Source organism: Vibrio sp. B1ASS3, from assembly GCF_905175355.1.
Lineage (GTDB): Bacteria > Pseudomonadota > Gammaproteobacteria > Enterobacterales > Vibrionaceae > Vibrio > Vibrio owensii.
Genome location: NZ_HG992742.1, coordinates 2,652,889 through 2,710,559 on the forward strand (window position 1 = coordinate 2,652,889; position 57,671 = coordinate 2,710,559).

The window sequence follows — 57,671 nt, forward strand, 5'->3', positions numbered from 1 at the left end:
TTGGGGCTCTCTCATTTTTAAAGGTGTTGAGTAATTACGCCTTTTTCACAAACTGCGCCGTCACCATCATCTGGCCAGCGCCATCAACTTTGCAATCTAGCTGATGATCTTTGCCGTCTTTAATGCGGCGAATCACCGCTTTGGTGCCGATCTTAAGTACCAGCGAACTGCCTTTTACTTTTAGGTCTTTCGCTAACGTGACCTTATCACCTTCTTGCAGCAACGTGCCGTTGGCATCTTTCACGTTTACGGCATCTTCGTCTGCCGCCTGAGTCGGGTTCCACTCGTAGGCACATTCTGGGCAAACAAGATGGTCTTGGTCTGGGTAAACGTATTCTGAGTTACAGTTTGGGCAAGGAGGTAGAAACATAAGTAATTACGAGCTAATGAATTTGCCGTTATGGTAAAGGGTATTGCTCACCTTATCGAGTAGATTTGTCAAAAAACGCCCTCACAACTTAGCCATCCCTCTTTGGAAAGGCATTCAAGATAAGGGCGTATTTCTGTTTGATTAAAGCTCTGTACCGTTGGATGCGATGACACGCTTATACCAGTGGAAAGACTTCTTCGGTGTGCGGTTTAGTGTGCCGTTGCCTAGATTATCTCTGTCCACATAGATAAAGCCATAGCGCTTACTCATCTCACCTGTCGATGCCGCGACCAAGTCGATACAACCCCAAGGAGTAAAGCCCATCAGCGGAACGCCATCGGTAATCGCATCGGCCATGGCTTCTACGTGTTGGCGCAGGTAGTCAATGCGGTAATCATCTTGTACTTCGCCATTTTCAGCCGGAACATCTTTCGCACCCAGACCATTTTCTACTAAGAACAGTGGCTTTTGGTAGCGATCATAAAGCGTATTCATGGTGATGCGCAGACCAAGCGGGTCAATCACCCAACCCCAATCACTAGCGGGTAAATGTGGGTTCCTAATCGACTTCACAACGTTGGCTTCACTGGTGTTATTGGCATTCATCTCTGCCGATGCACAACGTGAGGCGTAGTAACTGAATGAGATGAAATCGACCGTGTGTTTCAGCGTCTCGTAATCTTCTTCAAGGATATCCAGCTTCACGTCTTTTTCATCAAACACTTTCTGCGCGTAAGATGGGTAATAGCCACGAGACTGAACGTCAATAAAGAATAAGTTCTCACGATCTTTTTGCATTGCGGTGAACACATCTTCTGGCTTACAGCTGTATGGGTAAAAGTTACCTCCAGCCAGCATACAACCAACTTGGTTTTCTGGATTGATCTCATGAGCAATCTTAGTCACCAGCGCGCTTGCAACAAGCTCATGATGCGCGGCTTGGTATTTCACTTGATCGCGGTTTTCACCTTCTTGGAACAACAAACCCGCGCCAGAGAATGGGCTATGCAGAAGGATGTTGATTTCATTGAACGTCAGCCAGTATTTCACCAGCCCATCAAAGGCTTCAAAACAGGTTCTTGCATAGCGTTCAAAAAAGCCAATCATCTTTCGGTTTCGCCAAGAGCCATACTCGTTCACTAGATGCATTGGCACATCGAAATGGCACAGCGTGACAAGCGGCTCAATACCGTACTTGTGGCACTCTTCAAATACGCTGCGGTAGAAATCAATGCCTGCTTGGTTTGGCTCTAGTTCATCGCCTTTCGGGAAGATTCGACTCCATGCGATCGACATGCGAAAGGTCTTAAAACCCATCTCGGCTAGAAGCGCGATATCTTCTTTATAACGGTGATAAAAGTCGATGGCTTGATGGCTTGGGTAGAACTCTTCTTCACTCAATTCCACTGAATCGACAAGGCCGAGTTTGATTGGCATTCGGTTCTCACCATAAGGGATCATATCCACGGTCGTGAGCCCTTTGCCACCTTCTCGGTAACCACCCTCAGATTGGTTTGCTGCGATAGCCCCACCCCATAGGAAGTTTTCTGGGAACACAGATTTAGACATCTTATTTACCTCTTAACATAGAGCCACCAGCAAAGGCGGCTCTATCAATTATTCAAGTCTTGATTATGCGGAAGCTGGCTTTGCAGGCTCTAACACCGTTTCTTGTTCATCGGCTTTTTCTTTATTTGCGACGTCTTTATTCGCGATAGCTTCGCCTTCTTCGTCTTCATCGTTTGGAATATCCTCAAACCCAAGGATTAAAGTCAGAGCGAAAGAAAGCACAATCGACAGAGCAATCAGACCAAATACCCATGCGATGCTCATCGGGTCGTTCACATCAAAGAACTGCACACTAGTGAACAAGCTCGGCGCTGCCATTGAGTGGCTCGCCAGTCCCGCCATGCCAGCAAGTGCACCCACGATGAAACCAGTGATCATAGTCGCGATGAGTGGTCGTTTCAGACGAACAAGCACGCCGTAAAGTGCAGGCTCTGAGATACCCGCAAAAATTGCAGACGCCCCCGCCGCACTCGCGGTTTGTTTTAGTTCGCGGTTTTTAGTTTTCCATGCAACCGCAAGACAAGCGCCACCCATGCCGATGTTGGCACCAATTTCCGATGGCATGACCATGCCTTCACGGCCAGTTTCAGCAATGGTTTGAATGATGGTCGGTGTAAATACGCGGTGCATACCGGTCAGAACCAATAGTGGCCAAAGTGCGCCCATGATCGCAACCGACAACCAACCTAGTGTGCTGTGAATGGTGTAAACCAATGCAGAAAGCGCAGTACCAATCCAAATACCTAGTGGACCAATCAAAACAATGGCTAGCGGTGCTGCAATCAATACGATCAGCATCGGTTTTAGGAAGTTCTTCGTTACTGCAGGTGTGATGCTATCAACCCAACGTTCGATGTAAGACAGCGCCCAAGTCATCACCAACACAGGAATAACGGTGTATGTGTATTTCACCGAAGTGATTGGAATGCTGAAGAAGTCAACGTGCTTGCCATCAGCCGCTTGCGCCATCAACTCCATGAAGTTCGGATGAATCAACACGCCCGCAATCGCAATGGAGAGTGACATGTTGGTTTTGAATTTAATTGAAGCAGACGCGGCAACCATAACAGGTAGGAAGAAGAACGCACCGTCGCCAATCGCATTGAGAATGATCAGTGTTGAAGAATCATCATCAAGCAAGCCTGTCATCTTAAGAACCATAGCCAGCAGCTTCACCATTGAGCCGCCGATGATCGCCGGAATCAGTGGCGACATGGTGCCGACCAACGCATCAAGGATCTTAGCGCCAATCACTTTTGGAGTAAGCTTGACCTTTTTCTCTGGTTCACTCGATTCTGATGAAGAAAGGTTACACAAGGCCATCACTTCTTTGTACGCATAAGAGACGTTATTACCAATGATGACCTGACATTTATCACCATTGTGAACCACACCCATCACACCTTTGATGCCCTTCAGTGCTTCTGCATCTATCTTATTTTCATCGCTTAATACAAAACGCAATCGCGTCATGCAGTGTGTTAGTGCCACTACGTTTTCTGCACCGCCCAGCTTCTCTAGTACTGAACGAGCAATGATGCCGTAATCTTTCGCCATCTTTCTCACTCCAATTATTATTCATCAACCTGTAGGGAGGTTGTTTTCTTGCTGCGAACCTTCAAATGAGAATCAACGAAATCGAACACAACAACCAAGTTACCGGTAACATGTTACTGGTAACTATCGGTAAATAAACCGCGTATTCGGAGAACAAGTTCAAAGTGGGATAATGGCTGGAATCCACTGCAAGATGAATGAAACAGCGAAATCTAAACATGATTCACGTTCTCAAAGACGTAAATCTGATCCGCCATTTCATTGATGAAGCCAATGATGTTGCATATGAGCAAGAAACCATCATTTGAGAGGATTAAGCAGATAAATGTGAGTTGGGTTCAAACGAGAACTAATGAAATGTCATGCGACTAACGCGTAACATCAATGCGAGTAGCGCAAATATAGTCAAGCACAGATGGAGCCAACTAAAACGGCTATCCAAGCCCTCTTCCAGAGAAAGGATTACCTGTCGATTTTGCTCTAGATAAACCAATTTATAGGGCGCAGCAACATGTCTGCCTGTTGCGAAGATCACACCAAACTTCACCTCTTGATTGAGCAGTCCGTTTGCAGTGCCAGAGTCAGTAAAAGCTTCCACAATCAATCCATTCGGGTGGATTTCCAGATCGTAATAGCTGCCAGACGAGACAATAAACCCTTCAGGCGGGACATCAAAAACCACCACACCACCTGATGCGCGCGTGACCGTTCCTTTATAGTACTTAACTTCTTCCTCGGTTGGTCCTGAGTTAACTTGATAGACAATCAAACCAACAATGGAGAGTAAGATTAACGTTACCAAGTAGAGGTGTGTTTTGGTGTAATTAGGGTTAAGGAAACGCATGAATGATAAGAGATAGCTCATTTCCCCTCCCAATCCTCTTCGTGAATCGGTTTGAGTGGTGCAACAAGCAAATAAATAACCCAGCAGAACCACGACAAAAACAACAACGCACAAACCCATAAGACTTTTTCAGGTCTTCCCGTTTGTCGAGAGGTGGTAATTAACATAAAGGGTAAGGCCCAACCGACTACGATAATTGCAGTCATGATCATTCCTACAACGATGTCCATCTCATTTCCCTATCGTGAACTTCTCACACCTTTAATCAAAAGGTTGCTTATCAATGAAGCTCGTAACATGTCATTTTTCAATAAATAGAGCAAGTGACATTTATAAAACGTTAAGTTTGGAACCAAAAAAGCCAGAGTCATGCTCTGGCTTTGCTTTAGTAGGGGTGATTGCTAGCTTTTCGCTTCTTCCAACTTACGAAGGTTGGTCATTTGCTCCATGACTTTGTCGACTGAGAAGCTTGGGATCTCTTGTCGTGGAGGGAACTCTTTAAATGATTTCAACATCTCTGCGACTTTCTGTTGAGCAGGAACCAACAAGAACACATGCTCAAACTGCCATTTCTTGTAGCCAAAGCCTTGATCGCCTTTCTCAAGTGGGTCGACTTGAAGATCGAAGATCATTGGTAAACGCAAGTTAGTCAGCTCTTTGGTCCAAACATCCCAGCCTTCGTGTTCTTGGATCTTGAAGTGCATCTTGAATCGTTTATCACGCATAGCAAGCAGCTCACCATCATCAGACCAATAGAAGAACTCATCACGCGCTGATTTGTCTGTTTTACCCGTAATGAAATCAACTTGGTTGTAGCCATCAAGGTGGTTTTTGTAAGTCTGGTCTGCCGACGAAGACTTATATCCTTTTAGCAAGTCTTGCTTGATGGTGTCATTACCTGCAATGGATAGTAGCGTTGGGAACCAGTCTTCACTCGCGAACATGTCGTTCAGCTTGGTGTTTGGCTGTATATGACCAGGCCAACGAATCATTGCTGGTACTCGGAAGCCCCCTTCCCAGCCGGTGTTCTTCTCGCCACGGAATGGGCTAAATGCCGCATCTGGCCACGTCGCATTCATTGGGCCATTATCCGTGGTGTAAATCACAATGGTGTTATCCGCAATCTTCAAGTCATCGAGCTTATCAAGCAAATCCCCAACCATGTTGTCGTGCTCAACCATACCGTCTGCGTATTCGCCAAGCCCTGTTGTGCGGTGCTCTGCTTTCACATGAGTGCTGATGTGCATGCGCGTTGCGTTATACCATAAGAAGAATGGTTTATCGGCTTTGACCTGACGCTCCATGAAGTTCATCGCGGCATCAAGGGTCTCTTCATCGACCGTTTCCATGCGTTTGCGTGTGAGCGGCCCTGTATCTTCGATCTTGCCATCCGCATAAGAGTGAATCACACCACGCGGGCCAAAGTTCTTACGAAACTCGGGATCTTTCGGGTAGTCTGGGTTCTCTGGTTCTTCCTCCGCATTTAGGTGGTACAGGTTCCCCATAAACTCATCAAAACCATGATTGGTTGGCAACATGTCGTCTTTGTCGCCTAAGTGGTTTTTACCAAATTGCCCCGTGGCATAGCCCATGTCTTTTAGCGCTGTTGCCATGGTGATATCTTGCATTTGCATGCCTTGCGCGGCACCAGGTAGACCTACTTTCGTCAAACCAGTACGAGCTGGCATCTGACCTGTAATAAATGTACTGCGTCCTGCGGTACAAGATTGTTGTGCATAGTAAGTGGTAAATAAAGCACCCTCTTGAGCAATACGGTCAATATTTGGCGTCTCGTAACCCAACATGCCTTGGTTATATGCAGAAATATTGCCGTAACCGACATCGTCCCCAAAAATAACCAGCATGTTAGGTTTAGAGGCCGCATGGGCTGCAACTGATGATGTGGCGGCCACCATCGCAAGCGTTAGTGTAGATTTATTTATCTTCATAATATTATTTCTATAATAGTTCTTGGTTGAGTGAATTAATGAGTATTTAAATAAAAAGAAGCGTATTCACTTTCTATAGAGCACAAGAACATTATTTAATTAAGAAGAGTAAAGGTGGTGATATATAAACAACCACCTTTATTGAATATACGACAAAGGGTTAACTACGGCCTCTCAATTCAATTGGCTGAGATTCATCAACTTCACTTCGGGTCACTGAGCCACCAGCACGTGAGTCATTTCGACCTTTGAGCGTCATTTCTGGTTGAACACGCTCATACTGTACTTGATTGCCTTCTGGCATCGTCATATCAATCGTACCAGTGTATGTGCCTTCACCCGCGACAGCTGCGTTGCCAAAACAAATTGCGAGACTTAGGATTATCAGTCTTTTCATAAATACCCTCTCTCTTAATCTTTTTCTAAAATATTTTACTTCTAATAATTTGAGAACGTTTCTACTCAAACTTCATTTTCATAGTAGTAGAGATAATAAAAAACAGACAAGGAAATATGACCTTTCCAATTTGGATAGATATAAGAAAACAAATTATTTAAAAACTAAAAGTTATATTGAATATAACTCTATTAATAATCCGTAACTGGTATAAAGAATGATAATAAGGAAAATACTATTCACAACGGGCTTGCTGATCGTATGTTTAGAAGACGTCTTGAACATTAAATACCACAGCATAAACAAATACATAAGCAACTCGCTGCTTAACTTAACAAGCAATGCGTTGTGATACATCCCATTTGTCCAAAATTCTTGAGGGGCGTTGGCAAAGTATCGACTCCATAAGACTTGATAGCCGATGACAATAGGCAGAAAGGCGAAACCTACGACTTTCCAAAAACTCGAAGCTGATTTACGCCGATGACCGCTCAGTTGCTTTTTACCATCTTGGTTCATGGCTTACTCACCCAAATCCTTAGCAGTAAAGTTGGTTTTAAAGGTAAACGCGTATGGTGTGTCTCCGTTTTCACGCAGATGTTTTAACCTTTCTAAAGCTTCCTCCGGCGTGGGCTGATGATTGTCTTGAACCCACCACAATACGTAGGTATCTTCTGCCAAGCGATGAAACCACTCCCCTTTGCGACGCATAAAATCACGATGATGGGTTCGGAACATAAAGTTCTTCAGCGCATCCACATTTTCCCACACCGACATATTGACGATCATATTTGGGTCATCGAATAGCTTAATATTGGTGGCATCACCGGATTCGTCTTTGAGTCGCCAAACAAAGCCTTCACTCTGCTCCGCTATGCCATTTACCAAGTCGAGATTATCGACGAAATCTTTTATCTCCGGAGCATCCAGCGGATACTTTGACAACGCAATATTCAATTGAGCAAGCTTCATTTGCTCCTCCCTGATCCTTCTTAATAAAAACAGCGGCTGGCTTTCCTTCCACTCCACTCTTCCAACCTGAGCTATCTTTTGCCTTTTCTATATTTTTTAGATTTATAGAATTGTGCGGTTACTCGTCTCACTTCGACGCGCTATCTCTTTTAATTCAAATAACTTTTAAATACCTTTTAACACATTGAAATAAGCAATGCGTTTCTGAGCAAATTGAATTATTCAAAAGCGTGACATTCGGCAAAGTGGAACTGCTCTCGATCGAATTAGAAAGCAAGTGATAACTGGTTAAGGACTTAATATTAATGGATGAACTGATTGCTCAATATACTGGAGCAGATGAAGACTCTCGACTTACTCGTCAGAACATTACGAAGATAGAGTTTGATACCACAATGGTAACTATTCACCCAGGAGCTATTGACAGCAAATTTATGTGACTGAGTTAACTTGATCCCACATTCAACTTGAGTGATCTTTTTGTGGTGGCAATCTGGAGGTATGAATAAGAAAACATTACCTCCACCGCCAGATTTCGATTCGCCTGAAGAGGCGAAAGATATCATCCACTTTTTATGGAATAAGTTGGCTGAGCTTGAAGATAGGCTAAACCAAAATAGTCGCAACTCTTCTGTGCCATCATCTCAACAACCCCTGCATAATAAAGCTAAAAATACTTCGCCGAATCGGAAGAAATCTGGAAAAAAGCAAGGAGCTCAACCAGGTCATAAAGGCAATCGCCGACTGCTTCATCCTATTGAAGAGAGCGCCTCGGTTGAGCAATATTTACCGAATAAGATATGCCACTGCGGTGGGTGTGTTATTCCAAATAGAAAACCTTATAAACGACACCAAATCTTTGACTTGCCAGATATCTCATACACGCTTGTTGAACATCAAATTTTTAAAGGCGAGTGCTCATGGTGTGGTGATAAGCATCAAGCGGAGCTTCCAGAGTCTGTGCCCGATGTTCAAATGGGGCCAAATCTACATAGCTTTATCGCAATCCAAGCGACGCAGCACCACCAAAGCATAGGTAAAATACAATCTATGCTGAAAGACGTCTTCCAGCTTAACTTCTCAACAGGTGCAATATCTGCGGCGCAAGGACGAGTCACTGAATACTTAGCTGATACTCATACTCAAATCCATGACACAGTAAAAGCATCTAAACTGATTATGGCTGATGAGACTTCACATCAGCGCAATAATGATAAACGCTGGATGTGGGCCGCACTCAGCAATAACGTAGCCTTTTTCCAAATTAACAGCGGAAGAAACCAACATGCTGCCAAACGACTACTTGGTGAAGCGGTTTCACACCTTTTAGTGACTGACCAATATTCTGCCTACAAATATATCGACGAATCTAAGCGCCAATTATGCTGGGCTCACATATTAAGGAACGTCATCGCTATCGAGGAAAGCGTTTGTCCTGAAAACCAAAAAATCGGAGACAAACTCGCTTTAATCGCTCATAGCGTATTCAGGTGTCATCACCGATATATCGAAGAAGAAATTACCGAAAGCCAATATTACCGCCGACTCAGGCGGTTACGAAAGAGCTGGCTTCATTGGCTCAAATTGGGTAGTTATCAATGCTCAAAACGATATCGAGGTAGATGTCGAAATCTCATCGCTGATGATGCTATGGTCTGGCGGTTTATGGACGACTCCGAGTGCCCGTTAACAAACAACGCAGCGGAGCGAGTTCTCCGTAATTACATACTGATGAGGAAGTGTTGTTACGTGACTCGCTCATATCGAGGCGACCAGTTCCGCGAACGAATGTTCTCGCTGATAGAAACAGCCAAACTTCAGCAGGTCTCTGCTTATAAATGGCTGCGTGAAATCGTCGAACATCACATGTTGAAAGTTGATTATCAGGCGCCAGTATTTTTAGCGTAAACCGTCGTCAATAGCTCATGGGTGAATAGTTACCCACAATGCACCTACTCGCTCCCTATTTAAAGTCAGGTGCCAATGTATGTGAGTTTGGAGCAGCAACAGGTCGCTATTCTCTTAGCTTTGCAAAGATGGGTTGTAACGTGACCTCGGTAGAACTGGTTCCAGACCAAGTAGAGATCTTGAAAAAGAATGCGGAAAGAAAGGACTTACCCATAGATATCCATCTAGGCAGTGCTTGTCACGTCCCGTTCATTGAATCCGACTCACAAGACCTTTGCGTAATACTTGGTCCTCTGTATCACTTGAAAACCAAGAATGAACGCGATCAAGCAATCAGTGAAGCAAAGCGCATCCTAAAGCCAAATGGAATCTTAGCGGTAGCGTATATTTCTAGATTCTTCGTCGCAGGACTATTCGCTCAAAAATTTCCTCACCTCGTAACTCCATCGACCTTATCTGAGCTTCATACAAATGGCACAGTCACAGCCTCTGAGGCAGATCGTTTTTTCAAAGTTGGCTACTTTGCCTCTCCTGAAGAAATTGAGCATTTGTTGCGCTCACATGCTTTCAACATTCTCGACCATGCCGCTACTGATGGGTTTAGTCGCTATATCTCGGAAGGCATTAATAGCTTTACGCCTTCGCAATATCAAACATGGTTGGAATACCACTTAAATACATGCCGACAAAGTAGCTTATTAGGCTCAAGCAATCATGGACTCGTCGTTGCTAAGAAAACGATCTAGATATCATTAGAAGATTCAAAACGTATGGCACGAGAGATGTCGTATTTTGATTTGTCGTCAAAGAGAGCTGGGAGTACTAGGCTCGCTTCTCTTTAGAAAATAAAAAGGAAAAACAAAATGCAATGCCCAAAATGCAATTCTGACTTTGAACAACTGCAAACTCCGCTAGGCGATGTTGAACGCTGCACTGAATGTAAAGGCTTATGGATCGATGCTTACGAAGTGGAAGCGATGAAGCCGTTAGCTGATGTGATTGATTCAGGTGATGAAGAAATCGGAAAAGCCTTCAATGCGATTGATCGTATCGATTGCCCCGTATGCCCAAACAATCAACTGCTTCGATTGGTCGAGCCAAAACAGCCTCATATCTGGTTTGAAAGCTGTCCTACGTGTAAAGGCCGTTTCTACGACGCTGGTGAATTTAAAGACCTAGCAACACTCGACCTATCCGATTTTTTCAAAAAATTCGGCTTGGTTGAACGTGTTTAGTTGATGACAACAAACCTCTAAAGGAACAATGCTGAAACATGGATGTTAAAACAAAGCCGTTGCTAAAAATGGCTCAAAAGGGCGTAGGTAAGAAGTGCGAGAGTGTTCTTAGGACTTTACCAAAATGGTTTGGCCGAGAAGATTCTCTGATTGAATATGTCAGTGAGATTGACTCGTTAGACACTTATACCGCTTGGGATGGAAATGAGATTATCGGTTTTTTCTCAGTGAACTACCATCACATTAAAAGTAACGATAACCTGAGTTTCAGCTTCGTGACTTTTACAGTTTCTATTCAAATCTGATTATGATCCAACAAGAGGACACTCGTAGCCTTCAATGTGTTACACGAACCATATCGTCAAAACTCATCGGTAATATCTATGTTCCTTGCTATATCAGCTATTAACTTAGACTTCGGATACTTAACGATATCTTTTGATTCTAACAGACGACCAAAGATATCTTTACGCACATCTTTCTCTTCACAGTCTAGTAACTTAGCAATTTGTTTGGTTTTCGTTTTGCTGTAGCGTTGACCCTTTTTTACCAAGTCGAGAACGTCACTTTTATGTGCTTTATACCTAGCATTTAACTTAAATGCTTCTATATATTTCGAATAAATATTGTGATGTTTATTGGAAATCAGTCTTACCGCAAAGTCAGACTCTAGTTTAACATCAGATAAATTAGACTTATTTTCTTTGTAGAACATTCTGAAAGAATTATCGTTGTGGAAAGAATAATATTTGGAAGATGGACTCAAGATAGATTGTTTTTTGTCATTGACATCTATCAATGCTGTATCTCTTTTGAACTTAGAATTGCAAGAATAACAACAAGGCACAAAATTAAATAATGACAGAGCGACAATAGGATAATCAGCCTTATTAATCACATGATCTATTGTAAAGTGATTTGCAGTTCTATTGAAAGCCATCGACTTTATATTGTTAAGTGTAACAGCACCAACCCCATCAATATTCAACAAGTCCTTATCTGTTAATTGCTTTCCTTTATCAAGAAATTCTCTCTTTCTTAATATTGCATCGGCTAACGACTCTCCAACTCGCTTTATATTCATCAGCTCACTTTTTGATGCATGAAAAATGAAATCATTAAAGTCCAAATAGTCTGAAGAATCAGTAAAAGCATTAATATGGTCTATATTGCAAAAATAACATGTTGACAATTTCAATGCATGCCTATTTTGGACAAAAAAGTCGGCTATTTTTCTCTGTTTCCCACCACCTTCATCGTAATTAAATATCGCTTTAATTTTCTCCTTATCATCCTCGCCCAGAGTTATACTTTCATATTTAGAAGCAAAATCCATTAAACCTTCAAAGTCTGATATTAAAATATCCTTAACCTTTAACCCTTGCAAGGCGCCGAAATGAGCGGGACGGCATATATTATCGTACTCAGATTGCATTGTATCAATATCAAAATTTTTAAGATAGTCACTTTTAAACTTTGCAATGTCTTCGGGATAATCAATTGGAAGCATTATATATTCCCTTCAGGTTCTCTAGTTTTCTCTCTAACTGTGCAATCTCTAACTCGATACTATCTTTATCTTGTAGCAAGTTCAACTTATCCTTAATTTCAGACAAATGATTATATACGACACCTTTTATATAGCTATCACTTATTATTTCATGTGTATACTCAAAACGTTCAGATAAAGATAAATATTCTTCCTTTAGACTGTTTATATCATCATTTCTAATAACTTTACTGTGAAATTTAACAATTTCCCTTATTGTTTCTTCAGCGAATTTACCAATAGAACTATCCATAAAAAAGCCATCAATTAGTAAGTCATGAACATTAGCAGCGAAGGTATTCTGATGAATAGAAGATAGCTTATTTGGGGATGTAGACTTATCTTTATTGTTATCTAAAAACATTATATTCCCAGAAGGAATGTCAGACAAAAGAAAGGGAGAGTGGGTAACAAAGCAAAAGTTAACTCCATATATATAGTTGAGATTCAACTTATTTATAGCTTTCCTAAGATCATATATGAATGTCCTTTGTAACTCAGGATGAAAACACAATTCAACCTCATCCAAAAATATATTAACATAGTTAAATTTAATAAGATCTTTGTTCCCACTAGCACTAACTGAATCTAAGTTTCTTAAATGATATAAAATTGAGCTAATAACATAGATTTTCTGCTTTTCACCAGAGCTTAATTCTGAAAATTCAACTTTATTCTCTAAATAAATTCCAACCTTAAAAAATGAGGGGGGCAATAAATACTCTAGTTTTTCATCGCTATCATGTTTAGTGATGTTATGAATCTTTTGAGATGTTTCATCTAGAGCAATTTCCCCCCGGCAACTTCCTCTGTATATATCATACTTAATATAATTTATTGCCTGTCTTATCTTATATGTAATATGGCTATGGTCATTATACAACCTTGAAATAAAGCGGTTAGCATAAACGAACTTATTACGTTTTTGATCAAAATACTCATTATAAGTAGCGTATTTACTAGAGATTTGATATAGCTTGTTAATAATGTATTTACATGCAGTATCGAACACCTTGATGTTTCTCAAATAAAAATCATCGTTATCAGCTATATTAACTGAAAATCTATCAAAAACTAGAGATAGTAACTTCTCTGATTCAATATCATGCAAGAGAATTGATTGTTCATCTTGAGAGTTATTGGAATTCTTTTCAGTATTAATATGAAGAGATAAGTAACTTGCATTCACACCGTCTTTCAAGTTCCTCAAACTATATTCATCAACGCTATCAGAGGATTCTACCATGAGGATATTTGACAGTAGCCTTTGCTTTGCCAACGCTTCTTGTACATTGACATCAATATTTCCTTCGACTCTATAGGGTTCCAATACAATAGGTGTTTGATAGCCATCATTTTTATGGAACAGTCTCTCTATCCACTCTCCTTGATGACGACTATTTAACGCATGAAGTGAATAGTTAACATTTAATGTATAGAAGAAACTACCGTAATCAAATTCACTTGTATTTATTGCCACATCAAAAACATATATATCGTCGCCATCATGCTTATATTTCAGTATTTCTATTGATTCTCCTTCCATAGAGACTCTATAAATTGAATCTGTTTCAAACCAAAAGTCTAAGTTGATATCTTCGATCCAATCAAGCTTATGTAAGCCAACAACTTTGCTATAATCATTCGTTTTACTCGTCACATTGTTAAATGCAGCCATAAGAAGTTCAATTATTGTGCTTTTACCTGTACCATTTTTACCTACTATTGACGATATACATAGTTTCAGGTCACTTAAATCAAACAATCCATGTTCACGATCTGATATATAGTGAATCTCATCTCCTTTAAGATCAAAGTCTTGATAGAACTTATAACATTTATCTTCTGTTAAAGATCTTAAAAACCTAGTGTTGCAATTCTTCTTCGGAGTAACGGCTAAGATCCTACATTTATGTTCAGATAGTAAGTTCAAGGATAGACCACCAATATAGCTATCGTAATCGCTCTTTTCCAATGCAGATAGATCTGAAGGATTATTTTTGTTCCTAGAAAGAAAATATATTGTTCTATAAGCTGTCGTATTACCTCCTGTTAACAACTGATTGTATTCCCTAACTAAGCTAGGTTCTTTTTTAATTTTTCCATACTGCTTTAGAAGTGAAAGAGTCTGTTTATCAAGTGGTAAAAAATAGTCTGGTTGAACTAGAAACAAAAATATAGACAGATTTCGTAAGTCACTTGCACCCCAGTTTTTAAATGCGACTAGACTTGATCTATTTATACCTCGTTCAGGGAAATATATTGCATCATGAAATATTTCCCAAAGATAACTAACTTCTTGTTTGGAACGTTCAACAATTAGCAGTTCATGATTTAAGCTTGGACTTCCAGAAAAATTAATATTTGGATAAAATACCGGTTCATGAAGTCCCCCTAAAAACTGGGATAGCAATTTACAGTAACTATTTATTCTAGTTATTCTTAACTCTTTTTCTATCCTTGAGTCAGATATGCTTGAATATACTCTCAAAGGGTCTAAAACTTTTGGACCAGTAGTTTTCGCTATCCAACTATTAGCATCTCTAAATATTTTATCATTGTAACAGAGTTCGAATAATATTGAGCTAGATTCGTCTTCTTCTTGATTATAAAATTCACTTAATAGTTTTCTAACTTCCTTATATGCATCAACCCATGAAACATCATCTCTATCAATATACTTAGATTCAATAAAACCATAGTTGCTGAGTACTTTGTCTATATCATTTCTAGCAAAATCCCATACAAACCCCGAATCCTTATTTTCATTTAAACGATTAACTCTTGATATCGCTTGAACTAGTCTAGAATCTGATAACCTCCTCAATAAAACGATATCCGTGACATCAGGGTTATTAACGATTTCCAAAACAAGATTAACGCCTACGCAGTATTTAATATTTTTATTTGAATTGAAATCATTTAATAAAAGTTGCACATCTCTTGTTTTAGATGTTAGTAAAACTATTGAGTCTTCACTGGCAATTTCTTTGAGTTCTTTGTGAGCTAATATTGCGTCCTCAATGTTTTGGCAAGAGAAAACTACCTTTCTATTACTTTTATTTGAGACTTCAGATAGAACCTTTCCCACTGCAAATTTCAATCGATTTTCATCATCTGGGATAAATTCTCTGTGAACTCTTATTGGAACTAAGTTTTTATCACCTATTGCTTGCTCGAAGGTATATCTATATACGATTGGTGCAAACTGTGAAGCTCTATATAGTTGTGATGGAGTATGGGTAAAGTAACAAAAAAATGAACTTTCATCGTTTAAGCTTTCAAAAAAACCATGGATTTTGATAAAGTAATTAAAATGAATGCTATCCGCAAAAACAACCAAGTTGTCACAGTTTATTTTACTACTTTCTCTTAGAAAATATTGACATGTCTCTACATGAATTTGACTTCCTAAGTTAGACCAATGTATTTCTATTAGATGCTCAAACTGATGCTTTAGGTCTCTAGTATTTACTAAAATAATAAATTGTTTTGCTGGGTTGGTATCAAATATCATTTCTATTGCTGATAATATCACAGCACTTTTACCCGTGCCTATAGGCATAGAAACAAGAGCTCTCTTTTCCTTCCTCAAGTAGCTATCTACAATATTATTAACAGCCTCATTCTGGTGACTTCTTAGTTCCATACCATTAACTTCTTATATTTACTCATATTTCCTGGGGTTATTCTGTTGTACCGACTTGAGATCTACTTTGCTTGCGTAAATTTTCGACAATAGTGGCAAAATTCAAGTTTGCATTTGGCTTCGACCAGCTTTCCCAGAACTTAACTGTCTCGCTAAGAGGCTTCTCTACTGGTGGAGTAATTTTGATTCGGCTTGGTAGTAAAACAGAATCACCAACAACTAATGCTTCGCCAACATCCATAATAGGCAGGATGTCCAGTAGACTATCCAAGCTATCCGGCAACAATTTCTTGACCGTTGACTGGTCTTCTGCGTTAGTGAGGCGCAAAGATATGACGTTGTTGCACTGACTCAAAATCGTAGTACTAACATCTGACGGTCTCTGACTCACTATGAACAACGCAACGCCATATTTACGCCCTTCCTTGGCAATTTTTTCAAAAGACTCAATAGCCCGCTTCTCAACTGGGTTCTTACCATCTTTTTTCGGCAAATATAGGTGTGCCTCATCGCATACCATTGCGATTGGGTGTCGATCCTCGTGATTTGTCCAAAACTGAATTTGATAAATCAGTCTCCCAACTAAGCCAACCATTACAGGCAAGATATCAGAGGGCACTTCGGAGAAATCAATCACTTTGATTTGCTCTTTCTCTTTCTCAAAGTTCAGCAGCTTGGAAACCAGTCTTCCTAGAGCGTCATAGTCACTTTCTGCTGCGGGAACCTGAAACAGAAAACCATATCTTCGGTCATCTAGTTTTCCCTGAATCCTCGCAAGCAACCGGTCGAACGTACCATTGAAAGGACCTTTTTTCTCTCCTCTAGAGCCAGGTACCATTTCTTCATTCAGATACTTGAGGTCACTAACAACACTCTTAATCTCGTATGGGATCGGACTATCCAAAGTAAAGGCATCTAACACATCTTGTTTGTCCAGTTTTTTAAGTATGGAAGTTTTTGCATCAACTACTGCCTCCTGAAACTTGGAAACCTGATTTTGAGCACTGAAACTGGTGCTATCGATAAACAATGACTGCATTTCTTCTGTATTCAATAGCCAATATGGCAGATAAAGAAGCTCATCATTGCTAGTCCCCAGCTCTTCAGGACCTGGTATCCGAAGTTGATTTGCATAGGTAAGACTCTTATATTCACCATGCAAATCAAAAACGATAAGGTTAGAAGATGGTAACTTTGCAGCACGTTCTAAAATCGATGCTACAGTCCAAGATTTGCCTGAACCAGTACTACCAACCAAAGCGGCATGTCGCTGGAAAAACTTGTTTCCATCTAAATATGCTTGTGCATTTTCATCGATTACATAGGTGCCTAGATCGAGGCTATGATCTGTATCAGATGCCGATACCAGAATATTCATGAATGCTTCTAACTCATTACCCACCAATACAAAGGCCTTTGCATCAATATCAGGAACTTGCATCAAAGAACGACTAAAAACTGCTGTATCTTCAAGTGCATTCCACCTAACAGAACCTACCAAGGATACCTTTACTGTATTGATGACATCCTCTATAGCACCTTCCAACTCTAACTCTTCTTCGCCTTCTATCAAATCTGCGGTAGCAACAGATACCGACTTTGTTACTTTTTCCACAATAGCTACCAGCCAAGTTTCAACTCCTGAAAACACCTCAAGACAAACTAATTGACCAACTTTTGCCTTTCTCAAGTCTTCATCTGACTTTACGTGAATTGAAACCTTTCGTGTATCAACATCCCTGACAGTACCAATAAGAGATGTTTTTTCATCAAAATCGAAAATAGCCATATTACTAACGTCCCATTATTTCTTTCGCGAAGTGGTCAAAACGCCACAGCTCTTTATCTTCAATGTATAACCAGTCATCAAACTGATTATTGTAAATACGGGTAGAATCGTCTTTCTCAGACTTACAAACCAACCAAGTGTTTTTTGTCCCAGAAAGCAGCTCTTCAATGCGTGAATTCGAATCACGAGTAATAATGAGCCCGTCAGATTGATCCTTAACCAGTTTATCTGTTATCGCATTATTAACGAGCTGTGTGTCATTGAATCCGAAACCCAAGAACAGAAATCTATTGTGTGCACGAACTGCATCATCGTACTCACTAAGCAAAACATCTCGATAATCATGAAGCTTTTCATGCTTAGCTGTACCAGGTGTAATCAATAACCTTTCATAACCTTGAGGGGGCTGTTGCCACAAATCACATTCGACAACTTCTCTGTCTTTACAAAATACATTTAATGAGCCGTGTACCTTGTATAACTTCACATGATTCATACGACGTGTAATAGGCTGCTTTTTAGCACGTCCCGTTTGAACTAACTCAGGATAAGTCAACTGGCGCTGAGACTGTTTCCAATCAAGAGACTTAATCACACCGCCCCAAAAGCCGGTGGTGTATGGCACTTTACTCGCAGACATAGCAATTTCTGCTAATAGATCATAGTTTGGAGTAGCCATATGAAGCACAGGGCTGCTCTGTGGAAGCTTTCTGACTAAACGCGATATAATCTCATTTGCTGTCCAGCTATCAGCATTCGATAAGATCTTTTCAGCATTATCATTCTGTACTGATGCAACAATAGTGGCGGTTTCGTTAACAACGTAGTTAAGCAAAGCTGAATCCGTAATACTATTCATTGATGCCTCAAAGTCACTAGAATCAGCAAGTAACTCAAGAACTCTGCCCCACTCAGCTAATTGCTTACCGTCGAGGCTATACGTAGGAATAGAGCTTCTCAAATGCTTTTCGAGGGCGGGCATACCAAAGCCAAGATCCACGGCACATGATGTTCCTGTCGCAAACATGACAAACGGCGTATCCGTAAAAAATCTTGCAACCCCTTGTAGGCTAACTCCTTGGTAAGCTTTTGTTTCATCTGTTATTATCTCACTTCCGAACATATACAAAAATGATGTCATATATCAGAACATGAGTCATCGACAAAATTATTTTTCATTAGTATTCTTATTTTATACGTATTCCGGCCTATTGAAATCAGCGCCCAAATCTGCGGAATAAGCAAGCCTCACATTCTGCTAAATCAAAAATGGAATAAGTGAAATACCGAGAAATTACCTACAACCTTAAGATAAGAGTTAATGCTCACTACCAGATGCAAAAATCTCTTTAAAAATTACTCGCGAAATCCACTCTTGAGCCCATCGTCGATGTCGATCAAACGTATCAAGCACACTACTAGCCATAGGCTCTCCGAACCACTCTAAAAGCTCATTTCGAAAGAGGCCTTTTGGCCAATCATGCTCCGGCTCTTGATCTGGAAAGCTCAGGAGACGTTGATAAAGCAGATTGGCTGGGAGTATAGGCTCAAGCCCGTGTTTCTCACGTAAACGGTTAACACTGATAGGTATCTCAACACCTTCGGGATCAAGGTCACCAAAATAGTGGATCTCTGGTAGCTGAGTAACATTGCTTCGTTTGGCACTTTCCTCTCGTATTTCTTCTAACGAGTCTGTCGCCAGTTCAGCCCCTTTAAGCATTTTTCCTCTGCCAAACACGATAGCTGAATACATGGGATACATGCTATTCGCTTTCCAAGCAGAGTAGAACGTCGTACTATTTTCCACTATGAGAATTGGTGCGTTCACAGGTTTATTTGGCCAACGTACTCCTTGTAGCGGCTCAGGAACACGGTAACAATCAAGGTCCTCTAGAGTAATTCTCCCTCCAAATAATCCTACTTTGTGTACATTCTTCAAAGCCTTTTCATACCCAAAAAGTTGCAGTGAACGTTCGTTGACCGGCAACATGGTAGTGTTAAAAGGGCTTTCTCGCATATAATCATTAATTATCAATGCCTTGTGCAGAGTTTCTTCAGAAAGACGCAAAGAGGGACCAATTTTCAACATCTTTCCTACCCATGGAGCTTGAGCACGTATTTCTTTTAGAGTTAGTCCCTCAGTCCAAGAACTGTCTTTCCTTGAAAGGGTTGGCTCACAATGCTTCTCAACATCAGCTTTAGTCTTATCGCAACGATTAATCCAACATGGCAACTTATCCTCTGCAATCCATGCTTTAGGAGCACGGCGTGCGGGAATGCGAATAAATTGATTAGTTGCAAGTTCTTCTAGAGCATGGAACAACAAGGAGTCTCGCTCATCCACATCAACTTGTGGATATCGCTCGCGGGCTACCTTTCGCAATCCAGCCATTTTTATTTTCGGTTCCGGGCTCGCAGCTATAGTTTCAAAAATCAGATCACCCAGTGTTTTCACGCGACCTCCTTGGTAAGCAACTCTTCAGAAATTACCACTCGGTTTAAAACTTCACCATTTATCTTTAGACTTTTTGCTCGTCCATCTCGACCATCAGCCTTAGTGATCACGATGCGGTTACTAAACTGCTCAAGTGCCGCTATATCACCCACCCCAGTAACAAAAATGGGCTGAATCCCAAACGCCTGACAGGTATGTAACTGCGCCTGTACAAAAGAGGCTTTTGAAGCCTTACTGAGCGGATTATCCATAAAAAGGAAGCCCACACTGTTCCCATCAGCAATATGTTGCCGCTGACGCGAACGAACATGTGAGATGACTGAATAAAGCATCGTTGCAGATGTCAATCGTTCACCACCTGATGATAGGTCTTCGCTAATCGAGACATATTCCCCAGATTGACCTGCCATCTTTAGGAGTCCAATATCGAATCCAGTGCGAGTACGTTTACCAGTACAACTTAGCAACCTATAAAGCAATGTGGCTCCTAACTCATCTCCTTTTTTAGTATTCGCCTGTGGCAGTGCTTTTTTTTCTACAACCTCAAAAAACCAGTTCCTCATCGCTTCCTGGTAAGCCTCGCCGTACTTAACAAAATCTAGGCGAGCTTTTACTTGAAGGATTCTGTGACCACCGTATACCAATATGCTCTCTGGGACTAAAGCATTGCTGGCTGAAGTAAGCACTTGATAACAGTCACTGGCATGATCAAGCAGGCTATTAACCAATCCCGATACATGGCGATCCATAGCAGCGATATCCATTTTTAAGTTTCGAATGACACTTTCACAACTCTCGATGAAATCACTTGTCTGATAAGCGAATGTTCCCGCATCAGTGTTGAGTAGCTTCTGAACCAGGTCGAACAACATATCAGCAATAGCTTTATTTTCAATCTGCCGCTTAACTGTATCGAAACCATTGTTTAGTTTGCGGCGCTCCCTATCAAAACGTTTATCCGTTGAGTCAAGTTGCTGCTTGATTTCCTCCACTATTTCATCAAACTTAGCGCTAGCAACCACTCTGTCCTGAAGCTGTCCAACAGTCAGTAATGGCCAGTCCAAAGAACCACCATCTTGAGGTGCTATTGGTTCTTGATTACCAACCCGTGCTGATGCCAAAGTCAATTTTGAATACCACTCTTGCACCTCACCCATATCACGACGCAGAGTGAAGGCTCGTTCTTCGAGACGTTTAAACTCACTCTCAGCACGAACATGACGTTCACGAGCTTGATCCATAAGTACTTCGATATTTTCTTCACCAAGCTCTTGTGCATCCAAACTTGGTCTGATCTTTTTCTTGTTACAGTAATTTTTTAGGCGCTCGATAGACTCTTCTAGTTCTCGTTCGTTAGACTCCAGCTTATTGGCCACAGAGTTAATTGAAACACCAAGATCGATTAACTGGCGATCTAGCGCCTCCTTAGCTCGGGAACGTTCAAGGTCAGTCACCGTCAGCCAGTGATCCACACGATTCATATCAGGCAGGCGTTCTTCTTTGTAGTCTTCCCACTCTTGTGTTGCGCTTGCCAGCTCCCCACGTACTGTGCGCAGTTTATCTTCTAACGCCCCAATTCCATTCTTCGTTGCTGCCTGATTAAGCGCTCGATCTGCTTCGTAATATGCTTTCTGTAACAATGATAGACTGTTGGAAGGAGTCTCTGGTGGTAGTGTCCCATCTGAGGGAGGAGGAACCTGAACATTGTCCATTAAGGATTCTAACTGGCTAGTACAAGCCTGACTCTCTCGCGTCAAAGTCAGAGTCTTATCTTCAAGTGTTTGATACTCTTTCTCTAGATGCTTAATATGTTGATCTTTCACTAATAGATTGGTAGAAATTCTGCCTAACTCTTCACGCCAATGAGCAAGCTCAGCATACTGCTCCAACCAAGTTGTAACCTGATTTAACTTTGTTGTAGTTTCGGCCTTAAGCTCTATGAGCTCTCGCTCCTTTTCCACACTTCCTTCAATAGCGGTACGCTTTTCCTCAAGTTCTGAGACAAAGAGTTCAAGACTTTGTTTTCTGGCAGTAACCTCTTTTTGTAAGGTTTGTCTCTCCTGTACTTGCGCTTCAATATGTTCGTAGCCAAGGAAGCGTTGCAATAACTGAGCTCGAAGTAAATCAGCCTCACGCAGCTCCTTAAGACTCTTTTTAATCTCACATTCACTATGCTTGGCACGCTTCAGAGCCTTTGATAATTCTTCTTTTTTCCGCTCAAGAGCGCGAGGACTATAAACTGTCAAGTCCTTCGGCTCGATGACCATGTGTGCGTTTTTGTCGGTATCAAGGCTATCTCCTAGGGATACGACAACCGGACGAACCAGCCAGTCAGGAACTTCAAGCTTTGCCACTTGCTCTAAAGTCTCCTGATCCACTGCCATCAATCCACCAAAACGAGCTGGATCATCACTCATAAGTAAAGCGATCGTGTCTACGTCGCCGTCAAAACGCGAATCCAGATATTCATTGAATGAACGCAATTTTGAGTCTGAAATACCCTCGTCTATAAAATATTCTAATAAACTGGCTGTCAATGGATCTTCACTTAAGGTCTTAGATGCCTCAAGCTGGTCCATTTCTTCCTTAAGCTTTACTACAGTAGTACGAGCCAAATCTGCTCGAGCGTCTTGGCGCGCTAAAGCGTCACTAACAGCAGATGCTAACTCACTGGTATATGGGTTGAAGTCAACAACACCTGCTATTACCGTTAAGCGTTCATTGGCAAGTACAGCTTTACGTGCTTCCAGCTCTTCATCTAACCATTTAGAAATGCTTTCTGCTGCAAATTGGACTTTCTCAAGACTCGTTCGCTCAGAGGCAATAGTAGTTTCTAACTTGTCGGCTTGTGACTTATCGAGACTCCGACGCTTAACCAGTGCATTAATGTGCTCATCTCGTTGCTGCACTTCTACTTGTAGACGAGCTTCTCCCTCTGCTGGGCTTTCGCCGTCTTCAAGTGAAAGCATACGGTGAGCATTCTCTGCCTGATCTATATTAGACGTGTAGCGTGTTTTAGTTTGTTGCAAGTCACTCAGTACTTTTCGTTCCGTGTCCAACTGGGAGTTGGTGGCTTCTTTGGACTTAACCGCTTCTTCGAACTCTTTATCCTTATCGATCTTAGTTTTCTCAAGCACCGTTTTTTCAAAAATCAAACGTGAATGATAAGCAGCCTGAGTACCATTTAAGTGTAACCGCATTGGCTCTAGCTCTTCACTAGCCGCTTTGAATGCTTGCTCTGTTGTATTAAGTGACTGGCGTTTCTCACCCACTACGCTCAATAGCCCTCCTCCTTTAAGAGCGACTTGCTCACTTTGTGCTTCCTTGCCCTGATGCTCATAATTGCGTTTGTCCCGCTTTAACACTTCACCTTGCCGACGCATACTCTCTTGACTAATCAATGCCTTATCTGCCATCGCTATGTGCTGATTAACATTAGCCTCACGACGCTTAGCGTCCACCTCATCGGCCATTTCGCGAACTTTTAGCTTAGCTTTATCTGCCATTGGCAAGGCAGAACTCAACATGTATGCAGCTTCACCCATCTGAATTGTGAGAGTTTGACGTTTAACCTCCAATCCACGCCATTTATTTGCAGTCTGTTCAAACGAAATTAAAATTTCCTTGAGTTGATTCGCTGCCTTGAGCTCTTCCATGCGTTGAGGGATATTGCGGTGTTTATCCATTCCCTTCAGTACATTGCCGTGGAGGTTCGAAGAACGCTCAATATCCATGGTTGCATTTAGAAAAAAGCTCATAAATGCCTTTTCATCTTTGAACTCTAACGTATTAGCAATTCCACCCTCTTGCTTACACATCTCTACTTGCTTATCCACAAGAAAAGGATCGAGGCCAGCAGAATCAAGCATACTGAGCCAGTTACGTTGAACGTACTCTACTTCAGCGAATGCGGGGATTTCTTTTTTAAGTTGCTCCCAACCAGTACGTTCAGCACGTAAAGAGAGGAATAGATTACGAATCTGTTCAAAGGTATTGCTATCTCGACTGATGAAGAATAAGCGTTCCAATTCTTCCTTCTGGTTTGAAGCAGAGGAAGGGCGTAAGAAGAATAGTTGACCGACGACTAAACTATCCCCACCTATTTCTCCAAATAAGCTTTCCTGACCAGAAGGCGCGACAAATTTGGTCATGACCAACGCTGGTCGCTGACGAATAACATAGTCTTCGATCTTCTTTGACGAAGATTGCAATGTTTGAATAAAGCGATCTTTACTTGGCGAAAGTTGGGAGAGCGCTATCGATAGTAATGACGTCTTAAAGGTACCGTTAGGTGAAAAAATCAGACAATCACGCGATTCACCATTATCATCAAGGACCTTGATCAGCCCATCATCCATAAAATTACTACCAGCACGAAAGTCACTTAGGTAGATTTGACTCACTTTCCACATGATTAGGCCTCCTCGTTATTACTGGACAGGATTTCGTCTATCTCATCCTGGCTATCAAGCTCTTGCTTGAGGATCCTGAATCTATCAAACAGGTATTTCGCCCCTTCCTTAAATGAATGCTGGTAGGCGCGAGTCATCCAATATTCAGGCTCGCTGCCCTCCTCCACTTTACGTGGCGGGATGAGATAATGACTATCAACCATATGATCTATCACGCGATTGATGAGTCCTACCCAACTGTCTGCGTTCTTCTCACTACTGTCTGGGCGCAGTGGTGGTAGTTCTGCAAAGTCGGTTAGAGCATTTAGCTCCTGCTGGTTCAAGAGTTCGTCATCAACCTCCAAGGCTTCTGCTGCTTTGGCAAATTTTTCTAACTCTCGCAGAGTGTCACTCACCGTTAGCACTCCAAGATCTTCCGGCTCAGCTTCAAGGTCTTCAGCTTCAGGAAAAAAAACCATTGCGATCGCCAAGTGGATTATCAGTAAACGGGATGTAGGTATGTCCGCTTTTCCCAAGCGCAGCTTATAATCTGAAGCGGTGGTTGCCCACATAGCATCAGCACTAGCAGAGGAAATTTGGAGTCGTTCACTATTAGCATTAAGAAGTTGCATATCCGCAGCTTCAATCATTTGTCCAACAAGGTGACGAAACCCTTCTTCGCCATGGTAACGCTGCATCAATTTACGGTACTCATCAACGTTACTACGCATAATCATCCGGCCTTTCTTGCCTTTTAGCTGACTTCCAGCCTGAGTTAGATAAATCAGGCGCATTGCATCACGCACATCGTTCATTGAGTCTGATCCTTGAAGTTAAGTTGTACTGAGAGATGTAAATCATGGCCGTGAGCACGGCGACCATCGCCCAAGACTATGCTATAGCGTTCTGCTGTCGGGCTTGCTCGGAAACGAAATAAAACTGACATCTCTTCATCATTCTGAGGGTCTAAAGAGACAATAGCGATTCCCTGTACAGCAACAGCCGTATCCGAGTCGTGTTCGACAAGTGCTCTTTCAATTAAGGTAGAAAGTAATGCCCCTTCAGCAGGTATCACTACGCGCATCCATTGCCGCACTGATGCCACCATCTGAGGAGTCAGTTGGCTAACAAACTCCTCTAATAGTTCAACTTCCTCATCCTCTACTATGGTATCTATCTCACTTCGCTCATTACGCTCTAAGACTCGATTAAACTGCTGTAATAGCGAACCAGGGTCGAACAGCTCAACAGCAACTGGATAAGAGAACCGAGCAAGAAATTCATCTGCGACTCTGTTGATATCTGCGAACGGCAATATTGCGAGTGGTTTAATCGCTTGTTCCAGTGGAGGTAACCGCCGCCCTTCCATGTGTGCTCGACGACGAAATAGCTTATGCTGTTGTTGACGGAATGTATCAGGCAAGTCCATGATTTGTGTCTGAAGATTGATAGTTGCCTTCCTTTGAGCATCCAATTTCTCTTTAAGCATTGAAAGCTGACGCAACTGGTTGGTATCAGTGAGTGTATCAAGGTATTTTCGAACAAGAGTTCCCAGGGAGCCAAGATCATTTTGTAGTTTATCCACCTGATAGATCCCTTCACTACCAAGATACTCAACACGTTCAATCGCCACACTAGATATTGAACGAATAATCTGTCTGCGTAATGTACGGATCTCTGAGGTCAGTCGTTGTGCCTGTCGTGCATTGTTATCGGCAAGCGATACAGCTTCTCCGAACGCTCCTCGTGATAGCAACATTTCCATACGTAGCACGTTAATTCGTGCTAGATCTAATGCGTCCTGCTCCATCAGGCCAAATAACAACATGTAAGCTTCATCAGTAAGCTCAAATAACCCATTACCAAGCTCTGTACGCTCTCCATCTATTGCCACTGTCTTCAGTAACCAAAATTTACGAGTTATAAAGCGCTGTAATTCAGCGTCCCACATAGGGACTTTAAAAGCTTTGTAGCGCTCGCCACGGTTACATAGGGAATCAAATAATAACTCTAGTCCTCTTTTAAGACCCTCATCACCAAGTTCACCAAAGCAACCAAGAGCTTTCGCTTGTTCTCGGGCCTGGGGTAATACACCACTCACCACCCGGTCTCGCTCAATACCAGCACTGAATTCTGTTTGCTCCGCGACAAAATCCAACTGAGCAAAAGACAACCATTGTAAATCCAACTCACCAAACCGACGGAACTTACCTTCTTCTAGATGAGAAAGTCCAGACTGCGCGCTAGCTACTGCTTGTGTAAACACACGCATCAGCGATGCTGTCCGGTTAGTACGGCTGATGTCTCCAAATCTTGTTCTTTGGCTATTCGACGGTGTTTCGAGAGTGGCGGCCTCTTTCCCAACTTCATTCAGTACTGGTTGCACAAGCAAGTAAACCTCTTACTTTTCTTGACGATAAATAACCCTATTTATACTATGGTGTCATTGACTACAGGTAAATACTGAGTACATATACACGTAGCATAATTAGACAGGAATCAAACTATGTATAAATGGCCAATACGCTGGGATCTACTATTTCGCTATCGCATGATAGAAGTTATCGCACAGTGGGAAGGCAGATTGACAACCAATCACTTGATTAAAAGTTTTGGTATTGGTAGACAGCAAGCTTCAAAAGACATCAACACCTATCTAGCAGATATTGCTCCTGGCAACCTCGTTTATGACAAGCAATTAAAAGGCTACAAGCCAAGTGACAGCTTTGCTCCAGAGCTAACCAGTGGACATGCCGATGAATACCTTCATATTCTAGCGCGCAGTGAAGACATGGCTGTGACCTTTAATGAACTGGATATGGGTTTTGAAAATGTTGCCATGGTCCGCCCTGTTACTCGCAACATATCACCACAAGTCTTGCGTCCTTTAGTTCGAGCTATCAGAGAAAAGAAACGTGTCGATATTTGCTACACACCTTTAAAGGATGGCGAAGAAGTTGAGAGAATAATCTCTCCCCACACTCTAGTGTGTACACCTATACGTTGGCATGTAAGAGCCTATTGTGAGCATGCCGGAGACTATCGAGATTTCGTATTGAGCCGCATTCAAGGGATACCTGATCTAAATGATAGTGCCAGCTTCAAGAAGCACGGTGACCCTTTATGGAACCAGAGTGTTAATGTTGAATTGGTAGCAGACCAGCGGTTTAGTGAAAAGCAGAAAGCCGTTATCGAAAAAGACTATGCAATGAACGATGGCGTTTTAACAATCCCAACCAATGCATCTTTGGTTAGATATGTACTCGACGCCTACAATATTGATATTCATACACAAAAGTCTAATCCACGCGGCCAGCAAATCGTACTTAGAAACGCAGACGAAGTAATGAAGTATTTGTAAAGGCATCAGGGTAGAAGAAACTCAGAAACGAAAAAGCCCCAGCATTTCTGCTGGGGCTTTAGAATGTGGCGGTGAGTGAGAGATTCGAACTCTCGATACGTAAAGCTACGCTTTCACCATCACCTAACGGCGATGTGCCGTATATAGGTCAATGACTTATCTGCACTGATACAATGCGGTGTGAGTAATTTGTACTTCATTGTGTACTCTCATACAAGAGAAATTTTCACATCATAATGACTTATGACGGCTTTACATCCCTTCCGACTCATGTCAGATTCACCAAGCTTTTTAAGCACTGAAAGAGATGTTAAAAGGTCAACGTAAAGGACTAAAGGATTTGTCCATCTCCTAATTTAACTTCTAAATTACGGAGTAAAGCATGATTTATCATCTTTCCGGGGTGTGCGGTACGGGTAAAACTGAACAACTCATCAACAATATCGAACAAATTAAGAACTCTGAAACAAGTACCATCTTGCGGGCAAGTTTGACGAATAAACTATCTGAAGTGACGTTGAATAGATACACGGAAAAGTACCCTGACCACGATGCGAGGTTAGTTTCTTCTGATAACTGTTCCAGTGTTCAGCGTGAGGTGTTGCAAGCGATTGAAAGCACAAGCTCTTTAACAACTCAAATCTTGTTTATAAGCCATACAGCTCTTTCAATGTTGCCACTTAGTGCGCTACGCCAGTGCACTATCATCATTGACGAGATTCCAAATCTAATCGGCAACTATCAGCGCCTTAAGGTTTCATTGCAAGACGAATCAGTGCTAGGTCTGACACCTTACATTGACTACTTAGATTCACCTTTTGAGGGGTTTCAGAAAGTTGTAGTGAAAGAAGAAACAAGGGATAAAGCAAAGCAATTTGCCTATGACCTACTCTTCAATGGTGACCTAAACAGTGACAGTGTCAAAGCTGGAAAAATACTAATGGGAGGGATTCATAGCTCCAACGGCTTGTATGTGAGTACAACCAAAGATTGGAGGCTTTTTGAGTTCTTTGATGGATTGGAATTCATCTCCAAGTTACGCCAATTAGACACAGTATGGCTTCTTTCAGCTAACCTTGAGGGATTATTTGTAGGAGAGTTATTGCAAGTATTGGGCTGCTCAATTACTACTGAGCACGTTCTATCACACTTGAATCTACCTACAACTCACCCAAATACATCAAATGTTGAGATACTGCCTTTCCTGATGAATAGTAGTAAAGAACAGTCTTCGTCTTTCAGTAGTTATTTTGCAAGCTCTCAGGCTAGTAAAGCGATTAAAGATTGCTCTGAAGAATTTGATGTACACCAATTGTTTAATTGTTGGGTAAGTGACTTGTTCAAAGATAAGCAGTTTATCTACTGCAAGAACAAGCACACTAACGCTATAAACCAGTCTAACGCTATTGAACTTCCACCAATGGCTCATGGTTTAAATAGTTATAGTCACCTCAATGAAGTGGCGTTCATGGCTCATCTTAGACCAGCTCCCGAACATGAAGCAGCTATTAAACGTTTGGCTAAAGATATCAACATCAGCCCACAATTGCTGGTGGATTCATATCTTAAACAAACAAGCTATGACGCTGCATATCAGTTCGTTAGTCGCATCTCATTTCGTAACTTAAATCGAGATGAAAATGGAAGTCTAACGCGAGAACAAGCTCAGCCTAGTTGTAAGATTGTAGTGCCTGATATGGCTCATGCTGAATACGTTCAATGCATGATGCCTAGTGCCTCTATCAATACTTCCTCTAGTTTCCAAAGAGTCCCTACTCAAGCAAGCACTGAAGAGATAGCCCAACGTCTAACTGACAAAGCTAGTCGTAAAGCAATAAAAGGTGCAGAAAAGCAGAAACGTGACTTTAGTACACTGTTCATTATTCATCAAATGATTGAAGGTGGAGAAACAGCTAAAAATGCATGTGAAGCTATGGGTATTACTCCTAGAACTAGAAGAAATTGGCTAGAGCAGTATGGTGAAGATTGGACTAATTGGTTAGCAGAACAAGAATTGAGTAAGGAGCTAGAAGGGGAAAAAGAATTATCATAGATTCCTATGGCTAACTAATTTCCCTTTTCTTGAACTGCCCCTTATCTTAGGGGCTTTTCTTTTCCTATAGCTATGCAAAACACTGAAAGAAAAAGAATAAATTAATAGATAGCCCCCCCCCTTTCAGTGAATCCTTATCCTCTCAGTGGATATGCATAGTAAACGGACAAATCCTCTATCCATACATGTATCCGTATCAATTACCCTTTTTGTTATACTCCACTTTTGAGACTAAGTCTCCACACTTCAAATCCCATGAATCAAAGTTACGAGCTTTCTTATCTGCATCAATGATATCTAAGTCCACATACAAAAACATATCGTTAGAGACATAGCCCTCTTTAGACGATGTAAAATGAATAGGATCTGATTCATCAACATCATCCAAGCTGTAACCAAAATCGCCTGCAATACCTTCTCTATAATCTCCCACCAATAAGTCCATATAACATGAGACTTTCTTACCTTGAATGCGTGCTATTTGTTCTTTAGAGAGACGTTTAGAATCAATATTCAGGATGAACTGGTTTGAAGTGAAAACGAAACCAGAGTTCCCCCAGCTTCTCATTCCTTGACGCCACTTATCACTACCATTCCATGCTATTGGTAAATCTATCCTTCTAGCTAACTCAGCTTGTTTCCGTTGCTGGGCTTCTACCGCTCTTTGCTTATCGAGTTCAAGCTGTGCTGCTTTTCGCTGCTTTTCGTGCACAAAGTCGCTATAACTAATGTACACGATAAAAATCACAACTATCGCAATAATCCCTTTAAAGAAGAGCTTTATTAATCTCTTTACATCCCGATAAACCTCGGCACCTACGGTATTGGTAACCTTCTTCTCGATTATGAAATCGAAGTCTTCATTCTTATTCATAGTATAGTTATCAAACAAATGTTTCTGGGCATCTTCTGGAGCTTCAGTGCTTTTGCCACTCTCACGTTGTCTAAATGACCCAGCAGTCTCCACCTCTTTTTTTCTAAGCTGCTCTGCGTCATAGTCAGATATAGTAAGAAAGGTGTTATTACTGCCTTTTCGTTCCCCCCCCATAGATCTCTTACGCACTATGCACACACAAACAACAATGCAACCAAGAATTATCCAATTTCCAATCATTACATTTCCTTAGCTTGCGTCAGACCTTTAAACCTCCGCGATAAGCACTCTCTGATTTGAACATACGCGAGCATGATATCCCGTAGTTAGTTTCTAGCAATAAGCCTTCAAAGAATCAGAAAAAACCTACAGAAATCATATCTAAAGCCTTGAGTTTGTTGTCATAAGAAAAACCAGACAAATAAATTTTACCTGTAGTTAACTTACCTACACTATGCCCCATCAGTGAACCTATCAGCTCCTCTTTCACTCCTGCATTAAAAAGCTCTGTAACCACATAGTGACGTAGAGAGTGAAATGATACACCTTTGATATCTAATGACTTTAGAAGCTCTGAGAAGTACTTACTAGGCTTTCCTGCGTAGCCATTCTGTTTACTGTATGACAGAGTGAATAGGTGTTCATTTTTTCCTTTATCTGTTGTTAACTCACTTAGCAAGTTCAGTAAAGGAATAGTAACGGGCAAAACTCGCTTACTCGATGAATTTTTTAGTTTTTTATCATCATGATCATCATTTATGCTCAATGTTGGTTCATCTCCCAATTGAACATCACACACCCTCAACTGGGCTATTTCATTGAGCCTACAGCCTGTTAGAGCCGCTATACGAGGAAGATAATACTTCCACTCATCTTTGCTCTTTTTATAGCACTGCGTGGCTCTCAAAAGCTCTCCTAGCTCTTGCTTGGTTATAGCTCGCTTAGGTCTAACTGGTGTCTTTTCGACTGCAACTTTGAACCAATCTTGTTCTACTTTATGCCCAACTCTCCCGAAGCAACTAGACAGTAATCTAAGCTTCTTCTTCATAGTAGTTAGGCTACAAGTTTGGGTTTTCTTCCATTGCTCAATGTGTGACTGTCTGACACTATCTAACGTAGTTGATTGGCTTAGAGAGCTAACAAAGCTATTCCAACAGTTTCTGTATTCTGTTTGGCTTTTGATACTGAGGTCTGTTAGATGATTAGAGATATCAATACTCTGAAGCAAAAGAGCTTTCTTTGACTGAGAGCCTTTGAAGTCACTGTAGATTGACTTAATGTCTTCTAGGGTTGGGTTGTTGATAGATAAGACTTGAATAGCCAAAACGGATGCATGTTTCATTGCTTCCAAGTAATTGCGAGTTTTGAGACTTAGTTTGGGCTGATAGTGTTTGTTATCGACTCTCAGGTTCCAACGGAAGGTATAGATACCCGTATTAGAAAGAACTAAATAATTAGCTTTTCGATAGAGTGTTGATTGCATCATGTGTACTCTTTTGTGTACTTTCAGAGATGCATTGCTCTAGTGCAGATAAGAAAAAAGGCCTGATAAATCAGACCTTTTAGAATGTGGCGGTGAGTGAGAGATTCGAACTCTCGATACGTTGCCGTATACACACTTTCCAGGCGTGCTCCTTCAGCCACTCGGACAACTCACCGAATCAAATTGTGGTTAGCATCATTGGCTAACGAGGCGCTAATTTAATGATTATGTGCCTGATGGTCAAGGCTAAACACGAAAAAAAGCGCCCTTTTGCGTTTGTTTGCTCACTATCTAGCTAAATTGCATAAAACAGGGACAATTATGCTTCTTGATAGTAACCAGGAACGCGGAACCAGCGGCGGCACTGATCGAGGAAGTAACCGTAAAGTACACCCATACCACAAGACACAACTGCGTTACTCGCTACTGCCGTGATGATTTGGTCGGTAGACGCGCCTACGGCAAACAAAATGCCTGCGTAGACTGGAGATTGGAACAATACGTACGCCACCAAGTCAGACACGTTCTTCATAAACGAAGAAGGTGACAGTTTGTTACCTTGGCGCAATACCCAATCACGGAACATACCGTAAGGCCATGCAATCGCGATGTTTACCGGGATAGACAATGTGCGTGATGCTAAAGACTGCTCAAACGTCATCCCCGAAATCAAGATCTCGATAATCATCCCTGTGATAAAACAAAAAACCACCATAGCAAAGGTATCCGCTGCGGCATTGCGAATACAAAATGGTCCACGAGACTTCATTTACAACCTCTAAAATCAAATACCAATAAAAACGACATCTATAAAATCATTTACTGCATTTAAAACCAAATAGCAGTCAATGGCGCTATTAGACCACAACATTTTTAGTTTATGATTCCGTTTTTAATTATCAGTTGTAAATTAATAACCAACTTTAAGGTTAAAAGTAGCAGCTTTCACCATAATCAGGAAAAACCGCCTTAAATCGACCTAAAATGAAGTTTAAAAACGTAATTTATTTACCAATAAACGACTTAGCTCGCGCAAAAACACAAAAAACCAGAGGAATATCTGGTAAGTGAATTTCAAAAAGATCAGCTTATGCTACTTGGGAGAGTAAATTCAGAGTAAACGCAAAGTTTGTAGAGTTGGGAAGATGGAAAGAAGCTAAAAGTAGTGCAGGCAAACGCCCACACGACTTTGTCGAAATGAATAGGTTATTGATCTGCAAGCAGCATAGTCAGTTTGTCGATATCTTCTTGTTCAGGAGCGAGCGCTTTACTTAAGTAACCCTCAATACGCTGGATAACCTTATTTAGCTCGTCTGAGACACTTGGTTGTACACTCTCAAAAATATGAGAGAGCGTTGACATTGCCTGTTCCAAATTGTCGTCATCTAGCGCCATATAGAAGTTCAGCAGGAGTGCCTCTGCATTTTGCGGTTTAGGTTGCTCGGCACTCTTCTTATCTTGATACTGATAAAGCATTGAAGCGTGTCGGTACAAGGCATCATCAAGCTCAGATTCAACAATAGGCTTGGCAATAATATGGTTGGCCCCCACGTCAAGCATGCGCTCTTGTGTCTCTTTGAATACATCGGCAGTACAACCAAAGATCAGCACAGAACTTGCTGGCGTATCCATAGAGCGAATCACTGCAATGGCTCCCACTCCGTCGAGCACTGGCATGTGGTTATCCATTAAGACCAAATCGAACTCTTGCTTCGTTACCTGCTCTACCGCTTGCTGCCCGTTCTCGACACAAACACACACAAAGCCTTTCGACCGTAAGAAGGTCTCCATAATGATGGTATTGGTGCGGTTATCTTCTACGATAAGCGCGCGTAATCCTTGGCAATCGAGTTTATGTGTATTGGTTGATTCCAAAACACCCGCTTCACACGGATTAAGTTCTAGTTCCACAACAAACTTGGTACCAATGCACTCTTGGCTTTGTACTGTAATGCCTCCACCCATGTGTTCAGAAATCTGCTTCACGATCGCAAGCCCCAAGCCTGTGCCGCCAAAACGTCGAGTCGTAGAAGACTCTGCTTGTTCAAACGGTCTGAAAATGCGCTTCTGTGCGTCTGGGTTGATGCCGATACCGGTATCTTTCACACTGATGGTCAGCTTGGTTTTGTCATTTTGTACATGTTCAGCCAACTCGACTTCGACAAAGCCTCGGTCTGTGAATTTCACAGCGTTGTTGAGCAAGTTAAATAACACTTGGCGCAAACGTGCTTTGTCATTGTTATACCAACGACCTTCCGGCACATTTGAAATAATGCGGAATTGCAGACCTTTTTCAGCACATAAAGTGTGATAAACACTGTTGATACTGCCGAGGATCGATTCAATTGGGAAAGGCGTGTTATCCAGCTCAATGTGCCCCTGCTCGATCTTCGAATAATCAAGGATCTCATTGAGCAACGTCATCATATGATCGCCTGAATCATACAAGGTGTTGAGATGCTTTCTTTGTTCATCCGTCAGTTGGGTCTTCAACAAGATTTGGGCGGTTCCCAACACGCCATTCATTGGTGTTCGAATTTCATGAGACAAAGTTGCGAGAAAAGCCGTTTTCGCATTGGTGGACGCTTGGGCTTTTACTCTCTCACGCTCAAGGTAAATGGTTTTCTCGTTGAACTTGGTGATCAGATGGCCAATCTCGTCTTCGCTGTCATAGGCAATATCGATGATGCCACCAGTTTTAGAGTCATCCACTTTCTGAGCGATACGTACGATGGGCTCAACGATGTATCGGTTTAACAGGTAGTAACCCACCAGAACACACAGTAGCAAAAATGGGATGATGCCGGTCTCGACACTCATTACCTGATTGAAGACTTGATCAGAGACTTTGACTTTCGCGTTAACCACGTCCATGCGCCAATCAAAACCACCAAAGCCTAACTGGCTAATGTATATGTCTTTGGTGAGTTGGAAGTTGTGCTCAATAACAACTTGGTCATCAGCATCACGAATTACAACGCCCAATGAGTATTGGTTAGTGTGCTCACGAATGAACTGGAATAACGCCTCTAAAGATAAGTCTACGGTTGCTACGCCAGCAAAAACGCCATCTTTATAGTAAGGCGCTGAAGCGGTGATCATCTGTACCTGAGTGAAGGTATCAATATATACGCCAGACCAACTCACTGATCCTGCTGGCTGATTTACTACAGATTGATACCAAGGTTCATTATCGTAGCCACCGGATTCTGGATTATTGTAGGAGTGAATTTGGTCAAGACTGCCATTTTCATTCTTATTGAAAAACAAGCTTGTGTATTGCCAGCGTTCATCTTTAAGTATCGGTTTTGGCCATAAACCACCACTCACAATGATGTCGTCACTGACTGCGAGTAATTGTGGGATGGTATCTTGAAGTGAAATACTTGGCGTTGGCGTCTGCCCTAACCCCACTAAGCTATTTAAAAGTCCAACCGAGCTCGTCAGAGGCCCTTCTATCTGTGAGGCAAGCAATTGGGTACGCAGATCCAGATTACGTTCGAGCTTTTCACGCACTGGAGGCTCGACCACGAGGTACACAACAGAACCAATGGTCGCGATGAAAAAGCACAAATAAAGCGTTAGGGCGAGAATGCTTTTTTTTCTGAGTGACGAACGAATTTCCATAGATGTAGACGAATCATTCCCTAATATCGATTTATCAATAATTGATTGGTAATATGAGCGCAACCAACCAGCCCGTTAACAAATGGTATTCTATTTTGAAACTACAAGACATCCTTTCTCTTCCAGAACTTGATGGAAAACTACTAAACCTAGCGAAAACTCAAGGCTTTGTAACGTCTATGGCGTGTGCGCCAAACGTGTTGAATCCTCAAGAGTGGCTGCCATTCCTATGGGGCGGTGAAGAAACTGCACCTTTCTCTGATGGTGAGCAACTAGAACAGTACATCGATGAAATCGTTCAAATGTGGAACCAAACTCGCCCTGCACTTCTAGAAGGTGCGTGGCAATGGCCTGAAGGTTGTGAGCTGGATGATCAAGATATCGTGTCAGCAAACACTCGCGACTTCTGTGAAGGTGTACTTCAAGGCTGGCAGATTACTCGTGATGATTGGGAAAACTTAATGCCAGCAGATAGCGAAGACAGTGCTCTACTAGGTGGTGTTCTGCTTTCTCTAACCATGCTTTACGATCCAGAAACGACTATCGCAACACTTGCAGAACAAGGTATGGAAGGTCTTGGGCAGTTTGAAGAAATCTTCAATGCGATGCCAATGATGCTTGGCGGCCTGACCCAACGCGGTGTTATGCTAGCAGAAGAAGAGTAAACGCTCTGCTCAGCTAAAACAGGCGACATATAATAAAAAAGCTCTCCACATCGGAGAGCTTTTTTGATCAATCAAGAATAACGTGAGGAATGTAGCGCGCCATATCTTGAGTCACTAAACTGCTGTCTTCTCGAATCGAAATCCCTGCAGCTTTGTCATTTACGAGCCAACTGCCAATGAGCGTATGGCTTTGGCCAAATTTGGGTAGCGGATGATATTGCTGAACGATGTTTGGACTCGATTCGTACGGCCCAGGAGTTTTCACCAAACGCTGCCCATTTTTAACGATCTCTATGTTTGCGCCTTCACGAGAAAACAGTGGCTTGATGACATAGTCTTTCAGACTGCTCGCTTTTGGATCGTTGACAAAATACGCAGGCAGGAGATTAGGATGATTTGGAAAACGCTCCCAAAGCAGCGGCAACAAGGCTTTATTGGACAGAATCGACTTCCACATCGGCTCTAACCAGTTAACGCTGGATGTTGCTAAATACTTGCTGTATTCCTCTTCGAACATAAATTCCCAAGGGTAGAGTTTAAACATCCAGCGAATCGCTCGGTCATCAGCATCCACAAACTGTCCGTCTTCTGTCACACCAATATCTTCAACAAAAACAAATGCGGTTGCTAACCCGGCTTCACGAGCGCAATCTTCTAGATATTGCACTGTGCCTTTGTCTTCTTCGGTGTATTTACAACAACTAAAGTGCAGCGTTTGTCCCGGTTGCAGTTTGGCAATGTCAGCGAAGCGCTCAATAAGGAAATCTTGCAGAATATTAAACTGATCTGCACTTTGGTGGATACGGCCTTTGTTGACGGTATCTTCTAGCCACACCCACTGCCAAAAGCCAGTCTCAAACAGCGAAGTTGGCGTATCTGCGTTGTTTTCTAATAGCTTTGCAGGAGAGGAACCGTTGTACGCAAAATCCATTCTCGAATAGAGAGAAGGTTCTCTTCGCTGCCAAGAAGAAGCAACTTGTGACCACATGACTTCAGGAATGGCGCATTGAGTCAGTAATCGCTCACTTTTTACTACTTGATCCACGATTTCTAGGCACATTTGATGAAGCTCCTCTGTTGGCGCTTCAATATCTTGTTCTATTTGCGAAAGGGAAAACTGATAGTAAGCACTCTCATCCCAGTAAGGTTGGTCATACATTGAATGAAAGCCAAAACCAAACTGGCGTGCCAATTCACGCCAGTTTTCTCTTTCTTGTATTTCTCGTCGAAACATCGCTGTTAACCGCCACGACTCACTGATACCGCTTTACCAAATCCGCCTCTGGACATGGCTCGGCCAATCGTACCGCCGCCTCGCTTGTTTAAGTTGCTTGTCGCGACTTTGGTGGATTGATTACGGTAAGAACCGTAGAACTGCCCTGCACCGTTGTAATACTTCGACTTGTAGCGATACATCGGCTCTGAGTAATAGCTTTTGTTGTATCCACTCAAACCACTCACTGCACGGCTGAAAAAGTAACCACCCACAAACGGAACGTAAGAACGATGGCGTGAGCTGTAATAACAATCGTCTTCATAGAAATCGTCTTCACATTCGAACTCATTGTTATAGCGCGGTGCGTTTTCTTCCGCTCTAGCCATAGCTTCTTGATAAGCGATTTCACATTGCTCACTGAATTCTGGCGCGTCCGATTTACATTCATCCGCATCGGCATAGATATAGCCTTCGGTTTTCGACTCATGCGTTGCCAGAAAAAAGATACCACCAAAAGCGACGAATGGAATGATTCGTCCGACTTTAAAGCTCTTGTCCATTGAAGAACGTTTGACGTTAGAACTGCGTTTCATCGCTCCTCCTAATACGTCATACAAGCCGCGTTCAGCACGCCGACAGATACCGAAACTGCAGCCAGAACAATGCCCGCCGGTACTTCATCGTTCTCAATACGCTCTGAGACTTTTGGCAAAAGAATGAAGCGCACAATACCGAATGCGATGATCTGCGCGAGCATGGCTACAACGCCCCACACCATAAAATCGACGATGTTAACTGAGTTAGTCGCAGCACCTGCAATCGCAAGACAGTAGCCTAGAAAAGCACCGCTTAATGCAACGGCAGCGGCAGTGTTCTTTTCTTCTTTGATCAAATGCCACTCATCGTATGGAGTCAGTTTGACGTAGATGAATTTGAACGCCAGTACGAAAATAATCGACACCGAAAAATAGAGAAGAAAGTTAGGGAAACCTGCCAACAGGTCGGCAATCATATGCATTATTTGTCCTTGTTCATGTCTGTCCAAGCGAAATCATCAATTCGCTCGTCGGCAATATAAAACAGTTTGGTGTTTGGCGGCACTTGAGCGCTGAGTTCTGGGTTTAGCTCAATACCGCTGCCAAGATCGAAGGCGATCAACGTCGCTTGATGATGCTTCTTAATAAAACCAAAGATCGTTTCAACATTCGTGGTTGGTTGATCGTCAGGGTAAATCACAGAGTACTGAGTCATACCACGTGTTGAAGCGAGTAACTCTTGGTGCAACGCACTGGAACCCGGATCGACTGCCGCTTTAGCAAGCATCTCAGCACCGACTGCAGGAATACACTCTGCTTTCGGACAGTGCTGGCTAAGTAAGCGACCCAAAGCATCATCTTTAAAATAGGCAAGCAAGTGTGCATCAGGATTCACAGAGGCACAATACAAGGCGGCTGAGAGGGTAATATCATCGGTGAGATTATCAACAATGATACAGTTGGCTCCGATGATATTGGCGTTCTTCATCTCTTGCGCGTCGGTGTAACTGTTCACCTTGATAAAACCAATCTCACCCGGTAATGGGTTTTCAATGTCTGAACGGCTACACAACACGATTGGACGTTTGCCGTGCTCTTCATGTTGCAACATACGGATCAGATGCATGGTACGTGCGCCATTCCAACCCAGTAATACGATATGGTTTTCCACTCTTACTCTCCGTTTCCCTAGTATGCCTGCTCGCCAATAATCAATAGCACCGCCCGCCACTCGTCCCAAAATGGCTGCAAATAAACTCAAACCACCTGGGATAATAAACAACACCACAATCCACTTACCCATATCACTTGAGGGTGATAAGTCGCCATAACCAACCGTTGAAGCAGTCACCATGAGGTAGTAAATGAAGTTAGAGAAGTTATCAGTCAGAGCATGCTCTCCGGCGAGAGTCAGCAACGACCATGAGATGGCAATGTATGCGCCACTAATGACGAGTAGGTTTCGGTTGCTCAATTTGAAAAGGTGAGCACTAAACCACTTTTTCAGTACTAGCCATACAGCCATAAGTGTCCGATTCCTTTCTGATTGCTATAACTAAATACTAACCTATTGATTGTAAGAAACAAAAAAACCAGCCATATTCGGCTGGTTTTTGAGATTTGTCTTAACAAGCCGCAGGCTAAATAACGGAATGACTAAGCGTTACCTTTCACCTGCATGTTCAACTGCTCAGCAAAATCTAGCATGCGGTTCAGTGGAATAAGTGATTTCACACGTAGCGCTTCATCAACGAAGATTTCGTGCTCTGCACCACCTTCATTCAGTGCTTTTTCAATCGCTTTAAGACCGTTCATCGCCATCCAAGGACAGTGTGCACAGCTGCGACATGTCGCGCCTGCGCCTGCCGTTGGTGCTTCAATCAATTCTTTCTCTGGCACTAGCTGTTGCATCTTGAAAAAGATGCCTTTGTCAGTCGCAACGATCATTTGTTGATGAGGAAGCTCTTTCGCTGCCTTAATTAGCTGACTCGTAGAACCAACCGCGTCTGCTAGTTCAACCACACTCGCTGGAGACTCTGGGTGCACTAAGATTGCCGCGTCTGGGTAGACACTCTTCATCTTGCGTAGCGCATCTGCAGAGAACTCATCGTGAACCACACACTCACCTTGCCATAACAACATGTCTGCGCCAGTTTTGTTTGCGATGTAAGAACCTAAGTGACGGTCAGGGCCCCAGATGATTGGCTTATCTTCTGCGTCTAGGTGTTCTACAATCTCTAGAGCGATGCTTGATGTAACTACCCAATCAGCGCGCGCTTTTACCGCTGCAGATGTGTTTGCGTAAACCACTACTGTATGATCAGGGTGTGCATCACAGAACTCGCTGAACTTGTCCGCAGGACAACCAAGATCAAGTGAACATTCTGCTTCTAGCGTTGGCATTAGAATGCGCTTTTCTGGTGTCAGGATCTTCGCAGACTCCCCCATAAAGCGAACACCACCAATGATCAGCGTACTTGCTGGATGACGGTTACCAAATTTTGCCATTTCCAGCGAATCACCAACAAAACCGCCGGTCTCTTCAGCCAAAGCTTGGATCTCAGGATCGGTATAGTAGTGGGCGATGAGTACCGCGTCTTTTTCTTTAAGCAGCTTTTTGATTCGCTCGATGTAATCGGCTTTTTCTTCTTGGCTTAATGGGATTGGTTTTGGTGGGAATGGGTAAACTGTGTCGATTTTATCTAATATGTGGCTCATTGCTCTTGCTCTACGCAACTTCCTTTAATCCGAGTATTGTAACCTTGTTGATTTTCAAAAACCAACCCGTAACCGGAATTTATAGCAGTCTAGCCGTATATCTTTGTTGTAAGTAACAATTCTAATTGTTGCTCATGAACATTCGTTGCATGAATCATTCTTCTTTTAAAGTCGTAAAGCCAATGCAAAGAAAAAGGGAACCGAGGCTCCCTTTTTAATCATCTTGATATTGCTTAGGTGTCGTTACTTCAGCTTAGAGCTTGCAACTTTCGCCGAGGCGCTGCCTGGGTACTCGTCTACCACTTGCTGATAGTATTTCTTCGCTTGTGCATCATTGTTGTTACGCTCAGCGATATCACCTAGTTTAACCAACGCATCTGCACGCTTGTTGGAATCTTTGTAAGAAACCACGGCAGCAAAGCTCTTGACTGCATCTTTGTCCTGCTTCTTCGCGAAGTACAACTGACCTAGCCAGTAATGTGAGTTCGCTGAATATGTTGAATCAGGATAGTCCTTTTGGAACTGCTGGAATGCAGCAATCGCACCAGTGTAGTCGCGTTTTTTAAGGATTAAATCCACCGCGTCTTGGTAAGCCGTTTGCTCATCGGCATTCGATGTGTACTTACCGCCAGTTTCCGCAGGTTTGGTTTCTTTAACAGGTGCAGCTTTCATTTCGCCACGCACTCGATCAAGCTCCACAAACAACTCGCGTTGACGCTTAAGCATTTGCTGCATCTCGTAGTTGTTGCGCTCTAATTGACCACGTAGATCACTGATCTCTTGTGCCATTTGGTCAACTTGCTCTTGCATTTGAAGCTGAACGCGGTTGCGGTTTTGCAACAAGCGCTCTAAACGCTCGATGTCGCTTTCGGAAGAAGATCGAGTAGATACTGATGATGTGCTGTTGAGATCTGATACTGGAGCTGGTGCAGCGAACGCGAAGTTCGCTGCACTTGCCAGTAACGTAAGCGTAACAGCGCGCTTAGTGTTACTGAACATGAGGTTTACCTCGAATTAGTATACTAGAACCGCACGACGGTTCTTAGCGTAAACATCTTCAGATTGACCTAGAAGAAGTGGCTTCTCTTCACCGTAGCTAACGATAGAGATTTGATCAGCTTGAACACCTAGTGCTTGTAGGAAGTTTGATACTGCTTCTGCACGACGCTCACCTAGAGCGATGTTGTACTCAGGAGTACCGCGCTCATCAGCGTGACCTTCGATCGTTACTTTAAGAGCTGGGTTCTTGCTTAGGTAAGAAGCGTGAGCCGCTAGCATCTCTTCGTAATCACCAGCAATTGTTGAGTTATCAAATGCGAAGTAGATTGTTTGAGTTTCACGTAGCGCTTGCTCTTTTAGCTCTTGCTCTGTTAGCTGGCTATTTGGATCGATCGGAGTAACGACTGTAGTTTCTGCAGCACCAGTGTTTGTCTCAGCACCCGTGTTAGAAGCAGCGTCATCGCTTGAACTACATGCTGTCATAGCCATCACAGGAATCGCGATTAGTAGCCCTTTTAGAACCTTGTTCAGTTGCATCTTATTTTCCTTTATTAATCAATTTTTCTTACTACAAAAACGGTGACCACGCGGGAGCTCTTACACGCCCATTAGTTGCCGGTAATCTAGCTTTAAATCGACCATCAATTGACACCATCGATAGTACGTTTTTCTTGTTGTAAATCGAGCTATAGATAACCATGCCACCATTTGGGGCAATGCTCGGAGACTCATCAAGCAACGTTTTTGTTAGCACCTGAAGAGCACCTGTTTCCAAATCTTGTTTGGCCAAGTTGAAACCCGAATCACTGCGATTCACCATGACTAGGAATCGGCCGTCAGGAGTGATTTGACCACCCAAGTTTTGACTGCCTTGCCAAGTCAAGCGATTAGTCGAACCGCTGCCCAAATCTACTTTATAAATCTGAGGTTTACCACCCCTGTCAGATGTGAAAATCAGCGATTTGCCATCAGGGTGCCAGTATGGTTCTGTATTATTTGATCTGCCACGCGTAATTTGTGTCAATTTGCGTGTTTTTAGATCCAAAGTGTAAACCTGAAGCGAACCAGTCTTAGAAAGCACAAGGGCTAACTGGCTGCCGTCCGGCGAGAATCTTGGCGCACCATTGTGACGAGGGTATGACGTTACCTTCTCACGCTCACCGGTGTAGATGTTCATGATGAAGATCTCAGCCTGACCATTCTGGAAACTTACGTAAGCCAGTTTCTGACCATCTGGAGACCATGCCGGAGACATAAGCGGTTGCTTAGACTGAAGCACTAGACGCTCGTTGTAACCATCATAATCCGCCACGCGAAGTTGGTAAGGGAAGTTGTCTTTGTCGTTCACCACCACGTAAGCGATACGTGTCATAAACGCACCACGCTCACCCGTTAGTTGTTCGTAAACAAGGTCGGAGATACGGTGCGCGTACTCACGCATACGTGGGCCTTCAACCGTAGCCACTTTGTTGAACAGAACATGATCTTTAGAAAGTACCAGCTCGCCGTCGCCACCAAGTGCTTTGCTATTGCCGCCAGTCAATTGACCGCGAACAACGTCAACCAATTGGTAGTTCACAACGTAATTGCCCTGCTCGTTCTTTTTGATTGAACCAGTAAGCAGCGCATCAACCCCAAGACCTGTCCACGCATCAAAGTTCACCTCTGATTCGTTGAATGGTGTTTGTGGCATCTTGCTGGTCGGTACCGGGCTGAACTTACCACTGCGTTGCAAGTCTGAAGCAATCACAGCAGAGATGTCAGTTGGAAGAGGTTCACTGCCTTCCCATTTAAATGGAACAACAGCAATTGGTCGTGCTGAATCAATACCATCGGTAATGACTAGCTCTAATGCAGCGTGAGCCACACTTGTTAGACTGCCAAGCAGTACAAACATTCCTAGTAAAAGGCGTTTAATCACGTCTCAGTTCCTTTTAGTCCAAAGCAACAGTTAAGTTGATGTCTTTCAATTTTTCGTTGACCGCTTCTTCTGACGATTTAGGGAAAGTCCCTACCTGTGCAATCGCACTCTTCGCAGCCGCACATACTCGGGCGTCGCCGTCTAATATCGTCACGCCAGCAACCATCATGTCTGTCCCTGTTGGGATCAGTTTGATGTTTACCCTACACTCCTTTCCCAGCAAGTAATCATCCTTAATCAGCCTTTGCTGAATGTTCTGAGTATAGATGGATGACATACGAGAAAGCTCATCGTCAATGAATTGGTTACGAGCCGCACTGTTTTGGCTTGCCTCACTCTCAAGGCCGGCAAAAATATCATCCAGTGCAGCTTCTTGCTCTTTACGCTCACGCTCTAATCGCTCAAGACGTTCTTTCTCTTGGCGCGCCTTTTCTGCGGCCTCTTTAGCTGCCTTTTCTTTCGCGATGCGTTCTTGCTCGGCTTTAGCAGCGGCTTCACGTTCACGTTTCGCTTTTTCTTCAGCTTCTTTCGCTGCTTTCTCTCGCGCTACGCGTTCTTGTTCCGCTTTTGCGGCCGCTTCTTCTTTGGCTTTACGCTCTTGTTCGGCTTTCGCTGCTCGCGCTTTCTCTTTGCGAACACGCTCTTCCTCAACTTTGCGTTCTTGTTCTTTCTTCTTGCGAGCAGCTTCGGCTTCTCGAGCGGCTTTGGCATCTTTCGCCTGCTGCTCTTTTAGCTTACGGATCTGTTCTTCTTCAGCTTTACGATTTTTCTCAAGCTGCTCTGCTTCACGTCTCAATTTATCCAGACGATCTTGCTCTTTCTTCGCGGCTTTTTCGCGTTGCTGACGAATCTCGTTCGCTTGTTTCTGAACAAGTTTTGGATCAATCACCACAGCCTGAACCATCTGCCCTGTCGGCTCTGGTTTCGACATAGTGAAGTCCGTCCCCCAAAGTAGAGCCACGACTAATAGCGCGTGCAAACCAACCGATATTGCTATCGGCTTGGTGTACTCTTTGGATTTTTTCTTGTTATCTTTCATAGATGTTCGATGTCTATTCCCTGATATCGGTCATCAGACCCACTTTTGGGATGCCTGCACGACTTAACTCGTCAAGCAAAAGTACAACGTCGGCGTATGGCGTTGCTGCATCACCACCTACCGCAACAGGTGAATCAGGCTTAATCTCACGCTCGGCTTTCACGCGCACAATCACGTCTTGTAGTGATAGACCGCGTTGAACCTCTTCGTCATTCACGCTTAAGCCTAAATTGCCGTCACGATCGATTTCAATGATGATGAAACTGCTGTCTGTATCACCAGCCAAGTCTTGCATAGATTCAGCCGTTGATGTCTGTGGAAGATCCACATCCACACCTTGAGTGACAAATGGAGCGGTCGCCATAAAAATGATCAGCAGAACGAGCATCACGTCGATGTATGGTACGACGTTGATCTCTGCAGTCATTTTACGCTTTTTAGGTTGGTAACCCGCCATGCTCTATTCCTTACTTGCGCTGTCTCGACCCGCCATCGCTTGACGGTGCAGGATGCTGTGGAATTCTTCAGAGAAAGTCGCGTAAGTGTGCTCTAGCTTACTTACTTTGTTGCTAAGACGGTTGTATGCCATTACTGCAGGAATTGCAGCAAATAGACCCATTGCAGTTGCAATCAGGGCTTCTGCGATACCTGGCGCTACCATTGAAAGCGTTGCTTGCTTTACTTCACCTAAAGCGATGAACGCATGCATGATGCCCCAAACCGTACCAAACAGACCAATGTATGGGCTGATAGAACCGACCGTTGCAAGGAATGGTAAGCTGGTTTCCAGTTCATCAACTTCACGAGCAACAGCAACGCGCATTGCACGGCCTGTGCCTTCCATGATGTAAGCTGGCGAGTTCGCGTTGCTCTTACGTAGACGAGCAAACTCGGTAAAACCTGCGTAGAAGATTTCTTCTGTACCTGTGATGTCGTCTTTACGACCTTTCACTTTCTGGTAAAGCTGAGAAAGATCAGTACCCGACCAGAATTTGTCTTCGAATGACTCCGCATCTTTTGATGCTTGAGATAAGACTTTGCTGCGCTTAATGATCATAGCCCATGATGCGATTGACATGCCGAGCAGTGTCAACATCACAAGCTTTACCAACAGACTGGCCTGAAGAAAGAGATCTAAAATGGAAATATCAGCAGTCACTATTTGTTAGCTCCGAATTGATAAATGATGGAATCGCAATTGGCTTCATTTTCTTATTATCGATACATGCTACCTTAACCATTGCCTTGCACAATGTTCTGCCTTCATCATTGACTAACTCTTGACAGAATTGCAAAGAAGCACGTTTTATTTCTGACACTCGGGTTAGAACGGTCAAATGCTCGTCCAGCCTTGCCCCTTGGTTGAAATCGATATCCATGTGTCGGACAACAAAGCCAATGTTTTGTTCCAGTAACACGTGTTGAGAAACGCCTTTTGCACGCAGCATCTCAGTGCGCGCGCGTTCAAAGAATTTTAAATAATTTGAGTGATATACAACGCCACCCGCATCTGTGTCTTCGTAATACACAGTGATCGGCCAGCGAAAGGGATTTGATGTGCCTTGCAAGGGAGTACCAATATATTCAATTCTTTAAAGCAATTACTATAACTGAAGCGGCAGTAATTGGTACTGAGGTAAGGGAATATTTTTGAAATTTGTAGAAAAAATAAAAGCCAGACAATACGTCTGGCTTTTATTCGATGATTTAGTAACCGACTTTATTTCAGAGTGTAACGCTTACATGAAATACAGTGCAGTTAGATAAATTAAGATAGCGAGCGAGAAATAAGGACTGAACAGCACCTGCCAGTACCAATTTCTTGGCTTGAAGCCCACACCATATACCATGCTTGAGCACACTGCCCAAATCAGCGCTGGTGCGATAAACGCATTAAAGCCACCAATTTCTCGATGGTATGCGTTCGGATCCCACATCACCAATCCTACATGCATAAAGCCAAGGATTAAGGCCAAGACTCTTAGGAGAGTCTTGTCCATAGGTGCGTGAAGTTTCGCTACCTTGTCAGCGAGATTACTCACTGTCTTTATCCATCATTTCTGAGTGCTCTAACCAAAGAGCGTTGATGATACCGAATGCACAAGCAAGTAGTACACCTAGAATCCATGCGAAATACCACATAGTAATAGCTCCTTAGTATAGTGAGTTTTTGTTTTCTTCGATGAACTGATCATCCAAGCGGCCAAACATCTTGTAGTAAGTCCAAGACGTGTAAGCAAGAATGATTGGAACCATAACAAACGCTACGCCTGTCATTAGGTTCAGAGTCAGTTCAGATGAAGTTGCATCCCACATTGTCAGACTTTGGCTTGGCATTAGGTCTGAAGGCATTACGAATGGGAACATTGCGATACCAGCAGTAAAGATAACACCAGCGTTACCAAGGCTTGACGTTAGGAACGCGATACCACATTTCTCTAGGCGAGATGCCAATACCGCTAGAAGCGGCATAGCAACACCCAGTACAGGTGCAGCCCATAGTAGTGGGTAAGCTTCGAAGTTGTTCATCCACGCACCTGCTTCACGGATAACCTCTTTGTTAAGAGGGTTAGAAGCCGCTGCAGTGTCGATGCCACCTACGATAACGTAGCCTTCGATGCTTTGGATCCAGAAACCAGCAAGCACAAATGCAACCACTGTTAGTAGACCAGTAAGCTGAGCTACGTTACGAGCACGAGTATGTACTTCGCCAGTTGTCTTCATTTGAAGCCATGTTGCACCTTGCATCAGGATCATGAACAAGCTTACTAGACCACATAGCAGAGCAAATGGGTTTAGTAGACCAAAGAATGAACCGTGGTACGTTGGCATTAGGAATTCGTTCAATTGGAATGGAACACCTTGTAGAAGGTTACCAAACGCTACACCAAAGATGATTGGTGGAACGAAGCCACTGATTGAGATACAGATATCCCAAGTGTTACGCCATTTTTTATCTTCAATCTTTGAACGGTAATCAAGACCAATTGGACGTAGCCAAAGTGCCGCTAGGGTTAGGATCATCGCTAGGTAGAAACCAGAGAACGATGTCGCGTAAACCAAAGGCCATGCTGCGAACAATGCACCACCAGCAGTGATAAGCCATACTTGGTTACCATCCCAGTGAGGTGCGATCGAGTTAATCATCACACGACGTTGTGTGTCGTTTTTACCGATAATAGGTACAAGCGCGCCCACACCCATATCGAAACCGTCTGTAATTGCAAAACCAACTAGTAGAACACCGATCAGTACCCACCAGATGAATCGCAAGATTTCGTAATCAAACATCTTGTTGTCTCCTTGTCTTACGCTTCTACTTGGCGACTAACTTTGTCTTCAACAGAGTCAGCGTTTTGCTCGAAGTGGTAGCGACCAGTTTTCAGGCTGCTTGGACCTTTACGAGCGAATTTCACCATTAGGTATACTTCTGCAATTAGGAATGCAGTGTATAGCGCTAGGATTGCAAATAGTGAAGTCCAGATTTCACCTGCTGTTAGTGCTGATGCAGCAACGTGTACCGGTAGGATTTCACCTACAGCCCACGGTTGACGACCGTATTCAGCAACGAACCAACCTGCTTCGATCGCAATCCATGGAAGTGGAATGCTGAATAGTGCAGCTTTAAGAATCCAAGGTTTCTGTTCGATCTTCTGACGACATGTTTGGATGAATGACGCACCAAATACGAATAGCATGATGAAGCCACACGCAACCATGATACGGAACGACCAGAATAGCGGCCATACTGTTGGGATTGAGTCATCCGCAGCAGCTTGGATTTGGTCTTCAGTCGCATCAACAACGTTGTCTGTGTAACGTTTTAGAAGTAGGCCGTAACCTAGGTCACCTTTCACTTCGTCAAACGCAGTCATGTTTGCTTCAGACTTGTCGCCTGCACGCAGTTTTTCAAGCAATTCGTACGCGTACATACCAGTACGGATACGGTCAACGTGCTCTTCACGAAGATCGTGTAGACCAGTTACTTGCTCGTCAAATGAACGTGTCGCGATGATACCCATAACGTAAGGGATCTTAATTGCGTAGTCGGTGTTCATTGTTTCTTGGTTTGGTAAACCGAACAGTGTGAACGCCGCTGGTGCTGGTTCTGTGTGCCATTCAGCTTCTACGGCTGCTAGCTTCACTTTTTGAACTTCACCAAGCTCGTAACCAGATTCATCACCTAGCACGATTGTAGACAGGATTGCTGCCATACCGAAAGAAGCTGCGATAGCAAACGAACGACGAGCGAACGCCACATCACGACCTTTCAATAGGTAGTAAGAACTGATGCCTAGAACGAACATTGCACCACACGTGTAACCAGATGCTACTGTGTGTACAAATTTAACTTGCGCTACAGGGTTAAGTACAACGTCTGCAAAGCTCACCATTTCCATACGCATGGTTTCGAAGTTGAATTCTGCGCCAACTGGGTTTTGCATCCAGCCGTTCGCGATAAGAATCCAAAGTGCAGAGAAGTTAGAACCCAGAGCAACCAACCAGGTTACCGCTAAGTGTTGACGTTTTGATAGACGATCCCACCCGAAGAAGAATAGACCAACAAAAGTTGACTCCAGGAAGAAAGCAACCAGTGCTTCGATCGCCAGTGGTGCACCGAAGATGTCACCTACATAGTGGGAGTAGTAAGACCAGTTCGTACCAAACTGGAACTCCATGGTAAGGCCGGTAGCCACACCAAGTGCAAAGTTAATACCGAACAGCTTACCCCAGAACTTGGTCATGTCCTTGTAGATTTGCTTGTTCGTCATTACGTACATCGATTCCATAATGGCCAAAAGGAAGGCCATACCAAGGGTCAATGGTACGAATAGGAAGTGATACATCGCTGTCAGTGCAAACTGCAACCGCGACAGATCAACTACGTCAATCATGGTAACTCCTATGTGTCGGCTGAATGACACTCTCTACATATTGCAATCCATACACAAGTGTTATTTACACTTGAAAAATGTTGAATTATCACAACTCTTTGTTGCAAAAATGTGCTTCATTGGTTAGTTAATTGTTAAGCATCAGCTAATATAGCTGGGCCTAATATTACTGCTAAAAACAGTTTGTTTCAAAAGGTTTATGGCGGGAAACCGCTTTGATGCATATCAATGTTTATGCGCTGAATTTGAACAAAAATCCATCACATTGATCCAGATCAATCGATATTGGAAGAGTATGTTAAGAGAGAGTAATCAGGAGAGAAAATAATCAGTTAGGCAGGAACATAGAGTTAACAATCTATAAGTTTTTCTTACCTATTTAGTATTAGAGCAAATTAAATAAATGAGAGGTTGGTCAACATTGGGAAAACGCTGAGCGCCGAGCGCTCAGCGGTGGAATCTTACTTTTCAATTCCGAAATGCAAATAAGCGCGATCAGTGGCAATTCTACCACGAGGCGTGCGCTGTAAATAGCCTTGTTGGATAAGATATGGCTCAAGGACGTCTTCTATAGTGTCTTTCTCTTCACCAATCGCCGCTGCCATGTTGTCTAACCCTACCGGACCACCACCAAACTTCTCCATAATCGCAAGAAGCAGTTTACGGTCCATGTAATCAAAACCTTTAGCGTCGACATCGAGCATATTCAGCGCTTTGTCTGCCACTTCTGCGCAGATGTGTCCATTACCCTTTACTTCGGCATAGTCACGAACACGGCGTAGCAGTCGGTTAGCAATACGCGGCGTACCACGGGCACGGCGAGCAACTTCTAATGCGCCTTCCGCTTCCATCGACAAGCCCAAGCAATCTGCACTGCGCTGAACGATGTCTTGTAGGTCTTTCACTTTGTAGTATTCAAGGCGCTGCGTAATACCGAAACGGTCACGAAGTGGTGAAGTCAAAGAACCTGCACGCGTTGTTGCACCGATCAGAGTAAAAGGAGGCAGGTCAATCTTGATAGAGCGAGCTGCTGGGCCTTCACCAATCATGATGTCCAATTGGTAGTCTTCCATCGCTGGATACAACACCTCTTCAACCATTGGGCTTAAGCGGTGAATCTCGTCAATGAACAGCACATCGTTTTCTTCTAAGTTAGTCAGCAGCGCCGCCAAGTCCCCTGCTTTCTCCAGCACTGGGCCTGAAGTGGTGCGAATGTTCACTTCCATCTCATTGGCAACGATGTTCGCAAGCGTGGTTTTACCCAAGCCTGGAGGACCAAATATCAAAAGGTGGTCGAGCGCTTCATTTCGCAATTGAGCGGCTTTGATGAAAATCTCCATCTGATCACGCACGTGATCCTGACCTTGGTAATCTGCCAGTTTCTTAGGACGAATCGCACGGTCGATGACATCTTCATCACGAAACGAAGGATTCTCTGGCGCGATTAAACGATCGGCTTCAATCATATTGTTCCCTTGGGCTTTCCGTTACACCATTGATTTTAGTGCTTCACGGATCAGTTGCTCACTGGTCATATCCGGTTTAGCGATCTGAGAAACCACTTTCGACGCTTGAGTCGGCTTGTAACCTAGCGCTAGAAGCGCGCTGATTGCCTCTTCTTCAGCGTTGCTAGATGTCGAACCAGAATCCGCAGGAGCAGCATCGGTAAACGGCGTAAATAGATCGCCAGCACCCCAACCTTTCAGACGGTCTTTCATTTCAACGACTAGGCGTTCAGCCGTCTTCTTACCTACACCCGGTAGCTTCACAAGGGTTGAAATGTCTTCACGCTCAACGCAAGAAACAAATTGGCTCGCTGTCATGCCAGAAAGGATACCTAGACCTAGCTTAGGACCAACGCCGTTCGCTTTGATCACTTCACGGAAAAGCGCACGTTCTTTTACTGTGTTGAAACCGTAAAGCAATTGCGCGTCTTCACGCACAACAAAGTGAGTATAAATAATGGCTTCTTCGCCGACATTTGGCAGTTCGTAGAAACAGCTCATTGGCATCTGAACTTCATAACCAATGCCATTAACTTCAATTAAAACTTCAGGTGGTTGCTTTTCAAGCAGAGTGCCGCGAAGACGTCCAATCACTATAAATACTCTTTGGAAATGAATTTGCGACAGGATAATAAAGAACTGGATAGACATCCAGTCCTTTATTCGGTGGGGTTAGATTTTTGAGACAACTTGATCAAGCTGTTGGGTCAGATTGCGCACCGCGACCACTTGCCCGTTCAGCTCGTTGCCGTATTGCGCGACAGTTTCGGCAATGGTTTTGGTGTTCACTACGCCGTTAGCAACTTCACTGCTCGCTTCATCTAACTCTTTTAATGCCGTCATTTGCGTTGCCATGATGCCAGACAGACTCTGCACATCATGAGAGAAGGTGGTGACTTGCTGAATAATGGTGTTCATTCGCTCTGTACTCGACGTCACAACGCTTTGACCATGCTTCACTTCTTGCTCACTGCGATCAAGCAAGTTCCGAATTTCCACCGCCGACTGACTGCTCTTAGCTGAAAGCTCTCGCACTTGGTCCGCAACGACCGCAAAACCTCTGCCCTGCTCACCCGCTCTCGCCGCTTCAATAGCGGCATTCAGAGCGAGCAAGTTGGTTTGTTCCGCAACCGACGTAATCAAGTCCGCCACTTTCATGATGTCTTCATGGCTGGTAATGATCTGGCTGATAGCTTGGGTAGAGTCCTCCAATAATTCCGAGCTTTTCTCAGCTTGTTGATGAACGCCCTCACTCTTCTCACGCAGCTCTTCGACAAACTTGCTGGACTCTTCAATCCCAGTCGTCATGTGATGCACTTGCTGACTCATTTGCTCGGCTGCACTGGCTTGGGATTCACTGTTTACATTAAGGGCGTTCACTTGAGCATCCAATTGCGATGATTGTTCATCGAGTACTTGGGAGACTTGTTTCAACTCACTTGAGTTTTGATTCGCCTGTTCTAGCACCTCTGCTAAACGTAGCTCCCCTTCTGTCGCCTTTTGTGCCACCAACTCACTTTCTGCTTTAGCTTTCTCTGCATTTTCAATCGCGATGTCTCGCTGCTTGGCGGTAAAGGCTTGCGCAATACAAATCACCACCAGCGGTAACACGGTACCTGACCATATCTCCAAACGCTGCGCAGATTCTGACAACACGAGTTGGGGAAAACCAAAACCAGATACATGCTGATACGTCATTACCGCAGAAAGCACTATTACTAATGCGCTCCATGAGATTGCCATGATGCGAGTGCCAGATAAGAAGAAAGCGACGACCAATAAAGGTACCCAATAAGTTTGGGTTGAATCGACCACGCCACCACTTTGATAAATAATGTTGAGTGCATGCACGGACATGCCTACAAACCCCAGATTGAGCGACAATGCTGGTTGTTTGAGCCATCTCAGGCTAAAGGCGGATATCAGTTCGAGTGCGATTAACAGTACTGAAGTAAAAATTAAGCTTTCATGTCCATGTTTGGACCATTTGCTCAGGCTGTAGATCCCGACGAGAAAAGCGATGAAGGTAAATAGAGAGAGGATGTCTGCTTGACGTTGTTGTGTTCTTGTCCATTGAGTTTGGCGCGGCATAAATGCACTGCGCCACAGCGTGGCTGGATTCATGTTCAATCTTCCTTGATTGATTTCTTATTAGACCTCTGACCACTATAGTTTTGTAACATTTTCTCAACAAATTTAATCCTTAAATCTGTCTGAGATGTCTCATTTTTAATACGAGAACACGCCTAACGGTAACGACCTTTTCTTGCACTGGTTGCTTTGCCTGCGAGCGCCACCAGCGTCTTATTGGTGTTAGCGTGACAAATAGCAACACCCAACGCATCGGCAGCATCGGCTTGAGGCTTAGCTGGCAATTTAAGCATGTGTTGAACCATATGTTGAACCTGAACTTTGTCTGCACCACCTGTGCCTGTTACCGCTTGTTTAATGAGACGAGCCGCGTACTCATGCACCGGAAGATCCGCATTCACAGCCGCCACAATTGCACTACCACGCGCCTGCCCTAGCTTTAATGCAGAATCAGCGTTCTTCGCCATAAACACTTGTTCGATAGCAAATACATCTGGTTGAAACTGGGTGATGATTTCCGTCACGCCTGCGTAGATTTGCTTGAGACGACCTGGCAACTCTTTTTCAGAAGTGCGAATACAGCCGCTGCCTAGATATTGCAAATGACGACCTTGCTGGCGAATCACGCCATAACCGGTAATACGAGAGCCTGGGTCAATACCCAAAATAATTGACATGAAGAGTCCTAATCAATAACTCACTAAATTTATTAGAATATATGCCATTAAAACAAAAACTCCCGCAGGTGCGGGAGTTTTTTCTTTAATTGTTGTGCGCTTATTCTGCGTCTTTTTCTTTCGCAACTGTCACTGCAATCGCTAGCTCTTCTAGAGCCGCTGGGTTTGCAAGGCTTGGAGCGTCTGTTAGTAGACACGCCGCCGCAGTTGTTTTAGGGAACGCGATAACGTCACGGATGTTCTCTGTACCACATAGCAGCATCACTAAACGGTCTAGACCGAATGCAAGACCTGCGTGTGGAGGCGTACCGAATTTTAGCGCGTCCAGTAGGAAGCCGAATTTCAGTTGTTGCTCTTCTGCATCGATACCTAGGATATCGAATACCGCTGCTTGCATTTCTGCGTTGTGGATACGTACAGAACCACCGCCTACTTCGTAGCCGTTTAGAACCATGTCGTATGCGTTTGAGTTCGCTACTGCCGGGTTCGCTTTTAGCTCTTCCGCAGTCACACCTAGAGGTGATGTGAATGGGTGGTGCATCGCGTGTAGGTTACCTTCGTCGTCTTCTTCGAACATTGGGAAGTCAACAACCCATAGCGGAGCCCAAGTGTCTTCTTTAGTTAGACCTAGGTCTTTACCAAGCTTAAGACGAAGTGCACCTAGTGCTTCAGCAACGATGCTAGCTTTGTCTGCGCCAAATAGGATGATGTCGCCAGATTCCGCTTGAGTGCGATCTAGGATACCGTTGATCACGTCTTCGTTTAGGAATTTAGCTACAGGAGATTGGATACCTTCCATGCCTGCTGCACGGTCGTTAACCTTCATCCATGCTAGACCTTTCGCACCGTAGATACCTACGAATTCTGCGTAGCCGTCGATTTGCTTACGAGTAAGCTCAGCACCACCTGGAACACGGATAACTGCAACGCGACCTTTCTCGTCGTTTGCTGGACCAGAGAATACTTTGAACTCAACGTCTTTTACTAGGTCAGCAACATCTACTAGCTCTAGTGGGTTACGTAGGTCTGGCTTGTCAGAACCGAAACGACGAATCGCTTCGCTGAACGGCATTACTGGGAATTCACCTAGATCAACGTTCAGTAGCTCTTGCCACATTTCACGAACCATTTTCTCAGTCGTTGCACGAACTTGATCAGCCGTCATGAATGACGTTTCGATATCGATCTGAGTGAATTCTGGTTGACGGTCAGCACGCAAGTCTTCATCACGGAAACACTTAACGATTTGGTAGTAACGGTCAAAACCAGACATCATTAGAAGCTGTTTGAATAGCTGTGGAGACTGAGGAAGCGCGTAGAAGCTGCCTTTGTGAACACGGCTAGGTACTAGGTAGTCACGAGCGCCTTCTGGTGTCGCTTTTGTTAGTACTGGTGTTTCGATATCTAGGAAGCCGTTGTCATCTAGGAAACGACGAACAAAGCTAGACGCTTTAGCTCGTAGCTTGATGCGGTCGCTCATTTCTGGACGACGTAGATCTAGGTAACGGTACTTCAGACGTTGCTCTTCAGAGTTCTTTTGGTTGAAGTCTAGAGGCAGAACGTCGCTGCGGTTGATGATTTCAAGACCTGTTGCAAGGATCTCAACTTCACCTGTTGCCATGTCTTTGTTTATTTGGCTTTCTGGACGAACGCGAACTTCACCAGTTAGCTTGATACAGAATTCATTACGAAGTGTGTTAGCCACTTCATACGCATCTGCCATATCTGGATCAACAACTACCTGAACGATACCTTCGCGATCTCGCATATCGATAAAAATAAGACCGCCTAAATCACGACGACGGTTAACCCAGCCGCAAAGTTCTACAGTTTGTCCTGCAAGGGACTTGTTCAGGTGACCACAGTAATGGGTACGCATAATGAAATTCCCAATCTCTCAAATATTGTTAACTACGCTCTGTCAGCCTCATTGCCGAGCAGAGTAAAGATCCATTTATACGCTGAAAGCCTATGAAAATCGACTACTCAACATACAATTAAGTGTGTTTTATCATTCATTGGTGGTTTTTAGTACAACAAATGTTCAAAAGCGCACCAAAGCGAAAAAATTGGTGGGGATTATAGCGTGAAATTACCCATTTCAGCAAAACTCTCGTAAAGTGGACTCAGGAAAAAACGTAAAGCAGAGATATGGATAATTTACCCCTTCGACTTGGATTGACCATGTGGTCGCACAACCAGTGGCAGCAAAGCTTTTATGGCAGTGGCACCAAACCCGCAGAGCGACTTGAAAAGTACGCGCAGGTGTTCCACACCGTAGAAGGCAACACCACCTTTTACGCCACACCGACTCTCAACACGGTGCAAAACTGGAAAGCCGCGACTCACGACGATTTCAAATTCACCTTTAAGTTGCCAAAAGCCATTACTCACGAACAGATGCTCAGAGGTTGCGACGAGCAGTTACGTGACTTTATGACGATCATGGAACCGCTTCATGAGCGTGTTGGGCAATGGACGATTCAGCTCCCTGCTGCATTTGGTCCAGAACACCTCGATAGATTAAAGAAGTTCTGTGCCAGCTTTCCGCCGAATTTCCCGCTTGGGGTGGAAGTTCGTCACATGGCGTTTTTCTCCAAAGGTGATGAAGAACGTGCGCTGAATCAGTGGCTATTAGAGAGCGGCATTGACCGCATTATCATGGACAGCCGGCCTGTATTCGCCGCGCAGCCTACGACTGAAGCGGTAATCGATGCCCACCAGAAAAAGCCTCGCGTTCCGGTTCATGCAATCGCAACCGCCAAGCACCCGATGATACGTTTTATCGGTCATCCAGACATGGACGACAACCTGCGCTTTTTCGAACCTTGGTTGAACAAGCTGCCGATGTGGATTGAACAAGGCATTCAACCGTACTTGATGATCCACACGCCAGATAACGTCTTAGCGCCAGAACTGGCTGAAAAGCTATATAAGCAGCTACAACTTAAGCTCTCACTGCCAAATTTGTCTGTATTTCCTGCCAACGATGGCAACTCGCAAATACAAATGTTTTAGACAAGCTTATAATTAAGCAAATGACAGAGGCGCGAATTTCCCATAAAATACGCGCCTTTTTTGATGCCTGACATTTCAGGCGGCTTGTATGCAGAGATTTGGTTATGAACCCTAAGAGCAATCCAGATACTATTTTTTCGGCTCCAATCGATAAAATTGGGGATTTCACGTTCGATGAACGCGTAGCGGAAGTTTTCCCTGACATGATTCAACGATCAGTGCCGGGTTACAGCAACATCATTTCTGCAATTGGTATGTTGGCAGAGCGCTTTGTTAAGCCTCACTCAAACATCTATGATCTTGGTTGTTCTTTGGGTGCTGCTACGCTGTCTATGCGTCGTCATATAAAACAAGAAGGT

General features: G+C 43.4%; 49 protein-coding genes, 1 tRNA gene and 2 pseudogenes (1 of these 52 running past the window's edge). 9 read left to right on the forward strand and 43 right to left on the reverse strand.

Going from position 1 to position 57,671, the window contains the following annotated elements; translation table 11 throughout:
* Positions 1 to 34: 34 nt before the first annotated feature.
* From KJB05_RS12075 to KJB05_RS12115, 9 genes are all read right to left on the reverse strand, one after another.
* Positions 35 to 370, reverse strand: coding sequence for a zinc ribbon domain-containing protein YjdM (locus tag KJB05_RS12075; RefSeq protein ID WP_208444196.1), 336 nt, complete (start codon positions 368 to 370; stop codon positions 35 to 37).
* Positions 371 to 511: 141 nt separating this feature from the next.
* Positions 512 to 1,939, reverse strand: a complete 1,428-nt coding sequence (locus KJB05_RS12080) for a 6-phospho-beta-glucosidase (protein WP_208444197.1) — start codon at positions 1,937 to 1,939, stop codon at positions 512 to 514.
* A gap of 63 nt (positions 1,940 to 2,002) precedes the next feature.
* Positions 2,003 to 3,496, reverse strand: a complete 1,494-nt coding sequence (gene ascF / locus KJB05_RS12085; protein ID WP_208444198.1) for a PTS cellobiose/arbutin/salicin transporter subunit IIBC — start codon at positions 3,494 to 3,496, stop codon at positions 2,003 to 2,005.
* A gap of 349 nt (positions 3,497 to 3,845) precedes the next feature.
* Positions 3,846 to 4,361, reverse strand: a complete 516-nt coding sequence (locus tag KJB05_RS12090) for a hypothetical protein (RefSeq protein ID WP_208444199.1) — start codon at positions 4,359 to 4,361, stop codon at positions 3,846 to 3,848.
* A complete protein-coding gene (locus KJB05_RS12095) occupies positions 4,358 to 4,570 on the reverse strand; it encodes a hypothetical protein (protein WP_050567678.1) in 213 nt (70 codons plus the stop codon). The genes KJB05_RS12090 and KJB05_RS12095 overlap by 4 nt, the downstream gene beginning before the upstream one ends.
* 171 nt (positions 4,571 to 4,741) lie before the next feature.
* Positions 4,742 to 6,289 (reverse strand): arylsulfatase, encoded by a 1,548-nt coding sequence (locus KJB05_RS12100; RefSeq protein ID WP_009707066.1) that lies wholly within the window; start codon positions 6,287 to 6,289, stop codon positions 4,742 to 4,744.
* A 160-nt stretch (positions 6,290 to 6,449) separates the two neighbouring features.
* Positions 6,450 to 6,686 carry a hypothetical protein gene (locus KJB05_RS12105; RefSeq protein ID WP_020195642.1) on the reverse strand — a complete coding sequence of 79 codons (237 nt, stop codon included), beginning with the start codon at positions 6,684 to 6,686 and terminating at the stop codon, positions 6,450 to 6,452.
* A 171-nt stretch (positions 6,687 to 6,857) separates the two neighbouring features.
* Positions 6,858 to 7,205 carry a hypothetical protein gene (locus KJB05_RS12110; RefSeq protein WP_208444200.1) on the reverse strand — a complete coding sequence of 116 codons (348 nt, stop codon included), beginning with the start codon at positions 7,203 to 7,205 and terminating at the stop codon, positions 6,858 to 6,860.
* A 3-nt stretch (positions 7,206 to 7,208) separates the two neighbouring features.
* Positions 7,209 to 7,658 carry a DUF3291 domain-containing protein gene (locus KJB05_RS12115; protein ID WP_208444204.1) on the reverse strand — a complete coding sequence of 150 codons (450 nt, stop codon included), beginning with the start codon at positions 7,656 to 7,658 and terminating at the stop codon, positions 7,209 to 7,211.
* 305 nt (positions 7,659 to 7,963) lie between these two features.
* Here KJB05_RS12115 and KJB05_RS28690 point away from each other — a divergent pair.
* The 4 genes and pseudogenes from KJB05_RS28690 to KJB05_RS12130 form a co-directional block, all read left to right on the forward strand.
* Positions 7,964 to 8,056, forward strand: a pseudogene (locus tag KJB05_RS28690) (SAM-dependent methyltransferase); the annotation flags it as partial.
* A 103-nt stretch (positions 8,057 to 8,159) separates the two neighbouring features.
* Complete coding sequence (locus KJB05_RS12120) at positions 8,160 to 9,566, forward strand: IS66 family transposase (RefSeq protein ID WP_208446529.1); 1,407 nt, start codon at positions 8,160 to 8,162, stop codon at positions 9,564 to 9,566.
* Between the two features lie 35 nt (positions 9,567 to 9,601).
* Positions 9,602 to 10,312, forward strand: a pseudogene (locus KJB05_RS12125) (class I SAM-dependent methyltransferase); the annotation flags it as partial.
* Between the two features lie 117 nt (positions 10,313 to 10,429).
* Entirely contained in the window at positions 10,430 to 10,801 is a 372-nt protein-coding gene (locus KJB05_RS12130; RefSeq protein WP_208443959.1) for a zf-TFIIB domain-containing protein, read from the forward strand.
* Between the two features lie 361 nt (positions 10,802 to 11,162).
* Here the strand turns inward: KJB05_RS12130 and KJB05_RS12135 are convergent, their stop codons facing one another.
* The 8 genes from KJB05_RS12135 to KJB05_RS12170 form a co-directional block, all read right to left on the reverse strand.
* Complete coding sequence (locus KJB05_RS12135) at positions 11,163 to 12,311, reverse strand: hypothetical protein (RefSeq protein ID WP_208443958.1); 1,149 nt, start codon at positions 12,309 to 12,311, stop codon at positions 11,163 to 11,165.
* Positions 12,298 to 15,999, reverse strand: coding sequence for a DEAD/DEAH box helicase family protein (locus KJB05_RS12140; protein ID WP_208443957.1), 3,702 nt, complete (start codon positions 15,997 to 15,999; stop codon positions 12,298 to 12,300). The genes KJB05_RS12135 and KJB05_RS12140 overlap by 14 nt, the downstream gene beginning before the upstream one ends.
* Before the next feature lie 37 nt (positions 16,000 to 16,036).
* Positions 16,037 to 17,788: an ATP-binding protein gene (locus KJB05_RS12145; RefSeq protein WP_208443956.1), complete on the reverse strand. Its 1,752-nt coding sequence runs from the start codon at positions 17,786 to 17,788 to the stop codon at positions 16,037 to 16,039.
* Positions 17,789 to 17,792: 4 nt separating this feature from the next.
* Entirely contained in the window at positions 17,793 to 18,929 is a 1,137-nt protein-coding gene (locus KJB05_RS12150) for an SIR2 family protein (protein ID WP_208443955.1), read from the reverse strand.
* A gap of 177 nt (positions 18,930 to 19,106) precedes the next feature.
* On the reverse strand, positions 19,107 to 20,243 hold the full coding sequence (locus KJB05_RS12155) for a hypothetical protein (protein WP_208443954.1): 1,137 nt from the start codon (positions 20,241 to 20,243) through the stop codon (positions 19,107 to 19,109).
* Positions 20,240 to 24,655 carry a hypothetical protein gene (locus KJB05_RS12160; protein ID WP_208443953.1) on the reverse strand — a complete coding sequence of 1,472 codons (4,416 nt, stop codon included), beginning with the start codon at positions 24,653 to 24,655 and terminating at the stop codon, positions 20,240 to 20,242. The genes KJB05_RS12155 and KJB05_RS12160 overlap by 4 nt, the downstream gene beginning before the upstream one ends.
* A gap of 2 nt (positions 24,656 to 24,657) precedes the next feature.
* Entirely contained in the window at positions 24,658 to 25,449 is a 792-nt protein-coding gene (locus KJB05_RS12165; protein WP_208443952.1) for a hypothetical protein, read from the reverse strand.
* Positions 25,446 to 27,020 carry a hypothetical protein gene (locus KJB05_RS12170; protein ID WP_208443951.1) on the reverse strand — a complete coding sequence of 525 codons (1,575 nt, stop codon included), beginning with the start codon at positions 27,018 to 27,020 and terminating at the stop codon, positions 25,446 to 25,448. The genes KJB05_RS12165 and KJB05_RS12170 overlap by 4 nt, the downstream gene beginning before the upstream one ends.
* A gap of 120 nt (positions 27,021 to 27,140) precedes the next feature.
* Here KJB05_RS12170 and KJB05_RS12175 point away from each other — a divergent pair, with 120 nt between their 5' ends.
* Both KJB05_RS12175 and KJB05_RS12180 read left to right on the forward strand, forming a co-directional pair.
* On the forward strand, positions 27,141 to 27,995 hold the full coding sequence (locus KJB05_RS12175; RefSeq protein WP_208443950.1) for a WYL domain-containing protein: 855 nt from the start codon (positions 27,141 to 27,143) through the stop codon (positions 27,993 to 27,995).
* Between the two features lie 382 nt (positions 27,996 to 28,377).
* Entirely contained in the window at positions 28,378 to 30,048 is a 1,671-nt protein-coding gene (locus KJB05_RS12180) for a hypothetical protein (RefSeq protein WP_208443949.1), read from the forward strand.
* 196 nt (positions 30,049 to 30,244) lie between these two features.
* On the opposite strand, the gene KJB05_RS12185 is transcribed toward KJB05_RS12180, so the two are convergent.
* From KJB05_RS12185 to KJB05_RS12205, 5 genes are all read right to left on the reverse strand, one after another.
* Positions 30,245 to 31,162: a hypothetical protein gene (locus tag KJB05_RS12185; RefSeq protein WP_150334357.1), complete on the reverse strand. Its 918-nt coding sequence runs from the start codon at positions 31,160 to 31,162 to the stop codon at positions 30,245 to 30,247.
* Positions 31,163 to 31,277: 115 nt separating this feature from the next.
* The gene (locus KJB05_RS12190; RefSeq protein ID WP_150334358.1) at positions 31,278 to 32,408 is read right to left on the reverse strand and encodes a site-specific integrase; all 1,131 of its coding nucleotides are present in this window, start codon (positions 32,406 to 32,408) and stop codon (positions 31,278 to 31,280) included.
* 84 nt (positions 32,409 to 32,492) lie between these two features.
* A tRNA-Ser gene (locus KJB05_RS12195) sits at positions 32,493 to 32,580 on the reverse strand.
* 144 nt (positions 32,581 to 32,724) lie between these two features.
* Complete coding sequence (locus tag KJB05_RS12200; RefSeq protein ID WP_010646956.1) at positions 32,725 to 33,174, reverse strand: L-alanine exporter AlaE; 450 nt, start codon at positions 33,172 to 33,174, stop codon at positions 32,725 to 32,727.
* 437 nt (positions 33,175 to 33,611) lie between these two features.
* The gene (locus KJB05_RS12205; protein WP_208443948.1) at positions 33,612 to 36,032 is read right to left on the reverse strand and encodes a hybrid sensor histidine kinase/response regulator; all 2,421 of its coding nucleotides are present in this window, start codon (positions 36,030 to 36,032) and stop codon (positions 33,612 to 33,614) included.
* A gap of 53 nt (positions 36,033 to 36,085) precedes the next feature.
* Between KJB05_RS12205 and KJB05_RS12210 the strand changes: the two genes are divergently transcribed.
* A complete protein-coding gene (locus tag KJB05_RS12210; protein WP_208443947.1) occupies positions 36,086 to 36,697 on the forward strand; it encodes a YecA family protein in 612 nt (203 codons plus the stop codon).
* A 67-nt stretch (positions 36,698 to 36,764) separates the two neighbouring features.
* Here KJB05_RS12210 and KJB05_RS12215 read toward each other — a convergent pair whose 3' ends face one another.
* From KJB05_RS12215 to aspS, 21 genes are all read right to left on the reverse strand, one after another.
* Positions 36,765 to 37,931 carry a glutathionylspermidine synthase family protein gene (locus KJB05_RS12215; protein WP_208443946.1) on the reverse strand — a complete coding sequence of 389 codons (1,167 nt, stop codon included), beginning with the start codon at positions 37,929 to 37,931 and terminating at the stop codon, positions 36,765 to 36,767.
* A gap of 5 nt (positions 37,932 to 37,936) precedes the next feature.
* Positions 37,937 to 38,506, reverse strand: coding sequence for a DUF1190 domain-containing protein (locus KJB05_RS12220; protein ID WP_009707073.1), 570 nt, complete (start codon positions 38,504 to 38,506; stop codon positions 37,937 to 37,939).
* An 8-nt stretch (positions 38,507 to 38,514) separates the two neighbouring features.
* The gene (locus KJB05_RS12225; RefSeq protein WP_005441732.1) at positions 38,515 to 38,931 is read right to left on the reverse strand and encodes a DUF350 domain-containing protein; all 417 of its coding nucleotides are present in this window, start codon (positions 38,929 to 38,931) and stop codon (positions 38,515 to 38,517) included.
* Entirely contained in the window at positions 38,931 to 39,974 is a 1,044-nt protein-coding gene (locus KJB05_RS12230) for an ion channel (RefSeq protein WP_171370075.1), read from the reverse strand. Before KJB05_RS12230 ends, KJB05_RS12225 begins: the two co-directional genes overlap by 1 nt.
* Before the next feature lie 131 nt (positions 39,975 to 40,105).
* Positions 40,106 to 41,167 (reverse strand): quinolinate synthase NadA, encoded by a 1,062-nt coding sequence (gene nadA / locus KJB05_RS12235; RefSeq protein WP_005441719.1) that lies wholly within the window; start codon positions 41,165 to 41,167, stop codon positions 40,106 to 40,108.
* A 243-nt stretch (positions 41,168 to 41,410) separates the two neighbouring features.
* Positions 41,411 to 42,166 (reverse strand): tol-pal system protein YbgF, encoded by a 756-nt coding sequence (ybgF, locus tag KJB05_RS12240; protein WP_020195628.1) that lies wholly within the window; start codon positions 42,164 to 42,166, stop codon positions 41,411 to 41,413.
* Between the two features lie 15 nt (positions 42,167 to 42,181).
* On the reverse strand, positions 42,182 to 42,703 hold the full coding sequence (gene pal / locus KJB05_RS12245) for a peptidoglycan-associated lipoprotein Pal (RefSeq protein WP_208443945.1): 522 nt from the start codon (positions 42,701 to 42,703) through the stop codon (positions 42,182 to 42,184).
* A gap of 31 nt (positions 42,704 to 42,734) precedes the next feature.
* Positions 42,735 to 44,087: a Tol-Pal system beta propeller repeat protein TolB gene (gene tolB, locus KJB05_RS12250; protein ID WP_005441711.1), complete on the reverse strand. Its 1,353-nt coding sequence runs from the start codon at positions 44,085 to 44,087 to the stop codon at positions 42,735 to 42,737.
* 13 nt (positions 44,088 to 44,100) lie between these two features.
* On the reverse strand, positions 44,101 to 45,126 hold the full coding sequence (gene tolA, locus KJB05_RS12255) for a cell envelope integrity protein TolA (RefSeq protein ID WP_132697689.1): 1,026 nt from the start codon (positions 45,124 to 45,126) through the stop codon (positions 44,101 to 44,103).
* A gap of 13 nt (positions 45,127 to 45,139) precedes the next feature.
* Positions 45,140 to 45,583, reverse strand: coding sequence for a protein TolR (gene tolR, locus KJB05_RS12260; RefSeq protein WP_005441707.1), 444 nt, complete (start codon positions 45,581 to 45,583; stop codon positions 45,140 to 45,142).
* A 3-nt stretch (positions 45,584 to 45,586) separates the two neighbouring features.
* Positions 45,587 to 46,285 (reverse strand): protein TolQ, encoded by a 699-nt coding sequence (tolQ, locus tag KJB05_RS12265; protein ID WP_005426224.1) that lies wholly within the window; start codon positions 46,283 to 46,285, stop codon positions 45,587 to 45,589.
* A complete protein-coding gene (gene ybgC / locus KJB05_RS12270; RefSeq protein WP_005426200.1) occupies positions 46,275 to 46,694 on the reverse strand; it encodes a tol-pal system-associated acyl-CoA thioesterase in 420 nt (139 codons plus the stop codon). The genes tolQ and ybgC overlap by 11 nt, the downstream gene beginning before the upstream one ends.
* 171 nt (positions 46,695 to 46,865) lie before the next feature.
* Complete coding sequence (gene ybgE, locus KJB05_RS12275; RefSeq protein ID WP_017188312.1) at positions 46,866 to 47,168, reverse strand: cyd operon protein YbgE; 303 nt, start codon at positions 47,166 to 47,168, stop codon at positions 46,866 to 46,868.
* The gene (gene cydX, locus KJB05_RS12280; protein WP_000270284.1) at positions 47,161 to 47,268 is read right to left on the reverse strand and encodes a cytochrome bd-I oxidase subunit CydX; all 108 of its coding nucleotides are present in this window, start codon (positions 47,266 to 47,268) and stop codon (positions 47,161 to 47,163) included. Before cydX ends, ybgE begins: the two co-directional genes overlap by 8 nt.
* A gap of 12 nt (positions 47,269 to 47,280) precedes the next feature.
* Entirely contained in the window at positions 47,281 to 48,417 is a 1,137-nt protein-coding gene (cydB, locus tag KJB05_RS12285) for a cytochrome d ubiquinol oxidase subunit II (RefSeq protein ID WP_039986504.1), read from the reverse strand.
* Between the two features lie 17 nt (positions 48,418 to 48,434).
* Positions 48,435 to 50,021: a cytochrome ubiquinol oxidase subunit I gene (gene cydA / locus KJB05_RS12290; protein ID WP_005441697.1), complete on the reverse strand. Its 1,587-nt coding sequence runs from the start codon at positions 50,019 to 50,021 to the stop codon at positions 48,435 to 48,437.
* 461 nt (positions 50,022 to 50,482) lie between these two features.
* Positions 50,483 to 51,487, reverse strand: coding sequence for a Holliday junction branch migration DNA helicase RuvB (gene ruvB / locus KJB05_RS12295; RefSeq protein WP_005441695.1), 1,005 nt, complete (start codon positions 51,485 to 51,487; stop codon positions 50,483 to 50,485).
* Positions 51,488 to 51,508: 21 nt separating this feature from the next.
* A complete protein-coding gene (gene ruvA / locus KJB05_RS12300; protein WP_005450335.1) occupies positions 51,509 to 52,120 on the reverse strand; it encodes a Holliday junction branch migration protein RuvA in 612 nt (203 codons plus the stop codon).
* Positions 52,121 to 52,198: 78 nt separating this feature from the next.
* A complete protein-coding gene (locus KJB05_RS12305; protein ID WP_208443944.1) occupies positions 52,199 to 53,650 on the reverse strand; it encodes a methyl-accepting chemotaxis protein in 1,452 nt (483 codons plus the stop codon).
* A gap of 122 nt (positions 53,651 to 53,772) precedes the next feature.
* Positions 53,773 to 54,294: a crossover junction endodeoxyribonuclease RuvC gene (gene ruvC, locus KJB05_RS12310; RefSeq protein ID WP_005426231.1), complete on the reverse strand. Its 522-nt coding sequence runs from the start codon at positions 54,292 to 54,294 to the stop codon at positions 53,773 to 53,775.
* 100 nt (positions 54,295 to 54,394) lie between these two features.
* A complete protein-coding gene (gene aspS, locus KJB05_RS12315; protein ID WP_208443943.1) occupies positions 54,395 to 56,173 on the reverse strand; it encodes an aspartate--tRNA ligase in 1,779 nt (592 codons plus the stop codon).
* A gap of 272 nt (positions 56,174 to 56,445) precedes the next feature.
* On the opposite strand from aspS, the gene KJB05_RS12320 reads away from it, so the two are divergent.
* Positions 56,446 to 57,312: a DUF72 domain-containing protein gene (locus tag KJB05_RS12320; RefSeq protein WP_208443942.1), complete on the forward strand. Its 867-nt coding sequence runs from the start codon at positions 56,446 to 56,448 to the stop codon at positions 57,310 to 57,312.
* 104 nt (positions 57,313 to 57,416) lie between these two features.
* Positions 57,417 to 57,671, forward strand: partial view of a carboxy-S-adenosyl-L-methionine synthase CmoA gene (cmoA, locus tag KJB05_RS12325; protein WP_005426299.1) — the 5' end (the start) only. 483 nt of this gene lie beyond the right edge of the window; the window shows 255 of its 738 coding nt (coding positions 1-255); its start codon is at positions 57,417 to 57,419; its stop codon lies beyond the right edge, outside the window.

Excerpts from the sequence above, each read along its gene's own strand:
- KJB05_RS12110 (WP_208444200.1), bottom strand. The coding sequence starts at position 7,205 with ATGAACCAAGATGGTAAAAAGCAACTGAGCGGTCATCGGCGTAAATCA.
- KJB05_RS12180 (WP_208443949.1), top strand. The coding sequence starts at position 28,378 with ATGATTTATCATCTTTCCGGGGTGTGCGGTACGGGTAAAACTGAACAA.
- nadA (WP_005441719.1), bottom strand. The coding sequence starts at position 41,167 with ATGAGCCACATATTAGATAAAATCGACACAGTTTACCCATTCCCACCA.
- aspS (WP_208443943.1), bottom strand. The coding sequence starts at position 56,173 with ATGCGTACCCATTACTGTGGTCACCTGAACAAGTCCCTTGCAGGACAA.
- ascF (WP_208444198.1), bottom strand. The coding sequence starts at position 3,496 with ATGGCGAAAGATTACGGCATCATTGCTCGTTCAGTACTAGAGAAGCTG.
- KJB05_RS12220 (WP_009707073.1), bottom strand. The coding sequence starts at position 38,506 with ATGAAACGCAGTTCTAACGTCAAACGTTCTTCAATGGACAAGAGCTTT.
- ruvC (WP_005426231.1), bottom strand. The coding sequence starts at position 54,294 with ATGTCAATTATTTTGGGTATTGACCCAGGCTCTCGTATTACCGGTTAT.
- KJB05_RS12190 (WP_150334358.1), bottom strand. The coding sequence starts at position 32,408 with ATGATGCAATCAACACTCTATCGAAAAGCTAATTATTTAGTTCTTTCT.
- KJB05_RS12200 (WP_010646956.1), bottom strand. The coding sequence starts at position 33,174 with ATGAAGTCTCGTGGACCATTTTGTATTCGCAATGCCGCAGCGGATACC.
- tolR (WP_005441707.1), bottom strand. The coding sequence starts at position 45,583 with ATGGCGGGTTACCAACCTAAAAAGCGTAAAATGACTGCAGAGATCAAC.
- KJB05_RS12160 (WP_208443953.1), bottom strand. The coding sequence starts at position 24,655 with ATGTGGAAAGTGAGTCAAATCTACCTAAGTGACTTTCGTGCTGGTAGT.
- KJB05_RS12100 (WP_009707066.1), bottom strand. The coding sequence starts at position 6,289 with ATGAAGATAAATAAATCTACACTAACGCTTGCGATGGTGGCCGCCACA.
- cydB (WP_039986504.1), bottom strand. The coding sequence starts at position 48,417 with ATGTTTGATTACGAAATCTTGCGATTCATCTGGTGGGTACTGATCGGT.
- KJB05_RS12165 (WP_208443952.1), bottom strand. The coding sequence starts at position 25,449 with ATGAACGATGTGCGTGATGCAATGCGCCTGATTTATCTAACTCAGGCT.
- KJB05_RS12080 (WP_208444197.1), bottom strand. The coding sequence starts at position 1,939 with ATGTCTAAATCTGTGTTCCCAGAAAACTTCCTATGGGGTGGGGCTATC.
- ybgF (WP_020195628.1), bottom strand. The coding sequence starts at position 42,166 with ATGTTCAGTAACACTAAGCGCGCTGTTACGCTTACGTTACTGGCAAGT.
- KJB05_RS12230 (WP_171370075.1), bottom strand. The coding sequence starts at position 39,974 with ATGGCTGTATGGCTAGTACTGAAAAAGTGGTTTAGTGCTCACCTTTTC.
- KJB05_RS12130 (WP_208443959.1), top strand. The coding sequence starts at position 10,430 with ATGCAATGCCCAAAATGCAATTCTGACTTTGAACAACTGCAAACTCCG.
- KJB05_RS12115 (WP_208444204.1), bottom strand. The coding sequence starts at position 7,658 with ATGAAGCTTGCTCAATTGAATATTGCGTTGTCAAAGTATCCGCTGGAT.
- KJB05_RS12095 (WP_050567678.1), bottom strand. The coding sequence starts at position 4,570 with ATGGACATCGTTGTAGGAATGATCATGACTGCAATTATCGTAGTCGGT.
- KJB05_RS12210 (WP_208443947.1), top strand. The coding sequence starts at position 36,086 with ATGAGCGCAACCAACCAGCCCGTTAACAAATGGTATTCTATTTTGAAA.
- cydA (WP_005441697.1), bottom strand. The coding sequence starts at position 50,021 with ATGATTGACGTAGTTGATCTGTCGCGGTTGCAGTTTGCACTGACAGCG.
- KJB05_RS12175 (WP_208443950.1), top strand. The coding sequence starts at position 27,141 with ATGTATAAATGGCCAATACGCTGGGATCTACTATTTCGCTATCGCATG.
- KJB05_RS12135 (WP_208443958.1), bottom strand. The coding sequence starts at position 12,311 with ATGCTTCCAATTGATTATCCCGAAGACATTGCAAAGTTTAAAAGTGAC.
- KJB05_RS12075 (WP_208444196.1), bottom strand. The coding sequence starts at position 370 with ATGTTTCTACCTCCTTGCCCAAACTGTAACTCAGAATACGTTTACCCA.
- KJB05_RS12105 (WP_020195642.1), bottom strand. The coding sequence starts at position 6,686 with ATGAAAAGACTGATAATCCTAAGTCTCGCAATTTGTTTTGGCAACGCA.
- KJB05_RS12145 (WP_208443956.1), bottom strand. The coding sequence starts at position 17,788 with ATGGCTATTTTCGATTTTGATGAAAAAACATCTCTTATTGGTACTGTC.
- cydX (WP_000270284.1), bottom strand. The coding sequence starts at position 47,268 with ATGTGGTATTTCGCATGGATTCTAGGTGTACTACTTGCTTGTGCATTC.
- KJB05_RS12320 (WP_208443942.1), top strand. The coding sequence starts at position 56,446 with ATGGATAATTTACCCCTTCGACTTGGATTGACCATGTGGTCGCACAAC.
- tolA (WP_132697689.1), bottom strand. The coding sequence starts at position 45,126 with ATGAAAGATAACAAGAAAAAATCCAAAGAGTACACCAAGCCGATAGCA.
- KJB05_RS12205 (WP_208443948.1), bottom strand. The coding sequence starts at position 36,032 with ATGGAAATTCGTTCGTCACTCAGAAAAAAAAGCATTCTCGCCCTAACG.
- KJB05_RS12120 (WP_208446529.1), top strand. The coding sequence starts at position 8,160 with ATGAATAAGAAAACATTACCTCCACCGCCAGATTTCGATTCGCCTGAA.
- KJB05_RS12305 (WP_208443944.1), bottom strand. The coding sequence starts at position 53,650 with ATGAATCCAGCCACGCTGTGGCGCAGTGCATTTATGCCGCGCCAAACT.
- KJB05_RS12090 (WP_208444199.1), bottom strand. The coding sequence starts at position 4,361 with ATGAGCTATCTCTTATCATTCATGCGTTTCCTTAACCCTAATTACACC.
- ruvB (WP_005441695.1), bottom strand. The coding sequence starts at position 51,487 with ATGATTGAAGCCGATCGTTTAATCGCGCCAGAGAATCCTTCGTTTCGT.
- KJB05_RS12215 (WP_208443946.1), bottom strand. The coding sequence starts at position 37,931 with ATGTTTCGACGAGAAATACAAGAAAGAGAAAACTGGCGTGAATTGGCA.
- KJB05_RS12140 (WP_208443957.1), bottom strand. The coding sequence starts at position 15,999 with ATGGAACTAAGAAGTCACCAGAATGAGGCTGTTAATAATATTGTAGAT.
- KJB05_RS12225 (WP_005441732.1), bottom strand. The coding sequence starts at position 38,931 with ATGCATATGATTGCCGACCTGTTGGCAGGTTTCCCTAACTTTCTTCTC.
- KJB05_RS12185 (WP_150334357.1), bottom strand. The coding sequence starts at position 31,162 with ATGATTGGAAATTGGATAATTCTTGGTTGCATTGTTGTTTGTGTGTGC.
- KJB05_RS12150 (WP_208443955.1), bottom strand. The coding sequence starts at position 18,929 with ATGACATCATTTTTGTATATGTTCGGAAGTGAGATAATAACAGATGAA.
- pal (WP_208443945.1), bottom strand. The coding sequence starts at position 42,703 with ATGCAACTGAACAAGGTTCTAAAAGGGCTACTAATCGCGATTCCTGTG.